51 protein-coding genes (2 of these 51 cut by a window edge) are annotated in these 57,671 nt (G+C 65.7%); 13 read left to right on the top strand and 38 right to left on the bottom strand.

Annotation, left to right across the window (positions count from 1 at the left end; genetic code table 11):
- Window positions 1-439, bottom strand: the 5' portion of a protein-coding gene (locus EJO69_RS06620; protein WP_126040403.1) for an HAD-IIA family hydrolase. Its footprint begins 410 nt before the window's first position; the window shows 439 of its 849 coding nt (coding positions 1-439); its start codon is at window positions 437-439; its stop codon lies off the left edge, out of view.
- A 50-nt stretch (window positions 440-489) separates the two neighbouring features.
- Entirely contained in the window at window positions 490-1,509 is a 1,020-nt protein-coding gene (locus tag EJO69_RS06625) for a DUF7973 family transport facilitator (RefSeq protein ID WP_126040405.1), read from the bottom strand.
- Window positions 1,510-2,070: 561 nt separating this feature from the next.
- Between EJO69_RS06625 and EJO69_RS06630 the strand changes: the two genes are divergently transcribed.
- Genes EJO69_RS06630 through EJO69_RS06640 form a run of 3 tightly spaced genes read left to right on the top strand, consistent with a single transcriptional unit; the run spans window position 2,071 to window position 4,423 of the window.
- Window positions 2,071-2,907: an HAD-IIB family hydrolase gene (locus tag EJO69_RS06630; RefSeq protein ID WP_126040406.1), complete on the top strand. Its 837-nt coding sequence runs from the start codon at window positions 2,071-2,073 to the stop codon at window positions 2,905-2,907.
- Complete coding sequence (locus EJO69_RS06635) at window positions 2,904-3,743, top strand: SMP-30/gluconolactonase/LRE family protein (protein ID WP_126040409.1); 840 nt, start codon at window positions 2,904-2,906, stop codon at window positions 3,741-3,743. Before EJO69_RS06630 ends, EJO69_RS06635 begins: the two co-directional genes overlap by 4 nt.
- Window positions 3,744-3,760: 17 nt before the next feature.
- Window positions 3,761-4,423, top strand: coding sequence for an ATP-binding protein (locus EJO69_RS06640; RefSeq protein WP_245993520.1), 663 nt, complete (start codon window positions 3,761-3,763; stop codon window positions 4,421-4,423).
- 100 nt (window positions 4,424-4,523) lie between these two features.
- Here the strand turns inward: EJO69_RS06640 and EJO69_RS06645 are convergent, their stop codons facing one another.
- Entirely contained in the window at window positions 4,524-5,564 is a 1,041-nt protein-coding gene (locus EJO69_RS06645; protein WP_126040411.1) for a zinc-binding dehydrogenase, read from the bottom strand.
- Window positions 5,565-5,776: 212 nt separating this feature from the next.
- Here EJO69_RS06645 and EJO69_RS06650 point away from each other — a divergent pair, with 212 nt between their 5' ends.
- Entirely contained in the window at window positions 5,777-7,645 is a 1,869-nt protein-coding gene (locus EJO69_RS06650; RefSeq protein WP_126040413.1) for a potassium transporter Kup, read from the top strand.
- Between the two features lie 69 nt (window positions 7,646-7,714).
- Here EJO69_RS06650 and lysS read toward each other — a convergent pair whose 3' ends face one another.
- Window positions 7,715-9,190, bottom strand: coding sequence for a lysine--tRNA ligase (lysS, locus tag EJO69_RS06655; RefSeq protein ID WP_126042405.1), 1,476 nt, complete (start codon window positions 9,188-9,190; stop codon window positions 7,715-7,717).
- Window positions 9,191-9,558: 368 nt separating this feature from the next.
- Between lysS and glpA the strand changes: the two genes are divergently transcribed.
- The 3 genes from glpA to EJO69_RS06670 are packed head-to-tail and all read left to right on the top strand — an operon-like array spanning window position 9,559 to window position 13,669.
- Window positions 9,559-11,133, top strand: a complete 1,575-nt coding sequence (gene glpA, locus EJO69_RS06660) for an anaerobic glycerol-3-phosphate dehydrogenase subunit GlpA (RefSeq protein WP_126040415.1) — start codon at window positions 9,559-9,561, stop codon at window positions 11,131-11,133.
- Window positions 11,130-12,380 carry a glycerol-3-phosphate dehydrogenase subunit GlpB gene (gene glpB, locus EJO69_RS06665; RefSeq protein WP_126040417.1) on the top strand — a complete coding sequence of 417 codons (1,251 nt, stop codon included), beginning with the start codon at window positions 11,130-11,132 and terminating at the stop codon, window positions 12,378-12,380. The genes glpA and glpB overlap by 4 nt, the downstream gene beginning before the upstream one ends.
- Window positions 12,377-13,669 (top strand): anaerobic glycerol-3-phosphate dehydrogenase subunit C, encoded by a 1,293-nt coding sequence (locus tag EJO69_RS06670; protein ID WP_126040419.1) that lies wholly within the window; start codon window positions 12,377-12,379, stop codon window positions 13,667-13,669. The genes glpB and EJO69_RS06670 overlap by 4 nt, the downstream gene beginning before the upstream one ends.
- Before the next feature lie 66 nt (window positions 13,670-13,735).
- Here the strand turns inward: EJO69_RS06670 and panD are convergent, their stop codons facing one another.
- The 14 genes from panD to dacB form a co-directional block, all read right to left on the bottom strand.
- Window positions 13,736-14,182 (bottom strand): aspartate 1-decarboxylase, encoded by a 447-nt coding sequence (panD, locus tag EJO69_RS06675; RefSeq protein ID WP_126040421.1) that lies wholly within the window; start codon window positions 14,180-14,182, stop codon window positions 13,736-13,738.
- On the bottom strand, window positions 14,175-14,990 hold the full coding sequence (gene panC / locus EJO69_RS06680) for a pantoate--beta-alanine ligase (RefSeq protein ID WP_342769198.1): 816 nt from the start codon (window positions 14,988-14,990) through the stop codon (window positions 14,175-14,177). Before panC ends, panD begins: the two co-directional genes overlap by 8 nt.
- Before the next feature lie 160 nt (window positions 14,991-15,150).
- Complete coding sequence (locus EJO69_RS06685; RefSeq protein WP_126040425.1) at window positions 15,151-16,008, bottom strand: Rossmann-like and DUF2520 domain-containing protein; 858 nt, start codon at window positions 16,006-16,008, stop codon at window positions 15,151-15,153.
- Complete coding sequence (locus tag EJO69_RS06690; RefSeq protein ID WP_126040427.1) at window positions 16,005-17,561, bottom strand: PH domain-containing protein; 1,557 nt, start codon at window positions 17,559-17,561, stop codon at window positions 16,005-16,007. Before EJO69_RS06690 ends, EJO69_RS06685 begins: the two co-directional genes overlap by 4 nt.
- Window positions 17,558-18,049 (bottom strand): PH domain-containing protein, encoded by a 492-nt coding sequence (locus EJO69_RS06695; protein WP_126040429.1) that lies wholly within the window; start codon window positions 18,047-18,049, stop codon window positions 17,558-17,560. Before EJO69_RS06695 ends, EJO69_RS06690 begins: the two co-directional genes overlap by 4 nt.
- 35 nt (window positions 18,050-18,084) lie before the next feature.
- Complete coding sequence (locus EJO69_RS06700; protein WP_126040430.1) at window positions 18,085-18,546, bottom strand: DUF3180 family protein; 462 nt, start codon at window positions 18,544-18,546, stop codon at window positions 18,085-18,087.
- Window positions 18,543-19,397: a 2-amino-4-hydroxy-6-hydroxymethyldihydropteridine diphosphokinase gene (gene folK, locus EJO69_RS06705; RefSeq protein WP_126040432.1), complete on the bottom strand. Its 855-nt coding sequence runs from the start codon at window positions 19,395-19,397 to the stop codon at window positions 18,543-18,545. Before folK ends, EJO69_RS06700 begins: the two co-directional genes overlap by 4 nt.
- Entirely contained in the window at window positions 19,390-20,160 is a 771-nt protein-coding gene (gene folP / locus EJO69_RS06710) for a dihydropteroate synthase (protein ID WP_245993522.1), read from the bottom strand. Before folP ends, folK begins: the two co-directional genes overlap by 8 nt.
- Window positions 20,161-20,164: 4 nt before the next feature.
- Window positions 20,165-20,731: a GTP cyclohydrolase I FolE gene (folE, locus tag EJO69_RS06715; RefSeq protein WP_126040434.1), complete on the bottom strand. Its 567-nt coding sequence runs from the start codon at window positions 20,729-20,731 to the stop codon at window positions 20,165-20,167.
- Complete coding sequence (gene ftsH / locus EJO69_RS06720) at window positions 20,728-22,848, bottom strand: ATP-dependent zinc metalloprotease FtsH (protein ID WP_126042409.1); 2,121 nt, start codon at window positions 22,846-22,848, stop codon at window positions 20,728-20,730. Before ftsH ends, folE begins: the two co-directional genes overlap by 4 nt.
- Window positions 22,838-23,392, bottom strand: coding sequence for a hypoxanthine phosphoribosyltransferase (gene hpt, locus EJO69_RS06725; RefSeq protein WP_126040436.1), 555 nt, complete (start codon window positions 23,390-23,392; stop codon window positions 22,838-22,840). Before hpt ends, ftsH begins: the two co-directional genes overlap by 11 nt.
- Window positions 23,393-23,427: 35 nt before the next feature.
- Window positions 23,428-24,435, bottom strand: coding sequence for a tRNA lysidine(34) synthetase TilS (tilS, locus tag EJO69_RS06730; RefSeq protein ID WP_126040438.1), 1,008 nt, complete (start codon window positions 24,433-24,435; stop codon window positions 23,428-23,430).
- Entirely contained in the window at window positions 24,411-25,370 is a 960-nt protein-coding gene (locus EJO69_RS06735) for a zinc-dependent metalloprotease (RefSeq protein WP_164519892.1), read from the bottom strand. Before EJO69_RS06735 ends, tilS begins: the two co-directional genes overlap by 25 nt.
- Entirely contained in the window at window positions 25,336-26,553 is a 1,218-nt protein-coding gene (gene dacB, locus EJO69_RS06740; RefSeq protein WP_126040442.1) for a D-alanyl-D-alanine carboxypeptidase/D-alanyl-D-alanine endopeptidase, read from the bottom strand. Before dacB ends, EJO69_RS06735 begins: the two co-directional genes overlap by 35 nt.
- A gap of 220 nt (window positions 26,554-26,773) precedes the next feature.
- Between dacB and EJO69_RS06745 the strand changes: the two genes are divergently transcribed.
- A complete protein-coding gene (locus EJO69_RS06745; protein WP_126042411.1) occupies window positions 26,774-27,274 on the top strand; it encodes an inorganic diphosphatase in 501 nt (166 codons plus the stop codon).
- A gap of 54 nt (window positions 27,275-27,328) precedes the next feature.
- Here the strand turns inward: EJO69_RS06745 and EJO69_RS06750 are convergent, their stop codons facing one another.
- Both EJO69_RS06750 and EJO69_RS06755 read right to left on the bottom strand, forming a co-directional pair.
- Window positions 27,329-27,820 (bottom strand): DUF1648 domain-containing protein, encoded by a 492-nt coding sequence (locus EJO69_RS06750; protein ID WP_126040444.1) that lies wholly within the window; start codon window positions 27,818-27,820, stop codon window positions 27,329-27,331.
- Window positions 27,821-27,924: 104 nt separating this feature from the next.
- Window positions 27,925-29,331 (bottom strand): C40 family peptidase, encoded by a 1,407-nt coding sequence (locus EJO69_RS06755; RefSeq protein ID WP_126040446.1) that lies wholly within the window; start codon window positions 29,329-29,331, stop codon window positions 27,925-27,927.
- 482 nt (window positions 29,332-29,813) lie between these two features.
- On the opposite strand from EJO69_RS06755, the gene EJO69_RS06760 reads away from it, so the two are divergent.
- Together EJO69_RS06760 and metX are read left to right on the top strand one after the other, a co-directional pair.
- Window positions 29,814-31,094 (top strand): O-acetylhomoserine aminocarboxypropyltransferase/cysteine synthase family protein, encoded by a 1,281-nt coding sequence (locus EJO69_RS06760; protein ID WP_126040448.1) that lies wholly within the window; start codon window positions 29,814-29,816, stop codon window positions 31,092-31,094.
- A 103-nt stretch (window positions 31,095-31,197) separates the two neighbouring features.
- The gene (gene metX / locus EJO69_RS06765; RefSeq protein ID WP_245993839.1) at window positions 31,198-32,328 is read left to right on the top strand and encodes a homoserine O-acetyltransferase MetX; all 1,131 of its coding nucleotides are present in this window, start codon (window positions 31,198-31,200) and stop codon (window positions 32,326-32,328) included.
- Between the two features lie 30 nt (window positions 32,329-32,358).
- Here the strand turns inward: metX and EJO69_RS06770 are convergent, their stop codons facing one another.
- Entirely contained in the window at window positions 32,359-33,321 is a 963-nt protein-coding gene (locus tag EJO69_RS06770) for an IS481 family transposase (protein WP_126037551.1), read from the bottom strand.
- 177 nt (window positions 33,322-33,498) lie between these two features.
- On the opposite strand from EJO69_RS06770, the gene EJO69_RS06775 reads away from it, so the two are divergent.
- Window positions 33,499-34,422: an alpha/beta hydrolase gene (locus EJO69_RS06775; protein ID WP_245993531.1), complete on the top strand. Its 924-nt coding sequence runs from the start codon at window positions 33,499-33,501 to the stop codon at window positions 34,420-34,422.
- Here EJO69_RS06775 and EJO69_RS06780 read toward each other — a convergent pair whose 3' ends face one another.
- The 12 genes from EJO69_RS06780 to EJO69_RS06835 form a co-directional block, all read right to left on the bottom strand.
- Entirely contained in the window at window positions 34,423-35,763 is a 1,341-nt protein-coding gene (locus EJO69_RS06780) for a DUF4357 domain-containing protein (RefSeq protein ID WP_126040454.1), read from the bottom strand.
- Window positions 35,764-35,910: 147 nt separating this feature from the next.
- Window positions 35,911-38,757 carry an FAD-binding and (Fe-S)-binding domain-containing protein gene (locus tag EJO69_RS06785; protein ID WP_126040456.1) on the bottom strand — a complete coding sequence of 949 codons (2,847 nt, stop codon included), beginning with the start codon at window positions 38,755-38,757 and terminating at the stop codon, window positions 35,911-35,913.
- Window positions 38,758-38,797: 40 nt separating this feature from the next.
- Entirely contained in the window at window positions 38,798-39,022 is a 225-nt protein-coding gene (locus tag EJO69_RS06790) for a hypothetical protein (RefSeq protein WP_126040458.1), read from the bottom strand.
- Complete coding sequence (gene feoB / locus EJO69_RS06795) at window positions 39,019-41,025, bottom strand: ferrous iron transport protein B (RefSeq protein WP_126040460.1); 2,007 nt, start codon at window positions 41,023-41,025, stop codon at window positions 39,019-39,021. Before feoB ends, EJO69_RS06790 begins: the two co-directional genes overlap by 4 nt.
- Window positions 41,022-41,270: a FeoA family protein gene (locus tag EJO69_RS06800; RefSeq protein WP_126040462.1), complete on the bottom strand. Its 249-nt coding sequence runs from the start codon at window positions 41,268-41,270 to the stop codon at window positions 41,022-41,024. The genes feoB and EJO69_RS06800 overlap by 4 nt, the downstream gene beginning before the upstream one ends.
- Window positions 41,271-41,449: 179 nt before the next feature.
- The gene (locus EJO69_RS06805) at window positions 41,450-42,550 is read right to left on the bottom strand and encodes a sugar kinase (protein ID WP_126040463.1); all 1,101 of its coding nucleotides are present in this window, start codon (window positions 42,548-42,550) and stop codon (window positions 41,450-41,452) included.
- A gap of 3 nt (window positions 42,551-42,553) precedes the next feature.
- Window positions 42,554-43,189 carry a bifunctional 4-hydroxy-2-oxoglutarate aldolase/2-dehydro-3-deoxy-phosphogluconate aldolase gene (gene eda, locus EJO69_RS06810; RefSeq protein ID WP_126040465.1) on the bottom strand — a complete coding sequence of 212 codons (636 nt, stop codon included), beginning with the start codon at window positions 43,187-43,189 and terminating at the stop codon, window positions 42,554-42,556.
- A gap of 26 nt (window positions 43,190-43,215) precedes the next feature.
- Window positions 43,216-44,172, bottom strand: coding sequence for a sugar kinase (locus EJO69_RS06815; protein ID WP_164519893.1), 957 nt, complete (start codon window positions 44,170-44,172; stop codon window positions 43,216-43,218).
- Between the two features lie 86 nt (window positions 44,173-44,258).
- Window positions 44,259-44,867, bottom strand: a complete 609-nt coding sequence (locus EJO69_RS06820; RefSeq protein ID WP_126040470.1) for a bifunctional 4-hydroxy-2-oxoglutarate aldolase/2-dehydro-3-deoxy-phosphogluconate aldolase — start codon at window positions 44,865-44,867, stop codon at window positions 44,259-44,261.
- Complete coding sequence (locus EJO69_RS06825; protein ID WP_126040472.1) at window positions 44,864-46,528, bottom strand: tripartite tricarboxylate transporter permease; 1,665 nt, start codon at window positions 46,526-46,528, stop codon at window positions 44,864-44,866. The genes EJO69_RS06820 and EJO69_RS06825 overlap by 4 nt, the downstream gene beginning before the upstream one ends.
- A gap of 1 nt (window position 46,529) precedes the next feature.
- A complete protein-coding gene (locus EJO69_RS06830; protein WP_164519894.1) occupies window positions 46,530-47,063 on the bottom strand; it encodes a tripartite tricarboxylate transporter TctB family protein in 534 nt (177 codons plus the stop codon).
- Window positions 47,064-47,191: 128 nt separating this feature from the next.
- Window positions 47,192-48,232 (bottom strand): tripartite tricarboxylate transporter substrate binding protein, encoded by a 1,041-nt coding sequence (locus EJO69_RS06835; RefSeq protein ID WP_126040476.1) that lies wholly within the window; start codon window positions 48,230-48,232, stop codon window positions 47,192-47,194.
- A 152-nt stretch (window positions 48,233-48,384) separates the two neighbouring features.
- Between EJO69_RS06835 and EJO69_RS06840 the strand changes: the two genes are divergently transcribed.
- Window positions 48,385-49,329, top strand: coding sequence for a LysR family transcriptional regulator (locus EJO69_RS06840; protein ID WP_164519895.1), 945 nt, complete (start codon window positions 48,385-48,387; stop codon window positions 49,327-49,329).
- Here the strand turns inward: EJO69_RS06840 and EJO69_RS06845 are convergent.
- The 3 genes from EJO69_RS06845 to ppdK form a co-directional block, all read right to left on the bottom strand.
- A complete protein-coding gene (locus EJO69_RS06845) occupies window positions 49,326-50,312 on the bottom strand; it encodes an IS481 family transposase (protein ID WP_126037620.1) in 987 nt (328 codons plus the stop codon). The genes EJO69_RS06840 and EJO69_RS06845 overlap by 4 nt on opposite strands.
- Window positions 50,313-50,527: 215 nt before the next feature.
- A complete protein-coding gene (locus tag EJO69_RS06850) occupies window positions 50,528-50,983 on the bottom strand; it encodes a ribose-5-phosphate isomerase (protein ID WP_126040480.1) in 456 nt (151 codons plus the stop codon).
- 268 nt (window positions 50,984-51,251) lie between these two features.
- Window positions 51,252-53,969: a pyruvate, phosphate dikinase gene (gene ppdK, locus EJO69_RS06855; protein ID WP_126040482.1), complete on the bottom strand. Its 2,718-nt coding sequence runs from the start codon at window positions 53,967-53,969 to the stop codon at window positions 51,252-51,254.
- A gap of 182 nt (window positions 53,970-54,151) precedes the next feature.
- Between ppdK and EJO69_RS06860 the strand changes: the two genes are divergently transcribed.
- The gene (locus EJO69_RS06860; protein ID WP_126040484.1) at window positions 54,152-54,697 is read left to right on the top strand and encodes an HdeD family acid-resistance protein; all 546 of its coding nucleotides are present in this window, start codon (window positions 54,152-54,154) and stop codon (window positions 54,695-54,697) included.
- 248 nt (window positions 54,698-54,945) lie between these two features.
- On the opposite strand, the gene EJO69_RS06865 is transcribed toward EJO69_RS06860, so the two are convergent.
- Window positions 54,946-57,480, bottom strand: a complete 2,535-nt coding sequence (locus EJO69_RS06865; RefSeq protein ID WP_126040486.1) for an ATP-dependent Clp protease ATP-binding subunit — start codon at window positions 57,478-57,480, stop codon at window positions 54,946-54,948.
- Between the two features lie 84 nt (window positions 57,481-57,564).
- Window positions 57,565-57,671, bottom strand: partial view of a D-aminoacyl-tRNA deacylase gene (dtd, locus tag EJO69_RS06870; protein WP_126040488.1) — the 3' portion only. 325 nt of this gene lie beyond the right edge of the window; 107 of the gene's 432 nt are visible here — the last part of the coding sequence; its start codon lies beyond the right edge, outside the window — the gene reads right to left on this strand; it ends in the stop codon at window positions 57,565-57,567.

The following is a 57,671-nucleotide window of genomic DNA, read 5'->3' on the forward strand; positions in this document are numbered from 1 at the left end:
GGAACCAGATCGCGTCGAAGGCGATCTGCAGCTTGCGGTATTCAAAGGTTCGGTCGTAGGAGGCGATGACGATGTCGATCTCCTCCGGGTTCTCGCTCATCCGGATGCCGGCGTTCGCCAGCGCCCTCTTGAGCGGCTCTTCGGAGATCGGGAACACCGTCGCATCAGGATGGTGCTTCTTCAGCCACCGCGTCGTGGTGACGACGGTGTTCGCGATCTCTTCGATGGGAGTCGGGAGTCCGAGCATGTCGAGCTTCTGCGCATACTGCTCCGGATCCTTCGTCGGATTGTTCGATAGGTATCGAACTGGTTTACCCGAGGAATGCAATCCCTCAATCAGCCTCTTTGCTCCGGGGAGCAGGTGGTCACCGAGATAGATCGTTCCGTCCATATCAAAGACGTATGCGTCATACAGCGTCTCGGGCGAAGTGAAGATCATGGGGATTGCATTCCTTGGGTTATGTGGTTGGTTGACTGCCCGGCAGGTGCCTAGGCGACGACCGCAGTGATCGCGAAGATGATGGTCGTGCCGACCCAGATCGCGAACGCCGGGGGGTCGATGTGGGTGTCGCCGTTGGCGTTCGTCATACGCGACAGCGCCTCACCGAGGAGACCGCCGATGATGCCGAAGACCGCGCCGATGAGGGCTGCGATCGCGAGCGACGTGGTGTCCCACTCGGAGGGAACCGACGTACCGGCGAGCACCGGGACGAACTTGGTCGCGGCGAGCGAGGCAAGGATCGTCATGTGGTGCGTGACCGGAGTCTTCATTCCTGCCGAGAGGAAGACGAGGGTGACGGCCGAGATTGCCCAGCCGATAAGGAACGCGTGGTTCTGGATGGTGCCGCCGGAGACATCGAAGAAGCCGATGATGACGACGAGCGTGGCGAAGGCCGACATGAGGCCCGAGGTGAAGCCGTGCATCGCGGTGATGCCCCAGCCCTCCTGGTGCTCGACCCAGTGCTTGCCCTCGCCGACGGCGAGAAGCGGGTGGTCCCTGGTCGAGAAGAGGCCGGTGGAGCCGAACATGAAGCGGATCACGATCGACAGAACGATGATCGTGAACGCGACGGTATCGGTCCAGCCGATCGCCTCGTTGCCGAACTGCAGGTCCGGGTTGCTGACCGAGAAGGTCGGCAGCGCCGCGAAGGCCTGGTTCAGGAGGTAGCCGAGCATGCCGAAGACGCCGCCGACTGCGAGGACGTCCGAGCGGCCGATGCCGGCGAGCGGGGTGACGATGTCACGGCCGTTTGCGCCGCCGGCCATGACGCCGCGCTTGGCGCCGTAAGCAGCAGCTGCCGCACCACCAAGGAAGGCGATGTGCGGGCCGAAGACCGGACCGAAGACGACGGAACCCATGAAGCCGCCGGCGTCAGCGCCGCCCATGTAGCTGCCGAGGCCTACCAGGAACAGCAGACCGGTGAAGATAAAGGCTGTCTGGCCGCCGATGGCTGCGCCGAAGGCGCCGCCGCCGAACGAGGCAATGAGCCATAAGAGATCAATTTCCACGTTGAATTCCTCTTTACGTTGTGGGGCTGAGTACGCCGCGCATCCCTGACAGGGAGATGCGGGATCGTCCGCCGTCCTTGGCGGGGAGATCGTGCAGCGCTTTGAATTGGATGAGCGGACGGTGATGACCGCCCAACCCAGTTATACGACGGCAATCACGCTCAGGGGAAAAGGCGCTCCGCAACACCCGCGTGAGCAGTGCTTCCACAGGCCGATGAGATTCGGGCCGCGCGTACGCAGCGCCCCGCCTCTCCATGTCGCCTCTGGATGCGAGGTCATCCGCCCCGATCGCTCGACGTGAGCTCTCAGTTGAGAGTTCTTCATCAATGATCAATGCGGACCCCCTTTCGTGCGCCTTTGCCAGTCCAAGAACCGATACACCGATGTAACGGTCTCACCGTCACCAGAGATTAACACTATTCATGTTAATTTCCGCATCCGTCCCACCGCGGTGCACCAATGCGCGCGACACTCTTGTCGTACTGCAACCCGTTGCAGGGGTGGGTGCGAGGCCGGCGACCTGTTCATCCCGGTTTCACCTCTGTCCACTAAGGTTGGGGTGTGAGCACACCGATACTTGATCTCGACAATCTCCCATGGCCCGCCGGCCAGCCGGAACACTTCGTCTTCGATGTGGACGGAACTCTGACGGACCACGAATCCGTCACGCACCCCCCGACGCTCGATGCGCTCCGCGCCGCACACGATGCCGGGTACCCGATCACCGTGGCGACGGGCCGCATCCTCTCAGCGGGCGTTCGCCTGCTCGAGCGCGCTGGCGTGGAGGGCTGGGTCATCGCCAACTGCGGCGGAGTGGTGTGGGACGGCAGCGACGTCGTCGACGAGCACCCGCTGCCTCGGGAGACCGTCGAGAGCTTCATCTCCCTCGGGCGCTCACTCGGCATGACCCCCGCGGTCTACTTCGTCGACGATATCTATATGGACACGGTCGAGACCCTCGTCATCCCCGAGGTGTCCCTTAACGCCAACGAGGGCAAGCCGATCCACATGGTCGATCTCGAGACCCTCGACCTCACCCACGTGACGAAGGTGCAGTTCGCAGCCGATATCCCTGTTATCGATCAGTACCATGCGCGCGTCGCAGAGGAGTTCCCCGGCGTTCTGCGCGGCCACCCGTACATCCTCGAGCTGCCGCCCGAGGGCATCACGAAGTGGGAGGGCATCGAGACCGCCCTCGAGCGGCGCGGACTGGACGCCGAGTCCGGCCTCGGCGTCGGAGATTCCGGCAATGACACACCGTGGCTGCCCAAGATGGGCATCTCCCTTGCCGCCCCCGACTCACCCCAGGACCTCATCGACGTCGTCGACGCCGTCCTGCCCCCCGTCGATCATCCTGTCGCAACTCTCATCACCACCATCCTGAGGAGGAACCGATGAAGGCCGAACAGATCACCAACCCCGTCGCCTACCACGGCGAGGGACCCTGCTGGCATCGCTCCTGGGGCGGTATCCGCTGGGTCGACATGCTCGCAGGCGACCTCCTGACACTCAATGCCCAGGGCGAGGTCGACCGGCTCCACGTCGGCAAGATCGCCGCCTTCGTGCGCCCGCGCTCGCGCGGCGGTTACGTCGTCGGCCTCGAGAACACCATCGGTCTCGCGACCTCGGCCTTCTCCGAGCCCGTGGCGGAGCCGCACTTCTGGAGCGACCCGAACCTCCGATTCAACGAGGGTGGCTGCGACCCGTGGGGCAACCTGTACTGCGGGTCGATGGCGTATGACCGGACGGAGGGTGCGGCCACCCTCTACCGGGTCAGCCCGACCGGCGAGCGCGAGACGGTCCTCCCCCACGTGTCGACCTCGAATGGCATCGCCTTCTCACCGGACGGCACTCTCGCCTACTACAACGACACGAAGCTGCGGCGCACCGACGTCTTCGACGTCATCGACGAGCGCCTCATCAACCGCCGTCCGTTCGCAGACTCCGACGGCGCCAGCCCCGATGGCCTGACAGTCGACTCCGAGGGCAACGTGTGGGTGGCGATGAACCGGCATGGCAAGGTGCGCCTCTACTCCCCCGACGCCGCGGTGCTGACCGAGATCGAGCTCCCCGTTCGTCTCGTCACCGCCTGCACCCTCGGCGGTCCCGACTACCGAACCCTCTACATCACGACGTCTCGTGAGAACCTCGACGATCCAGAACCTGAGGCGGGTGCGCTCTTCGCCACCCACGTCGATGTGCCGGGACTGCCTATTGCCGAGTACGGCGGGTGAGCGACTATCGTTAGACCGTGACGATCAATCTGACCGGTGATGATGGCCTCTTCGAGCTCCCTCCCGAAGAGCGCAGGCCGTCTGCTCGAGTGATCCTCGTGACCGGTCCCTCGGGTTCGGGGAAGACCCGGTTCACGAATCGGACCGGGCTGCCGGTCGTCGCGCTCGACGACTTCTACTTCGACGACACGCAGCCGGGCCTTCCGATGAAGCACGGCATCATCGATTGGGACTCCCCCAAGTGCTGGAATCGTGACGCGGCCATGACCGCGCTCATCGAGCTGGCCACCGTCGGCGAGTCGGTTCTGCCGATCTACGACATCCCCTCGAACTCGAAGGTGGGCGAGCGCCGGCTCCACCTCCAGGGCTCCCAGCTGTTCCTCGCGGAGGGCATCTTCGCGGCCGAGCTCGTCGAGGTCGCCGAGCGCGAGGGCATTCTCGCGGACGCCCTCTGCATCTCCCGCCCCCGCCTCCAGACATTCTGGTTCCGGCTCATGCGGGACCTCGACGAGGGGCGGAAGTCGACCCCGACCCTGCTCCGCCGCGGCATCTCCCACGCCTTGAACGAGCCGGAGATGTACCGCCGACTCGAGTCGAAGGGCGCCCGGCGCGTCAGCATCGTCGAAGCGCACGAGACGCTCACCCAGATGCTCGCCAAGCAGCGATACACCGGGCCGTAAAGAGCTTAAACCAGCGCGCAGCCGGCTCCGCCGGACGATCATTGACGAGACGAATGTGGCCCCGCAGGTGCGGGGCCACAGCCATAAGGGACAAGGTCGATCAGCCGGGGATAACCGCGGTCTTGATTCCTCGGCCCGCGCTCACGTGCTCGATCGCGGCCCCGGCATCCTCCAGCGCGAACGGTTCGGTCAGGAGTGCGCCGACGTTGATCGAGCCGTCGCCGATGAGCTGGACGGCGCGGCGGTAGTTGTTGCGCCCCATGTTCGAGCCGCCCGTGACGGTGAGCTCGTTGTAGTGGATGAGGTTCGGGTCGATGCTCGCCATCTGCCCCTTCGGGAAGCCCGCGAACGCGTTGACGCGGCCGCCGTTGCGGGCGGACTGCAGGGCTGTCTGGAAGAGATCGAGGGCGCCGATGCACTGAACGGCGACGTTGGCTCCGAGGCCACCCGTCAGGTCCTTGACGTACTCGGGCACGTCGACATCGCCGGTGAGCACCGTGTGCGTGGCACCGACCTCCTTGGCGACCTCGAGCCGTCCCGGGGAACGGTTGACGACGATGATCTGCGAGGCGCCCCGCTGCTTCGCCACCATCGTGTGAAGCAGGCCGATCGGTCCCGCGCCGATGATGAGGACGGTGTCGCCGATGTCGATGCCGTAGTTGTCGACGCCGTTGAGGACGCAGCCGAGCGGCTCCGCGAGCGCGATCTCGGCCGGGTCGGCGCCCGGGTCGGCGACGACGATGGCGCCGCGTTCGATCGCCTCGGCGCTGACGAGCACGTACTCGGCCAGGCCACCATCGATCCAGTAGCCGAAGAGCTTGGCGTTGATGCACATGTGCTCGAGGTGGTTGAGGCAGTAGTGGCAGCGCAGGCAGGGCACGGTCGGCATGACGCCGACAAGATCGCCCTCGCTGTATCCCTCGACTCCCTCGCCGATCTCGTGGACGTAGCCGGAGAATTCGTGGCCCATGATGACGCCCTGGCGGACGCCGGCCGTCTTCTCACCCCGCAGGATCCTGCCGTCGGTGCCGCACACGGTGTTGGCTCCGACTCGGAGAACGAGCTCACCCGGTCCGGCCGTGGGGGTGGGGACGTCCTGCATCTCAAGCCGGTTCGGACCGACCAGTACTGCTGCGCGCATGGAAAACTCCTTGAGGATCCTCAATGATCTGATGCCGCAATCCTACCCCGCGGTCGTTTCATCGGGTGGAGACAGCGCCCGCTCGCTGGCCTTCGCCGGAGAAGCGGGAAGCAGGTCTGGCGCCCGCCTGTTCGTGTCGAGGCCGCTCGGTGCTCGCAGATCACACGGTATGGGTGTGGGCCTGGGACTGGAACCGGCGTATATTTCCGATCATGAAAACCCCCATGCGGGTCGATGCGCCTCTGGCGCTCGGTGCGCTCGGCGTCGTCTTCGGCGACATCGGGACATCCCCGCTCTATGCCATGCATGCGGTTCTGTCCCACGACATCATTCCCCGGTCGGCCGACGCGATCACCGGCATCATCTCGCTCGTCTTCTGGTCGCTCCTCATCATCGTCGCCGTCAAGTACATCCTTCTCCTTCTGTCCGTCGATAACGACGGAGACGGCGGCATCATTGCCCTGTCGGCGCTCGTCATCAAGGACGGCCCCCGGAGATTCGCACCCTTCGCCGTCGGCGCGGCCATCTTCGGCGCGGGCCTCTTCTACGGCGATGGCATCATCACTCCCGCCATCTCGGTCATGTCAGCGACCGAGGGGCTCTCGGGGATCAACCCGACCTTCGAGCGCCTGGTCGTCCCGCTCTCTGTTCTCATCGTCGCAGCGCTGTTCGCGGTGCAGCGCCTCGGCACGGGCCGGGTCGGCTCCCTCTTCGGCCCGACGATGCTGATCTGGTTCCTCACGCTGGCCGCCCTGGGCGTTCCGCACATCGCCCAGCACCCGGCGATCCTCACCGCGCTTCTACCCCACACCGGACTGCTCTTCATCGTCCACTATCCCGTGGCGGCGTTCTTCGCCCTCGGCGCGATCGTCCTCGTCGTGACCGGTGCTGAGGCGCTGTACGCGGACATGGGGCACTTCGGCCCGCGGCCGATTCAGCTCGCCTGGTTCGCCGTCGTCCTGCCCTGCCTGACCGTCAACTACCTCGGCCAGGGTGCTCTCCTGCTCGGCAACCCGGACCAGGAGGCGAATCCCTTCTTCGCAATGGGACCGGAGTGGACGCGGCTGCCGCTCGTCATCCTCGCCTCCTCCGCCGCCGTCATCGCCTCCCAGGCGGTCATCTCCGGTATCTTCTCGATGACCCGCCAGGCGGAGCACCTCGGCTACCTGCCCCACATCCGGTCGATCCACACGTCGCGCTGGGTGCGCGGCCAGATCTATCTGCCGACCGTCAACAGGCTCCTCTTCATCGGGGTCATCGCCCTCATCATCATCTTCCAGTCCTCATCGGCCCTGGCGAACGCGTACGGGTTGGCCGTGACGTCGACACTCATCCTCACCTCCATCCTCTTCGTCACCTACGTGCGCACGGTCCGCCGCTGGCGGGGGTGGCAGGTTGCGGCCTTTGTCGCGACAGCGGTATCGATCGAGGTCGTCTTCTTCGGCTCGGGCCTCATCAAGATCCTGGCGGGCGGCTGGATCCCCCTCATCATCGCCGCCGCCCTCGGCGCCGTCATGGTCGTGTGGCGGAGGGGCCGTCGGCTCCTCAACGCCCAATACGGCAAGCTCGTCGAGGACCGCGACCGCTTCCTGCGGACCCCCGGCTTCACGGTCATACCCGGCACCGCCGTCTATCCCCACCTCGACCACGGCACGACATCGATCGCGCTCCTCGCCTCGGCGCGGGCCTTCAGCGCGATCCACGAGCGGATCGTCGTCGTCTCGATCGAGACGCTCCACCAGCCCCACGTCCCCGTGACGGAGCGGTTCACTGCCCGATCGACGTTCCGCTCGACATACTCGATCCGGTACGACGATGTGAGCGTGCGGTATGGGTTCAAAGATGAGGTCGACATCCCGGCCGCTCTCGCCGAAGCAGCAGCCCAGCATCTGCTGCCGCCCGTCGAGAACCCCTGGTATGTGACGAGCGAGGCCTCGTTCACGCCGACGGGATCGGGGCTCATGCCCGGCTGGCAGAGGGCCCTCTTCGTCGCCCTCTACCGCAATTCAGCGCGGCCTGCGAGCCGCTTCCGACTGCCGAAGCATCGGACCCTCGTCTTCGGGATCAGCGCGGATATCTGAACGGCCGCCAGTGCTGGAGACACGTGTTGGGCCGCCCCAGTGGGGCGGCCCAACAGGTCTGAGCAATCCTCAGCGGCGGCGGACGAAGGGGAAGGCGATCGTCTCGCGGATGCCGAGTCCGGTGAGCGCCTGGAGAAGGCGATCGATGCCGATGCCCATGCCACCCGCGGGCGGGAAGCCCTGCTCCATCGCCTGGATGAAGTCCTCATCGAGCTGCATGGCCTCCGGGTCACCGTCGGCTGCGGAGAGCGACTGGGCGATGAGGCGCTCGCGCTGGATGACGGGATCGGCGAGTTCGGAGTAGGCGGTCGCGGTCTCAACGCCGCGGATGTAGAGGTCCCACTTCTCGGTGAGGCCGGGCTTCGTCCGGTGGGCTCTCGTGAGGGGAGACGTGTCGACCGGGAAGTCACGCAGGAAGGTCGGGGCCCACAGCCTGTCGCCGACGAGCTCCTCCCAGATATCCTCGACGATCTTGCCCGCAACGGCGTAGGGCGGGACGGAGATGCCGTGCTGCTCGGCGATCCTCTCCAGCTCGCCGCGGGGCGTGTCGACGCGGATCTCCTGGCCGACGGCCTCAGAGACGGACTCGTAGAGATCGAGTTCCGCCCATTCTCCACCGAGGTCGTACTCGGTGCCATCCGCGAGGGTGACGACCGTCGATCCGAAGGCGTCCATCGCCGCCCGCTGGACGAGATTCTTCGTCAGCTCGGCCATCGTGTCGTACGTGCCGTAGGCCTCGTACGCCTCGAGCGCCGTGAACTCCGGTGAGTGGGTCGAGTCGGCCCCCTCGTTGCGGAAGTTCTTGCCGATCTCGAACACCTTGTCGACACCGCCGACAACCGCCCTCTTGAGGTAGAGCTCGGTCGCGATCCGGAGGTAGAGATCCTCATCGTAGGCATTGATATGGGTTGTGAAGGGCCGAGCGGCCGCGCCGCCGTGGAGCGGCTGCAGAGTCGGGGTCTCGATCTCGATGTAGCCGCGATCGTCGAAGTTCGCGCGCACCGACTTCATGACATCGGATCGGACGCGGATCATCTCCCGCGCCGCGGGGCGCATGATGAGGTCGAGGTGGCGCATGCGGACGCGGTTCTCCTCCGACAGTCCGACCTCCTCGCCATCCTCCTTCGTGTAGGTCTTCGGCAGGGGGCGCAGCGCCTTCGATGCCATCGCCCACTCGTGCGCAAAGACAGAGAGCTCGCCGCGGCGGGAGGTGCCGACGTGGCCGGAGACGAATATGTGGTCGCCGAGATCGACATCGGACTTGAAGCGGGCCATCGCGTCCTCGCCGACGACCTTCTGCGAGAGCATGACCTGGATGCGATGCCCGGGGCCGTCCTGGAGGGTGGCGAAGAACAGCTTGCCCGACGTGCGCAGGAGCATGACGCGACCGGCGATGCCGACCGTCGCCTCGAGCTCGGTCCCCGCCTCGAGGCCCTCGTGGTCCGCTCGGACCTGTGCGATGGTCGTCGTCACGGGAAGCTCGGCCGGGTAGGGGTCGATCCCGTCGGAGATCATCTTCATGCGCTTCGCGGCGCGCACCGCCATCTGCTCGGACGCGGTCGTTTCACTCTGCTCAATCTCAGTCACCGGGCCAGTCTACTAGGGGCCGCATGGGCCGGGCATGGGGTAGGAGTGTGCGACTGCTCGCCATACGGAGTCCAGGCGGCGGCGACCACCGTCGATCACGAGCGCGTACGACTCCTCTCCCGGACCATTTCCGAACCGCTCTCCTTGCGTAAATCGGCGAGATACTGCGGATTAGTGCAACTCGGTGCGCAACACCGTGCGCCGACGTGCACGTCGGCGGAAAGCGTCCTATAAGTCCCGAATCGGGGGTGCTCGGTGGGTAATCTGTAAAGGTCACCAATGATGCTGTTCACCATTGGCACTCTTTTTCTTTCCAGGGAGCCCACATGAAGAAGTTAGAAACGGACGTCGTCGTCATCGGCGGCGGCTCTACAGGAGCTGGCGTCGTTCGTGATGTCGCCATGCGCGGGTACCGCACGATCCTCGTCGATCGTGCCGACCTCGGCCAGGGAACGACCGGACGGTACCACGGCCTTCTCCACTCCGGTGGACGCTACGTCGTGTCCGATCCCCACTCGGCGACCGAGTGCGCGGAGGAGAACGACATCATCGAGCGCATCCATGCGGATGCGGTCGAGACGACCGGCGGACTCTTCGTCGTCGGACCCGATGACCCGCTCGACTTCGCCGATGACTGGCTGAAGGGCGCGCAGGCAACCGGAGTCCCGCACGAGGAGATCACGATCGCCGAGGCGCTGCGGCGCGAGCCCCGTCTCAACCCGAAGTCGAAGCGCGCCTTCGCGGTCAAGGACGGCACGGTCGACGGCTGGCAGATGGTGTGGGGTGCGGCGCGCTCCGCCGAGGAGTACGGCGCCCAGATCCTCACCTACCACGAGGTCACCGACATCATGCGCGACGGGGAGAAGGTCCTCGGCATCCGCGCCACCGACCACAAGACGGGCGAAGAGATTCAGATCGACTGCTCGTTCGTCATCAACGCGGGCGGCCCCTGGGCCGGTCAGATCGCCGGCATGGCGGAGTGCCCCGACGTTGACGTCGTCCCCGGCCGCGGCATCATGATCGCGATGAACCACAGGCTCGTCAACCAGGTCGTCAACCGCTGCATCTACCCCGCCGACGGCGACATCCTCGTCCCCGTCCACACCGTCTGCATCATCGGCACAACCGACGTCAAGGTTGACGATCCCGACAAACTCGCGATCCCCCGCAACGAGGTCCAGCAGATGCTGGATTCGGGCGAGGTCCTCGTCCCCGGCTTCCGCCAGGCGAGGGCGATCCACTCGTGGTCGGGTGCACGACCGCTCGTCAAGGACAGCCGCGTTGACCTGACGGACACCCGCCACATGTCCCGCGGCATGTCGATCATCAACCACGAGTCCCGCGACGGCCTCAGCGGCCTTCTGACGATCGCCGGCGGCAAGCTCACGACCTACCGGCTCATGGCGAAGAACATCGTCGACATCATGGTCGAGCAGCTGGGCGATGACCGGCCGTGCCGCACCGAGACCGAGGCGGTTCCCGGGTCGAAGGACCAGAAGAACTACCACGTCACCCACCGCCTCGATGAGGCCGAGAAGAAGCTCCAGAAGGAGCAGATCGTCTGCGAGTGCGAGCTCATGACCCGCAGCCAGCTCGAAGAGCTCATCGAGGAGCAGCCCATGGCCTCCTTCGATGATCTCCGCCGTCAGCTGCGCCTCGGCATGGGCCCGTGCCAGGGCGGGTTCTGCTCGATCCGCGCCGCCGGCATCATGCAGGAGTCCGGCAAGGCCGACGTGGAGCGCGTGACCGAGCTGCTGCGCAGGTTCCTGAAGAATAGGTGGATCGGGCTCTGGCCGATCCTGTATGGCGATCAGGTCCGTCAGACCGCCCTCGACAACTGGATCTTCCAGGGCACTCTCGACATGGATCACCTGCCCGAGGCCGAGGAGGCTCACGTATGAAAACCGTCGTCATCGGTGCCGGCATCGCCGGCCTCGTCACCGCGATCCGACTGAGGGACGCGGGCCAGGACGTCACGCTCGTGACGAAGGGTATCGGAGGCCTCCAGCTCGGCCAGGGCACGGTCGACGTGTTCGGCTACAGCCCCGACCGGGTCGACAACCCGATCGCCGAGGTTGAGAAGGTCTCCTCGTCTGACCCGGCCCATCCCTACGCCCCGATCGGCGCGGACGCGGTCCGGGCCGGCGTCGACTACCTGGCGAGCCTGCTGGGCGGGCTCCTCGAGGGCTCCGTCGAGAAGAACTACCTCCTCCCCACCGCGGTGGGCGCCTTGCGCCCCACGTCCTACATCCAGCCGTCGATGACGAACGGTGTGTGCGAGGCGGGTAAGAAGCTCCTCATCGCCGGCCCCCGCCAGCTCAAGGACTTCTACCCGCAGCTCATCGCCGGCAACCTTGCCCGCACGGATCTGCCCGACGGCGGCAGGGTCGAGGCTCGCCCCGGCTCGTTCTCGATCCCGGCCCGCGGCACCGAGGCCGACTCCTCGGCGCTGCGCTACGCACAGGCGCTCGACCAGCCCGAGTACCGCAGGCAGTTCGCAGCGCAGATCAAGCCGCTCGTCAAGGAGGGTGAGACGGTCGGCCTGCCCGCCATGCTCGGCCTCAACAACCACGACGCGTGGCGGGATCTGCAGGATCTCATCGGCGCACCGATCTTCGAGATCCCGCTGCCCCCGCCCGGCATCCCCGGCATGCGGATCAACCAGGTTCTCGTGGACATGGCGAAGGAGAAGCGGGTCAAGGTGATCCTCGGTTCCCCGGTCACCGCCGGCACCGTCGAGAACGGCCGCATCGTCTCGGTCACCGCCGCCTCGGCCGGCCATGACATGGTCATCCCCGCCGATCACGTCGTCCTCGCCACCGGCGGCTTCGAATCGGGGGCGCTCGAGCTCGACTCGTACGGCCTCATGTCTGAGACGATCTTCAACCTGCCGCTCGTGGGCACCGATATCCCGGAGCCGACGCACGGCGACTACTGGGGAGATCCGCAGCCGATGTTCCGCGTCGGCGTCAAGGTGGACTCCGACATGCGTGTGCTGGACGCCTCGGGCGATCCGGTCTACGCTAACCTGCACGCCACCGGCGGCATCCTCGCGGGTGCGATCCGGTGGACTGAGAAGAACGGCGAAGGCATCGCGCTCGGCTCCGCGATGGCGGCTGCCGACGCAATCCTTGGAGGTTCCAAATGAGCATCGACGCATTGGCAAGCACACACGAGAGTCCGCTGCAGTTCGCCGCCGATCAGGTCGCCAGGGCGTCGCTCGATCACTGCGTCAAGTGCACGATCTGTGAGACGCAGTGCCCGGTCGCCCGCGTGACCGATCTCTTCCCCGGCCCGAAGTATGTCGGCCCGCAGGCAGAGCGCTACCGCCACGAGAAGTCGGTCGACCACTCGCTCGACTACTGCTCCTCGTGCGGCATCTGCACGTACGCCTGCCCGCAGGGGGTGAAGATCGCCGAGCTCAACTCGCAGGCCCGTGCGGTCATGAAGGCGGAACCGGGCAAGATGCCGATCCGCGATCGCCTCATCACCCAGACCAGCCTCATGGGCATGGCCATGACGCCCGTTGCCCCGGTCGCGAACTGGGCGCTCAAGCAGAAGCCGATCCGCACGGTCGTTGAGAAGACGATCAAGATCCACCGTGACGCCCCCATGCCCGTGGCGACCTCCCAGTCGTTCATGAGCTGGTGGAAGAAGCGGGAGAAGCCGACCTCGAGCCCGCTGGGCCCCGTCGTGTTCTTCCACGGCTGCGCCGGCGCCTACTTCGAGGTCGAGACCTCGAAGCGCACCGTCGAGGTGCTCGAGCATCTCGGCTACGAGGTCATCGTCCCCAAGCAGGGCTGCTGCGGCCTCGCCCAGCAGTCGAACGGCCTGTTCGATGAGGCGAAGAAGTCGGTGCTCAAGCTGTCGAACGCTCTGCGCTCGGCTGGCCGGGACCTCACGATCATCTCCTCCTCCGGCTCGTGTGCGGGCATGCTCAAGCACGAGGCGCACCTCATCATGGGCGTCGACGACCCGGCCCTTCTCGATGTCGGCACGCGGATGAGGGAGACGTCCGAGTTCCTCAACGAACAGATCGAGCTCGGCATCCTCGATCCCGCGAAGCTCCGCGAGATCAACGACACGGTCACCTACCATCAGCCGTGCCAGGTCAAGACGCAGGGCATGGGCCTGCCGACGATCACCCTTCTCGAGACGATCCCCGGCCTCACGGTCAAGGAGTCGGGCGAGAACTGCTGCGGCATCGCCGGCACCTACGGCCTCAAGGCCGAAAAGTACGACATCGCCCAGCTTGTCGGACAGCCCCTGTTCGACAAGATCAAGGCCTGGAGCCCGAAGCTCGCCGTCTGTGAGACGGAGACCTGCCGCTGGCAGATCCGCAAGGGTTCGGGTGCGAAGGTTGTCCACCCGGTCAACCTCATCCACCACGCCCTTGGCCTGTCCAACGATCTCTACGATCGCTCAGCCAAGAACTGACTGGTATGAGTGAGGGCCCGAAGCACTGCTTCGGGCCCTCACTCATACCGGTCGACATCGGCCGCCTCAGGCGAGCTCGCGGTACTCCTCGAAGGGGATACCAGTGGAGTGCAGCCCGCGCACGTTGGCCGGGACCTGACCCGGCTCGTCGCCGCGGTCGATGATCGCATTGTTCTCGTCGACGAAGACGACGTGCGGAGTGTACACGCGGGCCGTCGCATCATCGAGCGCGCTGTAGGCGATGAGGATGACAATGTCGCCCGTCTCGATGAGGTGGGCGGCGGCCCCGTTGATCTGGAGCGTGCCGCTGCCCCGCTCCGCGGGGATCGTGTAGGTCGTGAGCCGGGCGCCGTTGGTGACGTCGACGATGTCGACGGCCTCCCCGGGCAGGATGTCGGCGGCGTCGAGGAGGTCCGCGTCGACGCTCACTGAGCCGACGTAGTGCAGGTCGGCTGCGGTGACGGTGGCGCGATGGATCTTGCCGGTCATCATCGTGCGCATGCGCTCAGCCAAAGGACACCTCCATGTTGTCGATGAGGCGGGTTGCTCCCACCCGTGCGGCGACGATCGCGAGACCGCTCCGCGCGTTCGACGATACTCCGAGGAAGGTGCCCGCGTCGACGATCGTGGCGTAATCGACGTCAACCCCATCGGCCGCTTCCAGCGACTCGGTGAGGGCCTTCTGCGCAGCCTCGGGCCCTCCCGCCGCTGCCTCGCGAGCACTCGTCAGGGCGCGCACGAGAGCGAGGGCGGCCGTCCTCTCCTCGGGGCTGAGGTAGGCATTGCGGGAGGAGAGCGCCAGCCCGTCGGTGTCGCGGACGATGGGGACGCCGACGATCTCGACCCCCATGTCGAGGTCCGCGACCATAGTCGTGACCAGGGCGAGTTGCTGGGCGTCCTTCCGGCCGAAGTAGGCCCTGTCCGGTCGGACGAGATTGAGCACCTTCGCCACGACCTGAAGGACGCCCGCGAAGTGGGTCGGCCGGGTCCTTCCCTCATACCGGGTCGCCACCTCGCCCGGGTTGATTGTGACGAGCGGGGCACGGCCGTACATCTCCTCGTCGCTCGGTGCGAAGACGATATCAACGTCCTCGAGCATGGCGAGGTCCTTCTCCAGGTCCCGCGGGTAGGCGTCGAAATCCTCCCCGGGGGCGAATTGGAGGGGATTGACGTAGATCGAGACGACGACCGTCTCGCACTCGGCCCGAGCGGCATCGACGAGGCGCCGGTGTCCCTCGTGCAGGGCGCCCATGGTCATGACCAGGCCGATGCTCCCCTCGGCTGATCGGACCCGCTCGACGAGCTCCTGTTTGGTTGTCACCAGTTTTTCCACGTGTCGAGTTTACTCCGCGGGCGAGATTGCGACACCGCCAGTACGTCCCGCGACCGAGGCGTGGAAGATGACGGATGAGCTGACGGCGGGCGCCGGCCGCGCGAGCCGGTCCGCTGGGCCCAGCCCCGCCATCCCGGCCGTGCGGATCTCAGTCCTCGAGGGCTGTCTTGATGTCTGCGGCGGTGGCCTCGGTGATGGTGCTCCGGAGAACGGCGCGGTCCGCAGTCGCAGAGGCGATTGCCCTGTACGTGGACAGGACATCCGGATACTCAGAGAGGACGTCGACGTGCTTCTCGATCGTCGGGACGTCTCCCCGGACCACCGGGCCGGTGAGGAGCGCCTCCCGTGACCGCAGGGCCCCATCGACACTTGCACCGACGAGCGGGCCGAGGAAGGCCCCCGGATCGTCGATCCCCGCCTCCTCGAGCATCCTCATCGCCTGGGTGACGACGGTGACGACGTGGTTGCCGCCGTGGGCGAGGGCGGCGTGATAGAGGGCGCGCCTCTCGGAGGGCACCTCGAAGGGGATGCCCTCGATCTCCGTGACGAGCGCCTGGGCCACCGGCAGGATCGTTGCCGGCCCGGAGACGGCGAACGGGCAGTCGACGAGCCTCGACAGGTCGAGGGAGGTGCCCGTGAAGGTCATGGCGGGGTGGATGGCGAGTCCGAGCGCCCCCATCGCAGCCGCCGGGGCGAGCACCTCGACGCCCATGCTTCCGGCGGTGTGGACGACGAGATGTCCTGGTTGCCAGGCGCCCGCCTTCGCAAGCCCCTCGACGAGGCCGGGCAGCTCCCGGTCGGGCAGTGCGAGGAGGACGAGCTCGCAGGTGCGGACGATCTCCTCAACATCCTGGAGCGGGACGCCAGGCAGGAGCACCTCGGCACGCTCAATGGACTCCTCGGAGCGCGCATGCGCCGCCACGATCGTGTGGCCGGCCCTGCCCAGGGCAGCGCCGAGGACGGCGCCCACTCGGCCGGTCGAGATGATGCCGACGCCGAGCTTCATGCGACACCCACTCGCGCCGCCCATTCCTCGATCGATTCACGATCGTCGACCGCGCGGGCCGCAAGGCCGATCTGCCGCTCCTCCGCGAGAAGCGCGTGGACCTGGTCCAGGCTGAAGTTCGAGCCGTACCAGGCCGTGTCGCCCGCGACGAGCGAGAGCTGGAAGGTGGCGAGGCCGAGGCGCGCCTGGAGGGGGCCCTGGGTGGCCTTGAGGCCCTGCCAGTGACCGTGCAGCGCGACCGTCACCTGGCGGGTGAGCCAGCCGTCCCGGTGGACCGCGACCGTCGGGGTGAGGACGATGCCGTTGCGCCTGATGCGGAACGGGTCGAGATATCTTGCCGAACGCGGGGCCGGCGCGAAGAAGCGCGAGGGTCCCGTCCCGGACAGGGCATCCTCAAAGAAGCCCGCCAGATCATCGATCCCGAGCGAGGGAATGATGGTCCACATGAGGTCGAGGGCGTCGGACCTCTTACCGACGGGGAGGATGATGCTCTTCGTCATCGCGTCGCTGACCGATTCCCCATCGGAGAGGACCGACCCGGCGATGAGGATCTTGACCTTCCACCAATCCTTCTTGCGCCACAGCAGGGGCTGGGTGAGGGTGACGGCGTGGATGCGGCGGGGCGGGATCGTCTGCGTCGTCGTCGTCGTGAGGCCGCGGCGGACGCGGATGCCATCCTTCGTGAGGAACAGCTTGAGGCCGTGGTTGAGGTTGAACTGGCCCCACAGGGCGGCCAACGCGCCGAACAGGGCGACGAGGAGTCCGATGGAGAAGCCCTCGGCGAAGAAGATGAGGGGCACGAGGATGGCGCTCACGGCGCCGAGGGTGGCGATGAGGGCACCGGAGAGGAGCATCGAGCCGACCAGGCGGCCCGTCGGCAGCCGGTAGAACGGCCGCTCATCCATGTACGCGTCATCCGGGTCGTACATGCTGGTCTCGGTCTCGGTCCTCTCGACCTCGAACTGTGCGCCCGTGCGTGCGGCTGCCGCGATGCGGAGGATCTGCGTCCGCAGAGCATGGATGTCGTTCATCTTCAACAGGCCGAGCGAGAGGTTGCCGCCACTCGCAGCGGAGTCGATCATGATCGATCCGAGGCCGAGGATGCGGGGGATGATGCCCTGCTTGATCTCGACCGATTGGATCCTGTCCCACCGCACGTGCCGGTGGGTGACGGAGAAGATCCCGGAGCGATGGTGAACGCCTGAGGATGCGAGCACGTACGACTGCCTGCGCCATGTCAGCCAGGAGATGAGGATGACGAGCAGCGACAGCGCGAGGAGGACGGCGGCGGCGATGAGGATGACGGTCGAGGTAATCCCGGTGATCGCCTCCCACACCTCCCCCATCCCGTCCTCGAGGATCTGAAGGAGGAAGGAGAAGCTCGCGGCGACGAGCGCCGCCCACAGCTTCCACAGGCTCAGGAGCGGGGTTGCCCAGTGGAAGCGCGACCAGTCCTCGTCGGGGATGGCCTGCGCGGCGACCTCCGGGGGTGCAGCATCTTCGGCCGGAGCGACATGCCCGAACGGGAGCCCGTCGACGCCCTGATCGTTCACAGTCCCTCCATCTTCGTCGTGCCGAGCTCGGTCAGGCGACGCCGCAGTCGATCCGCCTCATCCCGGGGCACACCCGGGATCTCCGCATCCGCCGATGTCGAGGCTGTCTCCATGGTGATCGTCGCCAGCCCGTACCTGCGCTGGAGCGGGCCGTCCTCGACCTTGACCTCCTGCATGCGGCCATAGGGCACGACGTCGAGCTGACGGAACATGATGCCGCGGCACACGATGAGCTCCTCATCGGTCTCGTGGTAGCCCGTGTAATAGACGGCCCGCACCTTGACGGCGGTGATGGTGATGGCGAGAGCGAGAAGCGCCGCGAGGCCGATGGGGATCCAGATCAGGTCCGTCCACAGGACGAGGGAGACGACGAGCACGACGGCGATGGGGACGATCCACACGAGGCCGAGGATCGCCCGCACCTTCGCGTGGTCGGTGGAGATTCGAACGAAGTTCACGCCCGGTGCGAGCGGAGTCCTGACAGTCATGGTGCCAGGTTAACGGAGCGTCCACCGCGACGCGATCAGGCACCCGCCGCGGCGGCCGGCGGCTCATCCTCGTTCTCGTCGATCGAGCACCACCATTCGCCAAGGAGGCCGGCCCCACCGAGGGCGACGGATGTCAGCCCCATCCACAGCGCCCGCGCGGACTGTTCATCGAGGTATGCGGCGTGGCTGCCATCGACGGCCAGCCAGGCGCCGACGCCGATCCCGCCGAGCAGCATCCCGCCGCGGCCGCAGGCCTGGCTGAGAATCGCGATCCGCGCGGCCGTGAGGGCGTTCACGCGGGCCGGCCCGCCCTTCGCCAGGCTCCGCACCTGCCAGGCCGACGCCAGGACGGCGACGGCGAGTAGGAGCGGCAGTGTCCACGCGAACGGCGGGATCGACACGAGTGGCATCGCCGAATCGAGCCAGACGGAGACGCCGAGCAGAGCGGCGAGCAGGCCGAGGACGAACCAGGACCCCATCTGGACCGGCGACGTCATCTGATCGGCTTCCCCCGGAGGTGACCCCACGGGTCGACCTCGGCCCAGGGCTCCATAACGAAGTTCCGCAGGTGGGCCCGCGGGTGGGGCAGTGTGAGGTCGGGGTCGTCGGACGTGATCTCGCGGTCCGCGATCTTGTAGGAGATGAGGTCGAGGTCGAGGGTGCGTGGGCCCCAGTGCTCCTCACGGGTCCGGCCCTGCTCATCCTCGATCCGCTGCAGTTCTGCGAGGAGTCCGAGCGGTGACAGTCTCGTCCGGCCGATCATGACCGCGTTGATGTAGTTCGGCTGGGTCGGCTGGCTGGGCGCCACCTCAGCCGGCGTGACACGCGTGCGAGACATCTGCTCGTACTCAAGGATCCGTGCGAGCTTCGCGGCGCCGATCTCGACCTGCGTGACCGGGTCGCCGAGGTTCGAGCCGATGCCGACCACGACCTCGGCGGCGGGCTTCGGGGTGGCGAGAAGGACGCCGAGCCGCCGGATCGACACCGAGACGTCACCGAACGTGTGCGGAATCGGTGCGGAGGGTTTGTGGACGGTGACGTCGACCGCGAGCGCGCCGGTCGCGAGCGCGGATTCGGCAATCCGCTCGGCGAGGGTCTCGATGAGGTCGACGGGCTCGCCGGTGATGAGGCGCACCGCCTCGTCGGCCACGTCCGCGTAGCTGATCGTGTCGCTGAGGTCATCGCTCGCCGCGGCGCGGGCCGTTGTCGTGTGGAGGACGATGTCGACCGTGAAGTCCTGGCCCTCCGCCTTCTCGTGATCGAAGACGCCGTGGCGGCCTCGTGCGGTGAGGCCGGTGAGCTCGATCCGGTCGGCGAGGGCTCCGGTGGGGAGATGAAGGTCAGGCATGGATCCTCCGAGCGATCTCGAGTGCGGCAGCGGTCATCCTCGCCTCGTGGACCCGGACGCCCCATACTCTCCCGTGGAGGAGGGCGCTGACCGTGGCCGTGGACTGGTCCCTGTCGGCGTCGACGGCGGCGAGGAAGCGCTTGCGGGAGTGGCCGATGAGCCACCGTCCGGGCAGCCGTTCCGTCAGCTCATCGAGTCTTCCGAGCACCTCCCAGTCCTGGTCCCCCACCTTGGAGAAGCCGAGGCCCGGGTCGAGGATGAGGCGGGCCGGATCGATTCCGGCGGCTGTCGCCCTCTCGATCGCGACCGTCATCTCATCCGCGATGTCGGCGATGATGTCATCATAGACGGCGGTCTCGTTCGTCGTCACCGCCCCACCGCGGGAATGCTGGAGGACGTAGTCGGCACCGGAGTCGGCGACGACACGATGGATGTCGGGCTCGATCCTGCCGCCCGTCACGTCGTTGATGATCGCCGCGCCTGCGGCGATGGCACGAGCGGCCGTCCGTGCGTGATACGTGTCGACGGAGACCGTGATGCCGTCCGAGACGAGGCCGGCAAGGACCGGTTCGATGCGAGCCCACTCGGCATCGGCTCCGATGCTCTCCGCACCCGGCCGGGTGGATTCCCCACCCACGTCGACGATCGTCGCGCCATCGGCGATGAGCTGCCGGCCCCGGGCCAGAGCCCGGTCGGCCGTGTCCCACTTCCCGCCGTCCGAGAACGAGTCGGGTGTGACGTTGAGGATGCCGAGGATCTCCACGGCTCTACCTGCTCATGATGAGGCTCATGGCCTCCGCACGGGTGGCCGCGCTCCTCATGACGCCGCGCACGGCAGACGTGACGGTGCGGGCACCGGGCTTGCGGGCCCCGCGCAGCGACATGCACATGTGCTCCGCCTCGACGACGACGATCGCGCCGCGCGCCCCGAGGGGATCCATGAGCGCGTCCGCGACGCTCGATGTGAGGCGCTCCTGGATCTGGGGGCGGCGGGCGTACCCGTCGACGAGCCGTGCCAGTTTCGACAGGCCGGTAACGGTGCCGTCCTCGCTGGGGATGTAGCCGACGTGGGCGACGCCGTAAAACGGCAGGAGATGGTGTTCGCACATCGAGTACACGGAGATGTCCTTGACGAGGATCATCTCCTGGTGGTCGACCTCGAAGGAGGCGGACAGGACCTCTCGCGGGTCCTCGTGCAGTCCGGAGAAGATCTCCCGGTAGGCCCGCGCCATCCGGGCCGGAGTGTCGCGCAGACCGTCACGGTCGGGGTCCTCACCGATGGCGACGAGCAGGTCGCGGATCGCGGTCTCGACGCCCTGGAAGTTGAATGTCACGAATCCTCCGGATAATCGATGGGTGGGATGGTCGAGATCGGCCGATCGTCCGAGCTCAGCCAGAGGGGACGCTCGGGCGACTTGATGACGGACGAGAAGAGCTCCGCCAACTCCTTCTCGAGCATCGTCTCCTTCTCGAGGAGTCGCGTCGCGAGCTCATCGAGGATGTGGCGGTTCGTCGTCATGATCTCCCAGCACTCGTCGTGCGCGGCATCGATGAGGTGACGCACCTCCTGGTCGATGACATGGGCCATCCGATCCGAGTACTCCGCGGGTCCGCCGCCGGCGGACCTCGTCATCGGGTCCGAGTCGTCCGCGACGAGCCGGACGGCGCCGACCCGGGCCGACATGCCGTACTCGGTCACCATCTTGCGGGCGATGCTCGTCGCCTTCTGAATGTCGTTCGATGCCCCGGTCGTCGGGTCGTGGAAGACGAGCTCCTCGGCGACGCGCCCGCCGAGCGCATAGACGAGCTGGTCGAGCAGCTCATTGCGCGACGTTGAATAGCGGTCCTCGGTCGGCATGACCATCGTGTAGCCGAGTGCCCTGCCGCGGGGCAGGATCGTCACCTTCGTGACAGGGTCCGTGTGGTTGAGCGCGGCGGCCGCGAGAGCGTGACCACCCTCGTGGTACGCGGTCATCCGCTTCTCATCTGGGTTCATGACCCGGGTGCGGCGCTGGGGGCCTGCAATGACGCGGTCGATCGCCTCGTCGAGGTCATTGAGCGTCACGACATCCTGGCCTGCGCGGGCGGCGAGGAGCGCCGCCTCGTTCATGAGGTTCGCGAGATCCGCCCCGGTGAATCCGGGCGTGCGGCGGGCGATCGATTCGAGCTCGATGCCCTCGGCGATCGGCTTGCCCTCGGCGTGGACCTGGAGGATCTTCGTCCGGCCCGGCAGATCCGGGGCGTCGACGGCGATCTGGCGGTCGAAGCGGCCCGGGCGCAGCAGCGCCTGGTCGAGGACGTCGGGCCGGTTCGTGGCGGCGATGAGGATGACGTTCGTCGTCGCGTCGAAGCCGTCCATCTCCACCAGCAGCTGGTTGAGCGTCTGCTCGCGCTCGTCATTGCCGCCGCCGACGCCGATGCCGCGGGAGCGGCCGACGGCGTCGATCTCGTCGACGAAGATGATGGCGGGGGCGGACTGCTTCGCCTTCGTGAAGAGGTCACGCACGCGGGAGGCACCGACGCCGACGAACATCTCGACGAATTCGGAGCCGGAGATGGAGAAGAAGGGCACCTGCGCCTCGCCCGCCACTGCCTTGGCGAGGAGGGTCTTGCCCGTTCCGGGCGGGCCGTAGAGCAGCACACCCTTCGGGATCTTCGCGCCCATGTTGCGGAACTTCTCGGGCTTCTCGAGGAACTCCTTGATCTCGCCGAGCTCTTCGACGGCCTCGTCGACGCCGGCGACGTCCTCGAACGTCACGTCCGGCATCTCCTTGTCGAGGCCGGCGCCCCGGTTCTTGATCTTGCCGAAGCCGCCCATGCCGCCCTGCTGGAGCTTGGGCAGGAGGAAGATGAAGAAGCCGAGGATGATGAGGAGCGGGATCGCCATGATGAGGAGCGACGCCCAGATCGAATCCTGCGGGACGACCGAGTTGTAGCCGTTGGTCGGCTCCGCCTCCGCCACGAGCCGAGCCACCTGCTCATCCTGGGGGTCGACGTACTGGAAGGCGACCCGGTCGCCGGCCTCCTGCTCCTCCCCCTCAGCGTCGGTGACGGTCACCTCGTCGGCCAGGTCCAGGCGGACGGTCTGTGCACCCTCGGTGATGACGGCGCGCTCGACGTCACCCGGCTCCGCATCCTGGAGGATGGCGATGCCCTCCGAGGTCGAGATCGGCGTGTATTCGCTCTGCCCGAAGAAGAGGTAGTAGAAGGCGAGGATGAAGAGCGGGGTGAGGAGCCACGGGAACCACGAGCGCTTCTCGGGCTGGCCCTTGTTCGGCTTCTTCCCGTCGCTCTTCTTCTTGTCGTCGCCCTTCCTGCCGCCCGGCTGCGGGCCCTCGGGGCCGCGCCCGGCCGGCGGGCCGGGCTTCTCCGGGGACTGCCCGTCGGGGCTCGTCGACCCGCCCTGCCAGGGCTTCAGCTGCGTGCGGCGCTGCCGCTTGTCATCCGCCATAGACATGCGGCGCCAGAGTGCCGATGAAGGGCAGGTTCCGGTACTTCTGGTCGTAGTCGAGGCCGTACCCGACGACGAACTCGTTGGGGATGTCGAAGCCGACGTACTCGACGTCGATGTCGACCGATGCCGCATCCGGCTTCCTCAGGAGCGTCGCGATCTCGACGGACGCGGGGCCGCGGGATTCCAGATTGGTCTTGAGCCAGGACAGGGTGAGCCCGGAGTCGACGATGTCCTCGATGATGAGGACGTGCCTGCCCTCGAGGTCGGTCTCGAGGTCCTTGAGGATGCGGACCACGCCGGACGATCTCGTACCGGAGCCGTAGGACGACACCGCCATCCAGTCCATCGTGAGCGGGGTGTGGAGCTTCCTCGTCAGATCCGCCATGACCATGACAGCGCCCTTGAGCACTCCGATGACGAGAATCTCACGGCCCTCATAGTCGCGATCGATCTCGGCGGCAAGCTCATCCAGCCGGCTCGAAATCTGCTCTTCCGTGATGAGGATCTCCTTGAGATCCTCGCCCATATCCGTCGAATCCACGAATATTCCTTCCTCAATGGCTGCTTGCGTTTATGCTACTCCACGACCGGCACGAGGCAGTCGCGTGTTCTCGCTACGCGCAGTCCGGGAACGTCGATGCCCTTGCCGGTCTCACCATCGAGGAGCCGGTCCACGGCTGCCACGTGCCAACCGGTCAGCTCACCGGCCCGCGCCCCGAGACCCAGCAGCCAGGCCCGCAGCACGCGCGTCCGGATTGCGGCGTGCAGGGGCCTCAGCGCCTCGAGCGCCAGCCCCTCGCCCGCGCGAGCACCGGCGAGGGCGGCGTCGGCCGCCCCGTCGATGTAGTCGAGATCGTCCTGGAGGAGCGACGCTGTCCGAGCGAGCGGCCCACGCACGTCGAGACCCAGCGCCTCCGACAGGGCAGGCAGCGCCCGATCCCGCACGGCGGCCCTCCGCAGCGGCCGACCGTCGGCCGCGCGCCATGGCCCATCGGCTCTATTCGAGGGATCCTCCCACCACGAGGCACCCCAACCCCGCAGAGCATCCTGCAGAGCCACCCGGGTCAGTGCGAGGAAAGGCCGGGCGAAGGGAACATCATCCGTGCCCGGCAGCAGGCCCCGTGGCCTCATGCCGGCGATCGAGCGGGGGCCACTCCCCCGGCCGAGTCCCATGAGCACGGTCTCGGCCTGATCGTCGAGCGTATGCCCGAGGAGGACGAGGGCGGGCCCGCCGACCCTGCGGGCCTCGCCGGCGATCGCCCGGTATCGCTCCGTCCGGGCGCTGCCCTCGGGGCCTTCGGCGCCGGAGGGGTCGATGCGGATCGATCGGGCGGGCATGTGCCTCTCCAGCACCTCAACGAGCTCCGCCGCTCTCTCCGCCGATCCGGGGAGGATGCCGTGGTCGATGGTCACCGCACGGGGAAGGACGGCGGCGGGCTCGGCCTCTGCGGCGACGGCGAGCGCCACGGCCAGGGAGTCCGAACCGCCGGAGCAGGCGACGAGCACAGAGGTCCCGGGGTCGAGCTCGGCGAGGACGGCACGAACCGCCTGGCGCGCGGCTAGGACAGCACGCGCGAAGCCCACGACTGCGGGTCCTTCACCTCGGCAGCGCTCGGCAGGTGGAGGGGGCTGCGCCAGATCTCGTTGAAGCCCTCGTGCCCCTCGGCGGCGATGATCGCCGACACGAACCGCTCTCCGTCGGCATACTGGTCGAGCTTGAGGTCGATCCCGAGCAGCCGGTTGATCTGCTTCGACACGGCGGAGCCCCGCCCGCGCCGAGCCGCGACGGCGGCGGTGATCCGCCTGCGCGACGGTATCCGTGCGATCGGCACGGCGTTCATCACATGCTCCGCGTGCCCCTCGAGGACCGCCATGAGGGCGAGGAGGTCACCGAAGGCATCATCATCGGCCCCATCCTCAAGGGAGTCGATCGCGATCTGAACCTTGGCGATGATGACGTCCTTGAGCCAGTTGGCGGCCGCGAACTGGAAGGCATGGGTGAATTCGTGGACGCTCACGAACAGCTGCACGTCCATGATGTCGAGATTCCACTCGGTCGCGAATTCCCAGATGTTCGGGGCGACGAGGAGGAGCCTGCCGGCGATGGGGAGGCCCCGGCCCGGCAGTGCTGTCAGCGCGAACGGATCATACTGGCCGAGGATGCGGGGGGCGAGGAACGCGAGTGCTCCCGCGAGCTCCTCGGAGGCCAGCCGGTCGGCGAACCGGCCGCCGTCGACGACATCATCAAGAAGCGGCGCAACCGAGACGGCTGCCGCCTGCGCCCACCCTGGCCGGGCGAGCACCGACACCGGGGTGGCGGCGACCGTGTCGGTGAGATCGTGCAGGTGTGTCACATCGGCGACCACCTCGGGCGCCATTGCGGCGGCCCGCCGCAGCCCCGTCGCGACAGCGCGGGCCTTCGCGGGCGTGATGGTCGGGCCCGATCCGGAGAGCTGGCGCACCCGGCGGTAGACGATCGTCGGATCAACCGGCATGATCTTCTCCCCCTGCGAGCGCATTGAGCGCCTCATCGATGGCGGGACGCACGATCGCCGTCGTCCCCGACTCTAGATCATCGATGAGGATCGAGAAGGCCAGGACCTGGCCCTGACGGGTCGTCACATAGCCCGACAGCGAGTTCGTCTCGACGAGGGTTCCGGTCTTCGCCCGGACAAGGCCGCCAGCCTCCATACCCGAGAAGCGCTCCACGAGAGTCCCGCTCAGGCCCGCGACGGGCATGCTGTGCGGCAGGGAGGCCAGCGGGCAGGACGTGCACGCTCCTCCCTCGACGAGAACCTCCGTCAGAAGGGCCGCGCTCACACGGTTGTCCATCGACAGCCCCGCGGTATCCGACATGATGAGTCCGGTCGTGGTGAAGCCCTGCTCGGCCAGCGAATCGCGGACGGCCCTCGCGGATCCGTCGAAGGTGGCCGGCAGGCCACGTTCGATGGCAACGAGATGGCCGAGCGCCTCGGCCATCGAGTTATCCGAGATCGTCAGGCAGTGGTCGACGAGGTCGCGAATGGGGGCGGAGTGGACGACGCCCGCGGGTTCGGCTGAGGCCGGCGCGGCGGCCGTGCCGACCGCCCGCACCTCGATGCCGCGCTCGCGGAGCCGCTCGGCGAAGACGGCGCCGGCATCGATGTCCGGGGTCGCGGAGTAGAAGCCGTCGATCCGGCCGCGGTCGATCGCCAGCGGTCTCATCGGCATGATGTAGGACCGGTCGATGCCCTGGACGACGTCGTTGTAGTCGGCGCCCGAGAACAGGCTGGAGTCGACGTTGAGGTCGATCGAGGTCACGCCGCGGGCGGCCAGCTCATCTGCCGCCTGGTCGGCCAGGCCGCCGAGACCGGCGCGGCCGAGCTGTGCATGCGGATCGCCCTGGTCCGGCGCCAGGTAGATGTCGCCGCCGCCGACGAGATAGAGGGTGTCGCCCGCGAGACGTGCGGACGTGGGGAGTGTCGTGTCGGGGCCCAGCTCCGCGAGCGCCGCCGCCGATGTGAGGATCTTGATGCTCGAGGCGGGCACCTTTCCCTCATCCCCCGCCATGTCGAACAGCAGGCTCCCGTCGAGGTCGCGGACGACGAATGAGGTGCTTCCGGTGTTCCTAGAGTCCTCCGCCAAACGCTGAGCAATGGCCGCAATCGTCTCCGAGGAAATGCCCTCGACGGCCTCCGACTGCGGAACGTCTGCGTCAAACACCTCGAAATCAGCGGCTTCAGGGTAGGCTCGTGGCTCTGACGGCTTGTCAGCTGCCGTGAGAATACCGGGGGCCACGTCAACTGCATCCGCGATGACGTAGCCTCCAAGTAGAATCAGGACAGCGACAATAACTGCCTGCGATCGTGCCTTCACCTTGTCAGTGTGTCACGATCGTTCAACGTTCACCACAAAGGAACCTGGAGCCAAAGGAGGCGTCATGTTGGAGTTCGATGTCACCATCGAGATCCCCAAAGGCAACCGGAACAAGTACGAAGTCGATCATAAGACTGGGCGCATCCGGCTCGATCGTATGCTGTTCACCGCCACTCGTTACCCCGACGACTATGGCTTCATCGACGACACCCTCGGAGAGGATGGCGACCCGCTGGACGCGCTCGTCCTTCTGGAGGAGCCGACATTCCCGGGCTGCGTCATCCGCTGCCGGGCGCTCGGCATGTTCCGCATGAAGGATGAGGCGGGCGGCGACGACAAGGTGCTGTGCGTTCCCTCCGGTGACCAGCGCGCCTCGTGGCGCGTCGATATCGATGATGTCTCCGAATTCCATCGCCTCGAGATTCAGCACTTCTTCGAGGTGTACAAGGATCTCGAACCCGGCAAGTCCGTCGAGGGAGCCCACTGGGTGGACCGTGCGGCTGCCGAGGAGGAGATCCGCGCCTCCTACCAGCGTGCCATCGACCAGGGCTATTACGACGATCACTGAGGGCTGACCACAGAGGTCACCTCCAACCGCCTCCTTGCATGACCCGGGTGTCGCTCAGTCGACATCCGGGTCTGTCTGTGCCCCCCGACGCAGGCGAATCATGCCAAGGAGGACGATGACGAGAGGTGCCAGAGCGATCGCGGCGCTGAGCCCCGGCGGTGCTGCGAAGCGTTCGGATTGGGCCAGCGGGGCCTCCCAGGCAAGCGCTGCGACGGAGAGAGCAAGAACTCCCAGCATCGTTCGCATCGGACCGATCAGCGCGCCCTTAGCCTCGGCACTGAGCTCCTGACCGTGCGCCGTCGCCGTGGCATGGAAGCGTGCGAGAAGCCAGAGGGCAGCGACGAGGATCGACATGGCGATCGGAACAGACCAGACCAGCCACCGGGGTCCCACGGCGTTCGTCTCGCCCGTAAGAGAGATATGGATCGGCACCTCGGCAGGGAGCTCGCCGACGATCGTGCCCGTGTACGCGACTGCAGACAGAGCGGCGAGCTGGGCGGCGGCGAACAGGATCCGGTGCCCCGCGCTGAGCGGCCTGTCCATCATTGCCTCGCCTCACCTCTTGAGGATTCACATTGTAGGGGAACCGGCATGCCGGCAATTCCGGACATAGGACTGGGGCGGGCCAATGGCCCGCCCCAGTCCACGAATCAGTCGCCGACGACGTTGCGGTACATCGGGCTGCCCCAGACCGCACGCTCCTGAGTGCCCATCGACGGGTTCCAGGCCGCGATGTGCGAGCCATTGCCGGTGTAGATGCCGACGTGGCCGGGCCACCACATGAGGTCGCCGGGGCGAGCCTGTGAGGCCGGGACCTGGGTGCCGTTGAACTGGGCTCCGTACGAGGACCGGGCAACAGTGATCCCGTGGTGGGAGTAGACGAAGTACGCGAAGCCGATGCAGTCCCAACCCGCGGGGGTGATACCGCCCCAGACGTACGGCGCTCCGACGAACTGTCGGGCATAGGCCACGATCGAATTGCGAACGTTCGAGCTGGGCTTCGGCGCGGGCGGAGGCTCCGGAGCCGGAGCAGGCGCTGGCGCGGGAGCAGGCGCTGGCGCGGGAGCAGGCGCCGGAGCAGGCGCTGGTGCCGGAGCAGGCGCTGGCGCGGGAGCAGGCGCTGGCGCCGGTGCCGGTGCTGGCGTGGGTGCCGGCGCAGGGGCCGGCGACGGAGTAGGTGCGGGCCCCGGTGCGGGCGCGGGTGCCTGCGGCTCGCGGGACTGCTGGTTGGCCGAGGACTGGATAGCCGCGGCCTCCTGCTGGGCGGCGGCCTGGGCCTGAGTCTCCTCGAGGAGGACGCGGCGCGACTCCTCCGCCTCGGCGATCCGCTGCTCTTCGAGAGCGGCGATGCGGGCTCGCTCCTCTTCCGCCTCGACGCCCTTCTGCTCGGCAATGGCGACGATGAGGGCTTCACGGCGACCCTCGGCCTCGGCCAGCTGCTCGGCGGCGGCGCGGAATGCATGCTCGGCGTCGCGCGCCGAGTCGTCAACCTGGGCTGCTGCGGCAGTCTGGGCCTCGGCGGCTGCCGCCGCCTGCTCCTCCATGGCCTCGGCCAGGTTGAGCTTCGCCTCGAACTCCTGGAGCCTGCTCTCGGCTGATTGCCCGAGACGGTCGTAAGCGAGCTGGCGCTCGTTCGCCTCCTGGAGTGAGCTCGCGGAGAGGTAGTTGCCGAACGGCACGGCATTCGCGCCGTCCCTGTACATCGCCGCGCCGACGCTGCCGAGGTTCTTTCGCGCCTCATCGACCTCCTCGAGGGCGGCATTCGCCGCCTCCTGCTTGTCGATGGCGTCGGTGATCGACTCGGCGAGTTCGGCCTGCGCGAGGATCTGGTCGCTCTCGGCCTGGGCCGCGGCCTCCGCGAGCGCGGTCGATTCTGCAGACAGGGAGGCGAGCTCCGCCTCGAGCTGCGCGAGCGACATCTCCATGTAACTGGACGCGGGAGCCGTGCTGTCGTCAGCGTCGTCTGCGAGAACGGCGGTGCCGCCCAGGAGGACCATGCTTCCGGCGATAGCCACGGCAAAAGCGGCCTGTACGGCGCGCCTGCTATTTCTGGCCACGTATTTCTCCTCGCCTCGTCGGCGTGTCGTCTTGACTGCGTCGTCAACAGATTCTTTTCCGATACTGACGCTATACCACTTGTGACCTTTTCGAAACATCTATTTCAATCTTCACAGCATTCACATCTGTCACATCCGTAACAGGAGCGCCGCGATGGCGAGATTCTGCGGCAAAACTGCCGTGACAGAATAGGGCTCTGTCGCGATCATTCTGCAATGTGACCAACGTCACCTTGGTGGGGTGGGGGTTCGGGAGTCTTCTCTTTATGGGCGCTCGTCCGATGAGTGAGACCGACCCCCGGTCGCTTTGCCGGATTCGGATCCGCCGCCTATGGTCGAGGTCATGTTCCGAATGTGTAACTGACGCGCGTCCTGCTTCAAGCCGACGCGCACCGATGCGCGTCTGCATCGGCCCAGCCATTTATCCGTGAGGCTGGAGTTGTTACACAACTTTGGCACTCCCTTATGCAATGAGAGAGATCATGACCCAAGCGAACTGGAACTTCGAGACCCTGCAGATCCATGCGGGCCAAACCCCTGATTCAGAGACTGGCGCTCGCGCGCTTCCCATCTACCAGTCGACGGCATTCGTCTTCGACGATGCAGCACAGGCCGCTGGCCGCTTCGCCCTGGCCGAGCCCGGCAACATCTACACCCGCATCACCAACCCCACCCAGGCCGCGATTGAGAATCGCCTGGCCGCTCTCGAGGGCGGTGCCGCCGGCCTCCTCCTCGCCTCCGGCCAGTCGGCCACGACGCTCGCGATCCTCAACATCGCCCAGGCCGGCGATCACGTCGTGGCGAGTCCATGGCTGTACGGCGGAACGCTCAACCTCCTCACCCACACGCTGACCCGCTACGGAATCGACGTCACGTACGTCGAGGGTCCGAGCGACCCGGACTCGTGGCGTGCGGCCGCGAACGAGCGCACGAAGCTGTTCTTCGGCGAGACCATCCCGAACCCGCGCGGCTCGGTGCTCGATCTCGAGGCGATCGCCGATGCTGCGCACGCAGAGGGTGTGCCCTTCATCGTCGACAACACGATCGCCACCCCCTACGTCACGCGCCCCTTCGAGCACGGCGCGGACGTCGTCATCCACTCGGCAACGAAGTTCCTCGGCGGGCACGGCACGTCGATGGGCGGCGTCGTCATCGAGAAGGGCGACTTCGATTGGAAGTCGGGCCGGTTCCCGACGATGTCGGAGCCCGATGCGTCCTACCACGGCATCACGTGGGGCGACCTCGGCGCGGGCGCCTTCGTCACCCGCATCCGCACCACCCTCCTGAGGGACATGGGGCCGGCAATCTCGCCGTTCAACGCCTTCCTCATCGGCCTCGGCGTCGAGACCCTGTCCCTGCGCATGGAGAAGCACCTCGAGAACACCCGGAAGGTTGCGGAGTTCCTCGAGGGCCACGATCAGGTCGAGTCGATCACGTGGGCGTCCCTGCCCTCCTCGCCCTACTACGATCTCGCCCAGAAGTACACGCCGAAGGGCGCCGGCTCGATCATCGCCTTCGTCCTCAAGGGCGGCAAGGAGGCCGGGGTCAGGTTCGTCGACGGCCTCACGCTCCACTCAAACGTCGCGAACATCGGTGATGTCCGCTCGCTCGTCATCCACCCCGCCTCGACCACGCACTCGCAGCTGACAGAGGCGGAGCTGGAGTCCGCCGGCGCGCCCGCGGGCCTCATCCGCCTGTCCGTCGGACTCGAGCACATCGACGACATCATCGCTGACCTCTCGCAGTCGTTCGACAGGCTCTGACATGGATCTGTCCCCCTCCTACCTCGTCGGCCACCCGCCGCTGCGCATCACCGATGCCGCGCCGATTCCGGATGCGGACACCGGCTACTATCCGCATGCCCGGATGCGCCTCCTGCCCGCCAGCGGGGCATGGCGGGAGGGGGACGATCCCGGGGACCGTCGGTTCGTCCACCTCGGCACCCAGGTCCTCGAGTCGGGCGACTCGCTCGATGTCACCGTTGCCTACGAAACGTGGGGCGAGCTGAATGAGGACCGCTCCAATGCGATCCTCCTCTGCCACGCCCTGACCGGCGACTCCCACGTCCGCAGCGAGGACGGCACCGAGGGCTGGTGGCCCGGCATCGTCGGCCCGGGCCGGGCGATCGATACCGACCGCTACTTCGTCGTCGTCCCCAACGTTCTCGGCGGCTGTCAGGGCACGACGGGCCCTGCCTCCCGCCACCCAGACGGCAAGCCGTGGGCACGCCGCTTCCCGCGGCTGACGGTGCGCGACCAGGTCCACACCGAAAAGGCCCTCATGGACCACCTCGGCGTGCCCTACTGGCATCTCGTCGCCGGCGCATCGGCCGGCGGCCACAGGGTCATGGAATGGCCCGCAACCTACCCGGACCATGTCGAGCAGTTCGCGGTGCTCGTCTCCGCCCCCGAGACGACGGCCGAGCAGATCGCCTACGCCCACCAGCAGATCCTTGCGATCAAGCTGGACCCGGCGTGGCGCGGCGGGGACTACTACGACGCCCCGGCCGGCAACGGACCCCATGCGGGGCTCGGCCTCGCCCGGGCGATCGCGCACACGACGTACCGATGTCCGACCGAGCTCGACACTCGGTTCGACCGGACGCCCCAGGAGGGCGAGGACCCGATGGCGGGCGGCAGGTTCTCCGTCCAGTCCTACCTCGACTATCACGGCTACAAACTCGCGGCGCGCTTCGACGCCAACTCCTATCTCACCCTGACGGAGACCATGCTCACCCACTCGATCGGTCGCGGCCGCGGCGGGGTCGACAGGGTCCTGAGCGAGATGACGGCACGTGCCCTTGTCGTCGCCGTCGACACGGACCGACTCTTCCATCCCGCCGATCAGGCGCGACTCGCAGAGGCGCTGCCGGGGTGTGAAGGGCTCGTGACGATCCATTCCGATCATGGCCACGACGGCTTCCTCGTCGAGAACGACCAGGTGACTGATCTGCTCTCCGGTTTCCTCCAAGGAGAGTCGCCGCGGGCCGTCAGCTGACACAATGAGCTCATGTGGTCACCCGATGTCCTAGGTGTAGTTCCCAGTGAGGTTGTGAACACGGTCTGAGGGAGTCTGTCCTCCGATTCCGGTGTGGGGTCGGTGATGATTGTAGTGGTGGAGCCAGGTGCTGTACGTTGCGGCCCTGGCTCCGTCGCTTTCGTACATCTGGGCGTAGGCCCACTCGGTGGCGAGGGTGCGGTTGAAACGTTCAACTTTCCCGTTGGTCTGGGGCCGATACGGACGAGTTCGACGATGTTTCACATCAGGTCCGAGCGCGGCTGCGAACGTTCGAGAGCGGTAACAAGACCCGTTATCGGTCATCACCGCCGCAACGGTCACTCCGGCCTGGGCGAAGAACATGCGCGCTCGGTGCCAGAACGCGGCGGCTGTTTCTTTCTTCTCGTCGGCAAGGATCTCGGAGTAGGCCAGACGCGAGTAGTCATCGACCGCGTGATGCAGAAACGCGTACCCGACGCCATGGCGACGGTTACGCTTGCCGTTGGCGCGTCCGAGCATGCGATGTCCACCACCGTCAGGGATGCGGCCGAGTTTCTTGATGTCGACATGCACAAGCTCGCCCGGACGCTGTTTCTCGTAGCGCACAGGGCGAGGCTTACGGACGGGCAGCCCTGTTGCCTGATCCACATGCGCTAACAGAGGCATCCGGTACCGGGTAAGGACGCGTTCGACCGTGGACCGCGGGATGCCCAGGTGGTAGCTGATCCGGTGCGGTCCCCACCGGCGGGTGAACCGCAGGCTGATGATGCGGTGCTCGCGCCGCTCCGCAAGCCTCATGGGTGAGTGATGCGGGCGCGAGGAACGATCCACGAGAGGTTCACCCGCGCGGTATCGGGACGCCCATTTCGATGCGGTGGCAGGTGAGACCTGGAATCGCTCCGCTGCGCGTCGGATCGACCATCCCTGATCGACGATCAGAGAAGCCAGGCGCTGCCTGCCCACAGGGGTCAATGGTGCGTTAGCGTGGGACATGAAGACCTCCGGTTACTGGATGCGAGTGTGGTAACCCACATCCTGCCGGAGGTCTTCATCTAACTCGAGCGTTCACAACCTCCCGAGGAACTACACCTAGGTCCAGGTTTCCAGTCCGTCACACTCCCGCTGCTCGATGACGATGAGGGGGCGGTCGTCACCACGATCGTCCGGCACGTGCCCGCCGAGGACCCGCATGCCAGGCCGGCGACGCCGACGGCGCCGACGTTCGCGATGCTCGCGATCCACGGCTGGAACGACTACTTCTACCAGGCCGAGCTCGCCCGCGTGATCTCCGCGGCGGGCGGCGCCTTCTATGCGATCGACCTGCGCAAGTATGGCCGGTCCCAGCGGGAGCATCAGTCCCCCGGCTTCATCACGTCCCTCTCGGACTATGACGAGGACATCCACGCCGCCCGCGACATCATCCACGAGGCGCATGGCTGGAGCATCCCCCTCGTCCTCTACGGGCACTCCACCGGCGGCCTCACGGCCGCCCTGTGGGCGGACCGGCACCCGGGAGCCCTGTCCGGGCTCCTCCTCAACGCTCCGTGGCTCGAGTTCCAGGGCGCCACGCTCGTCCGGCAGCTCGGCACTCCCCTGCTCGACTCCCTCGCGAAGTTCTCCCCCGACGCGATCCTGCCGGTCCCCGACACCGGCTTCTACCAGCGCTCGCTCACCGGATGGCGGGACGAGGCGGAGCTCATCGACGATGATGGAGACCCATTCACGACGGGTTGGGACTTCAACCATGAGTGGCGGCGCTCCCCCTCGACCCCGGTCCGGGCCGGCTGGCTCAGCGCCATCCTCCAGGGCCACAGCCTCGTATCGAAGGGGCTCGACATCTCCTGCCCCACGTTCGTCATCACGTCGAACAGGACGATCTTCTCCGACAAGTGGTCGCCGAACATGAGGGCGGCGGATACTGTGCTCGATGTCGAGCAGATCTGGCGGCGCGTGCCCTCCCTTGGCCGGGTCACGACGCTGGTTCGCCTCGAGGGCGCCATCCACGACGTCACCCTGTCACGGGCCCCGGTCCGCAGTCAGGCCTTTGGGGAGATGAGAAGGTGGCTGCGCGCCTACGTGCAGCCACCCCGCTGATCAGAAGCGCAGCTCTCCGAGCCTGCGTCCCTCGCGGGTGCGCCAGTTCTTCCACCCGTCCATCTCCCGGCCTGCGACGGCGCTCGCCGCGGCGTCGGGATCGGTGAACCGTTCCCCGTTCTCGAGGACAATCTCTCCCGAGGCGTCGAGAACCGCCGCTGCATTGATCCTGCGGCGAAGAGACTTGAAGGTCAACGACTGTTCGCCGTGGCGGGCCACGATCTTCTGGAGCTCGGTCTCGCGCACGGGCCACGCAACGGAGCCGCGCTCGTCGGCGCCCTCAAGGGTCCGACCATCACCACTGAAGCCGACCGAGTGGAACGTGAACTCCTCGCGCACCGCACGGGCGTCCCGGCGGCGGGAGGCGGGCCGTCCGAGCGAGTCCGCGAAGATCGCCTCCTCGCTGAGGACCGCACGCGCACGGACACTATCGCCGTCGTCGTCTGACTCCGAGAGAGCCGGGCCGTCGGCGACAGCATCATCGGTCGAGGAGTCCTCTGCGACAGCGGAGTCATCGGGCTCGGCGGAATCAGGCTCGGAATACTCGGGCTGGGAGTCGTCGAGTGGTGTCTCGGTTTCTGCGTCGGACGAGTCGTCGCCCGGGCTCACCACGTCGTCATCGGATGACGACGCACTCTCGGGGGCCTCGTCGTCTGTCGCGGTGAAGGGCTGGCGTGCTGGGATGGCGACGTCGCCTCGGCTGACGAAGACGACACCGTCGGGCTCGGAGTCAGTCTCGACGTCGGCTGCCGTGTCGGGGGACTCGGAGGACGACAGGGAGGGCATCTCCCCGCTGTCGGCCGTCGGGGCATCACCCGTCTCGGAGGTGGGCGCGGTCAGTTCCCCGCGGCGGACGGCCTGGCCGATCGCGAGGAAGGAGGCCTCGTGCGGCCGGACCTGCTCGAGCGAGACGAGGATGCCGGAGCGGGACTCGTGGAGATCGATTCGGTGGACTTCGATGCTGGCCCCGACGAGCGTGTCGAGAGCGGCCCTCACCTCATCGGCGACGTTGACGGCGAGGATGATGAGGCGCGGGTGGTCCTCCATCCCCGTCGGGCACGAGTCCTGGAACTCCTGCCAGTCCTTGCGGAAGGCCGCGACACCGCGCGGGTAGAGGCCGGAGAGTGCACCGCTCGGAATCTCCTCGTGGCGCGAGGCGCGGGCGAGGGAGGCCATGAGAATCGAGGCATCGAGATCCTCGACGACATCGATGGTCACCGTCTTGCTGGACGGGTCGAGCGCGACGAGCGACGTGTGCCGACCCGGTCCCCTGCTCGTCTCCGTCAGCCAGGCGACGGGAAAGACGGGCCGGTAGATGAGCTCGACCACCTGATCGCGCACCGCCATGAGGGTCTCGCGGACAATTTCTTCACTGTGTGTGAGAGAAGATCGTGCCGGGCTCAGCCGACCGTTATCCAGCGAGAAGACGGGCATACGTCACCTTTTCTTGGGCCAAGAATGTTCAGGAGGGACAGCCTCCAGGGTACATCAGCTTCCCTCCCCATCGGGGGAGAGCAGAGTCGCAATGTGGATCCCGTCCCTGCCCGCGAGGCTCTCAGCCTGTGTTCGACACGAGAATCCGTCCGCAAGGAACACCGCGTCCGGGTTCCCCCGAAGGGCCGGCATAAGGGCATTCTCCGCGACCTGGCGGGAGATCTCCGCATGCCCCTTCTCCATACCGAAATTCCCGGCCATGCCGCAGCAGCCGGCCAGCTCGACAACCTCGGCGCCGGTGCGGGCGAGCAGTTCGGCGTCCGTGCGCCATCCCATGACCGAGTAGTGGTGGCAGTGCGGCTGGGCGACGATCGTCGTCCCGGACAGGTCCGGCAGAGTGAGCTTCTCCGGGCCAAGGGGGGCCGGGGCGAGAAGGAGCTCGGCGAGGGTGTACGTGTTCTCGGCGACGATGCGGCTGCGCGGATCATCGGCGAGCAGCTCCGGAAGATCGTCGCGGAGGACCGCCGTGCACGAGGGCTCGACGCCGACGATGGGGATGCCGTTCTTGGCGAACGGCGCGAGCTCACTCAGCAGCTCGGTCAGCTGGGCGCGGGCCCCATCGAGCTGGCCCGTCGTGATCCACGTCAGCCCGCAGCACACGGGCTTCTTCGGGACGAGCACGGTGTAGCCGGCGCCCTCGAGGACCTTGACCATGTGCTTCGCACCCTCGGTGTCGAGCGTCTCCGAGAAGGAGTCCGCCCACAGCATGACGTACCTACTGTGCTTCTTCTTCGCGGTGCTCGCCAGCCCCCTCTTCTTCGCCCAGCGGGAGAAGCGTTCGGTGGCGAGGGCGGGCATGGTCCGCTCGGCGTCCACTCCCGCGACGGTGAAGACAGCCCGCTTGATCGGGTCAACCCGCATGACACGGTTCGCGATCGCGGCGATGGGGGGAAGGATGGTTGCGAGGCTCGTCCAGCGCGGCAGCTGACCCAGCAGGTAGTGGAGCTTCGGCCGGATCTTCCCCTTGTGGGCGCGGTAGAGCACCTCGGACTTGTAGCGGGCAACATCGACGCCGCTTGGGCAGTCCCGCGAGCAGGCCTTGCAGGCCAGGCACAGATCGAGCGATTCGATGACCTCGTCGGAGCCCCAGTCGGCAATGAGGCGGCCGTTGGCGACCTCTTCGAGGATGCGGGCGCGGCCGCGGGTCACGTCCTTCTCATCCTTCGTCGCCTTGAAGGAGGGGCACATGAAGCCGCCGGGGATGTCGGCGCGGCAGGCGCCGACGCCCGTGCACCGGTGGACCGCCGTCGCGAAGTCCCCGCCGTCCTCGGAATAGGCGAACCCGCCCCCCTTGACCCCGCCGCCGGTCAACGGCCGGGCGTAGGGCCTGCGAAGGTTCGCATCGAGCGGATCCGGGTCGACGATGATGCCGGGGTTGAGGGACCTGGCCGGGTCGAACAGGTTCTTCACCTGCGCGAAGAGCCCCATCATCTCCGGGCTGTACATCCGCTCGAGCAGCTCGGACCGGGCACGGCCGTCGCCGTGCTCGCCCGACAGCGAGCCGCCGTACGAAACGACGAGGTCCGCCGTGTCCTCGAGGAAGGCCCGTGTCTTCGGGACTCCGCTCGTGTCCGACAGCGGCATGTCGATTCGGACGTGGACGCAGCCATCGCCGAAGTGGCCGTAGAGGATGCCGTCGACGTCATGGCGGGCCATGACCGCGGTCATGTCACGCAGGTACTCGCCGAGCCGCTCGGGCGGGACGGCGGAGTCCTCCCAGCCCGGCCACGCCTCGCGCCCGCGCGGCGAACGCCCGCCGAGACCGGCGCCATCGGCGCGGATCTTCCACAGCGCCTGCGCCTCGGGGCCCTGGGGCGCGATCCTGTACGAGTCTGTTCCTGCAGCCGCGAGCACCGCCTGGATCCGGTCGGCGACGATCTCGTCGGATTCGCCCTCGAAGGCGCCGACCTCGACCATGAGCCATCCCCCGCCGTCCGGCAACGCCGGGACCCCGCCGCGGGCGCGCTCGACGATGTCGACGAGACGCCTGTCGAGACCCTCGACCGCGAGCGGCCTGAGGGGAAGGATGCGGGGAACGGCGTCGGCCGCACGGATCATGTCCTCATAGCCGAGGACGAGGAGGGTGGCGCCGGACGCGATCGGAACGAGGGAGACCTCGGCTTCGAGCACGGTTGCGAGAGTGCCCTCGCTGCCGACAAGGAGCTTGGCCAGGTCCCGTCCCCGCTCGGGGAGGAGGTGCTCGAGCGAGTACCCCGACACCTGCCGGGAGAACCTGCCGGAGTGGGTGCGGATGAGGGCGAGGTTCGCGTCGATGAGTTCGCTGAGGCCGGCGACCTGCGTGCCCTTCTCGGCCGTGCACTGCCGCCCCAGGCCATCGACGACGTCGAGGCTCACGATATTGTCGGAGGTCTTGCCCCATGCGACCGCGTGCGGACCGCACGCGTTGTTGCCGATCATGCCGCCGATCGTGGCCCTGTTCGAGGTCGACGGGTCCGGACCGAACCGCAGCCCGTGGAGGGCCGCCTCCTTCTGGAGGGTGGTGAGGACGGTGCCCGGCTGGACGCGTGCCGTGCGGGCCTCCGGGTCGATCGAGATGACGCGATCGAGATGCCGGGACAGGTCGAGGACAAGGCCGGTGCCGATCGAGTTGCCGGCGACGGACGTGCCGCCGCCGCGCACAGTGAGCGGCATGCCCTCCTCGCGGGCGAAGCTCTGCGCCGCGACGATGTCCTCGGATGAGCGCGGGAAAGCCACGATCTGGGGCACGACACGATAGTTCGACGCGTCCGTCGAGTACTCGGCACGGCGTCGCGTCCCGCTCTCAACCTCGCCGTCGAGAAGCCCCGAAAGCCTGTCTGCCACTGTCGCGATCGTCGTCATGGCCTAAGTGTGTCACAGGAGAAACGGCCAGTACCGGGCACTACATCCTGCGGACAGCGATGAGCGGACATCCCCGACATCCGACCGGCACGGCGGCCTTCTCGTCGAGTGCGGCGCAGGCGCTGCGGCAGCGATCATCGACCAGGCCGAGACGCTCACGGTGATCGATGGCGATGCGGACGAGCTCAGGGTCCACCATGGCGGTCCGGGCGACCGACGCGACGCTCCCGCCCCGCGTCAGCGCACTCAGCACCCGCGATTTCACAGCAGCGCCCCGATCTGGAAGACGGCGACGGCGAGCAACCAGGCAAGGACGAGCTGGACCCCGAACGCGCCCACCGTCATCTTCGTTCCGAGGATCCGGCGCTGCTCGGCGAGGGTCGCGACGCAGGGTGTGTACGCGAGGACGAAGACGAGGAAGGCGAGGGCGGCGGCTCCACCGTGGCCGCCGGAGGATTCATCGAAGTCGGCCCGAAGGCGCGCTCCGAGATCTGATCCTTCAGCATCGTCATAGGAGTTCTCAGCAGGCTCGTCGACCTGGTAGGACTGCGACAGCGCCGCCACGACAGTCTCTTTGGCGACGAAGCCCGTCATGAGGGCGGCCGAGGCGTGCCAGTCGTCGAAGCCCGCGGGGGCGAAGACTGGTGCCACGGTCTCGGCGATCTCGGCGTAGAGCGAGTCCGCGACCGGCACATCGCCAATGCTGTGGTCGCCCGAGACGGGGATCGCCATGAGGCCCCACATGAGGGTGAGCATGACGATGATTGTCACGCCCGCACCCTTGAGGAAGGCGAAGGCCCTGCGTGCCGCCGAGCCGGCGACCGTGAGCACCCGCGGCTTCTGGTAGGCGGGCAGGATGAGGAGAAGGGGGTCCGTGCTCGAATCGTCCTTGAAGATCACCTTGAGCAGCAGTCCGCCGGCGATGACGAGGAGGACAGAGGCGACATACATACCGAATACGACCGTGCCGGCGTGGTCCGGGAAGAAGGTGGCGGCGATGAGGATGTAGACCGTCAGCCGCGCCGCGCAGGAGGTGAGCGGGATGAGGAGCGCCGTCACCGTTCGGTGAGCCGAGTTGGGGAGAGCCTTTGTCGCCGCTAGCGCAGGCACGTTGCATCCGAAACCGACAATGAGGGGAAGTACGGCCCGTCCGTCCAGACCGATCGCCCGCATGAGTCTGTCGGCCAGCAGTGCGGCCCGGGCGAGATAACCCGAATCTTCGAGCAGGGCGAGCGCGAAGAACATGATGAACATGAGCGGAACGAATGAGAAGACGACGCCCGCACCGGCCAGCACGCCGTCGATGAGAAGGGATTCGACCCAGGTCTCCCCAAGTCCGACGGCTCCCGTGATCGCGAGCGCCGCGGTTGTCAGCGGCCCGCCGACGAATCCCTCCGTCCAGTCCATGACCGGCGCGACGACGCTCGTCGTCAGTTCGAACAGTCCCCACAGCACCGCGAGGAGGGCGGCGACTCCGGCGATCGGGTGGAGGAGCACGCGGTCGACGCGGTCCGAGAACGTCGTCTCAACTCGGGGGCTCGAGGCGCCGAGCCGGGAGGTGACAACTTCGACCCAGGTGAAGACGTCATCGGCATCGGCCAGAAGCTCGGCAAGTGTGGCGGCATCCGATGGCGTTGCGGTCGACAGCGAGCAGCATTCTCCTCCGTCGGCGCACGTGCACGCCTTCGCGTCGGGACCAAGCAGGCGGGGTTCGATCTGGAGGCCGGTTCGGATCGCCGCCGTCAGGTCGTCCAGACCCTCGCCCTGGCGGGGGTTGATCTCGACGACGGGGACACCGAGGACTCCCCCCATCGCCGCCGCGTCGACCTCGACACCTTCGCTCCGCGCAACGTCGACCATCGACAGCGCCACAACGACGGGGTGGCCGGCCTTGGACAGCTGGCCGAGCAGGTAGAGCGAGCGTGAGAGCGCGGTGGCGTCGAGCACGGCGACGACCAGGTCCGGTGCATGACCCTCGATGCCGCCGACGAGAAGGTCGGTCACGACCTTCTCGTCGGCCGAGCGCGCGAGGAGGGAATAGGTACCGGGCGAGTCGATGACGGTCAGGGGCTGTCCGTCGATGCTCCATCCACCCGTCGTCAGGTCGACGGTCGTGCCCGGCGCGTTGCGGATCTCCTGCCGCGCGCCGGTGAGCCGGTTGAAGAGGGTCGACTTGCCGACGTTGGGGTTGCCGACAAGAAGAACTGAGGGGCTTCCGACGATCGTCGCGACGCGGGAGTCTCCAGGCTCGCAGTGAGAGCAGCTCATGACATGCTCCTCGGCATGGGGACGCCCTCGAGGGGCTCTACGAGGATGTGGGAGGCTGATGCTCGGTCGAGGGCGAGCCGAGTGCCGGCCACATCGACCACGGTCCCGCCGAACAGCGTGCGCTGGGTGATGCGAACGACGGAACCGGGACGCAGCCCCAACTCCCGTGCGCGGAGGCGATCGGCTGAGATCCCCAGCGAGACGACTCGGGCCTGCTGGCGCAGCGGCCATGAACTGAGCTTCATACCTCAATGTTAGGTATGGCTAACCAACGTTGTGAGGGACCTTAGTCAGGCTTTTCCTGTGACTAATAACCTTGCCCGGTAGACTCGCGACAGAGACTCGCCCGACATCCGGCACCATGACGCCAGCAGTCATATGCTGGGCCCGCTCGCGCCTCGCTGTGGTTCTTTGAATGACGGAACTAACGCCGGACCCGGGCAGACCCTCCTTCTGCGAGTCGAAGAACTTCTTCTCTTGTCGCCATTGAGGTATCTCCAGGTGTGGTCATCGCGAGCGCGCCATGCGCCGCTCCGTATTCGACTGCCTTCGCGATCGGCTCCCCTTCGAGCAGCCCGTAAATCAGACCTGAAGCAAACGAATCCCCACCACCGACGCGGTCGAAGATCTCCATATCGGGTCGGTGAATCGACTCGACGAGACCGTCATCTTTGGACCATGCAACCGCACCCCAGTCGTTCCTCGAGGCCGACCTCACAGAACGCATAGTCGTTCCGACGGCTTTAAAATTGGGGAACTGCTCCGTCGCGTTCTCAATCATGCGATGGAAGGAATCGACTTCAAGCGAAGTGAGAGCATCGTCAACTCCCTCGATTTCGAGACCCAGACAAGCCGTGAAGTCCTCCTCATTGCCGATCATGACATCGATGTAGGGCGCGATCGCGCGGTTGACCTCCTGGGCGCGTTGGATACCACCAATCGAGCGCCAAAGCGACGGTCGATAGTTGAGGTCGTACGACACCACGGTGCCATGCCTGCGAGCGGCTTGGACCGCTTCGAGGACAACATCCGCCGTACTCTCCGATAGTGCGGCGTAGATGCCGCCCGTGTGGAACCAGCGAGCACCGAGTTCTCCGAACACGTGCTCCCAGTCGATATCTCCGACTTTGAGCTGTGAGGCGGCGGTGTGACCTCGGTCTGAGACTCCAACCGCGCCCCGCACACCGAATCCACGCTCGGTGAAGTTCAGACCATTGCGGCTCTGTCTGCCGATGCCGTCATCTTCGACCCACTTGATGAGTGACGTGTCCACGCCACCCTGATACACGAAATCCTCGATGAGTCGACCGACTCCGTTATCCACAAGTGCGGTGACGATGGCGGAGCGCTTCCTGAAACACCGATGCAGGCCTCGCGCGACGTTGTACTCACCTCCGCCCTCCCAAGCCATAAATGTGCGAGCAGTGTGCACACGAGCATCACCGGGGTCGAGCCGGAGCATGACCTCTCCGAGTGACACGATGTCATAGGCAACGCGGTCGGCCGGCCGCAATTCAAAAGGCATTGTTCAGTCCTTCCGTAGGGAATTCGCAAGGGACACTGCATCGCGGCAGAGCCCCTCAATGGTCGTGAAGTCACCCTCGGCAATCGCTCGCTGCGGAACCATCCACGAACCACCGACGGCAAGCACCTGAGAGAGTGACAGGTATTCGTGAAGGTTTCGCTCCGAGATCCCGCCTGTCGGCATGAAACGCAGCTGGCCAAATGGGCCGCTGTACGCTTTGATGGCTGCCGCCCCACCGTTCGCTTCGGCGGGGAAGAACTTGACCACCGACAGCCCGCGGCTGATTGCAGCCGTCATCTCCGTTGCTGATGTTGCCCCAGGAAATACTCGGACACCGCGCCCCTGACAGTATTCGACAACATCGTCGGCAAGGCCTGGCGACACGATGAACTCTGCTCCCGCCTCCAGTGCCTGCTCTGCCTGGGCGACTGAGAGCACGGTTCCGGCGCCCACCACCATCTCTGAATTCTGAGACATTGCACGGATCGCATCGGGGGCGGCGGCAGTCCGGAATGTCACCTCAGCAACTGGAAGTTCGCCCGCCACCATCGCGTCCGCGAGTCTCGCCGCGTTGGCGGCATCGTCGATGACGACGACTGGTACAAGTTTTGCTCGGGCAAAGATCTCTTCGACCTGCATGGAAACTCCTCTGGTCAATGGATACCTCAACGTTCGACGCTTCCGCTGCGGACTGCGTCCTGAGCTCTGGATTCGAGTGTGGTCAGCTCTCTCCGTGTCGGGAGACCTTCCCAGTCGCCGTCGATGCCGACAATGATTCCGCCCAGTGTGTGAGCTCTCTTGAGACGCTGCTCGACAGCCCGTCCCTCGATCCATGCCGACAGGTAGCCTGCAACAAATGCGTCACCCGCTCCGATGGGGTCGACTGCCTGGACGACGTCATTGGGCACCGCGCTGACGCCGTCCGCAGTCAGAGCTCTTGCCAAGTGGGATGACTTCCAGACAACCTCTCTTACACCCATGCCGGACATCTTCTCCAAAGCCAGCGATGGGTCACCTTCTCCGGTGACGACCTCAAACTCGTCCGTCCCACCGAATACGATGTCAGCCTGGCGTGCCAGATCTGACAGAACGGGCCGCGCCGCCTCGACATCCCACAGTCTCCGCCGGAAGTTGATATCGAAGGAGACAACGATGCCCCTCTCCCTGGCTTCACGGACGGCCTCGGTGACTGTGGCGCGAGCGATGTCACCGAGTGCGGGGGTGATGCCTGTGACGTGTAGAAGCTTGGGCTGTTCAGCCAACGCATTCGTTACCTGCTCAGCTGAGAAGATCCTGCCGGCCGATCCGGAACGATGGTAGTCAACGCGTTTCGTTTCGAGGCTGACTCTCCTGGATACGAGAAGTCCCGTCGGTTCCGATCGCATGACGACATGGTCAACACCGACGTTCTCTCCACGGAGAGTCTTGAGGATTCCTTCACCGAAAGTGTCCTGTCCCAGACTGCCGACCCACTGGACCTGATGACCAAGCCGAGCTAGAGCGATGGATACGTTCGCCTCCGCCCCAGCGAGTGACGGGGTGACCGTTGTTCCGACTCCGAATTGCCCCGAGAATCGCAGGGTTCCCATCACTTCACCCAAGGTGACAACATCAGGGCTCATTGTTCTCCTCATAACTAGCTGATCGTCCAGGGCGTTCGTCAGCTTCTGTTCACGATCGCCGCATGGCCGTATTGGACGCCGCTCTTTCAATCGCTCTGTCCGGCATCCCATGCATCAACGAAAGCTCGTGCACGATCGGAGATCGTGGTCCAGTCGCCCGCAAGTACGACAGGCTCAGACACAAGCGCTGAGCCGACCCCAACACCGGCACATCCCAATCGTGAATAGATTTCGGTCTCGTCGATGCCCACGCCGCCCGTTGGCAGGAGCGGGATATCCGGCATCGGGTCTTTGATTGCTTTGATGTAGGCGGGTCCCCCGACGGATCCCGCTGGGAACACCTTCACTGCTCTGACCGCCGGATGACGAAAAACGGACTCGATTTCGGTAGGGCTCAACGCGCCAGGATAGACGGGAATGCCCATCTCATCGGCAGCTTCAAGTACATCCATGTCAGTTGTCGGAGTGACGAAGAACTTCGCACCAGCCTCACCGGCTGCTCGGGCTCCACCCCCCGTCCGCACAGTCCCAGCACCGACGGTGACGGTCGTGTCAGATGCCCAGCGCTCGATGAACTCAAGTGACCCCGGCGTCGGAAGCGTCACCTCAACGTTGCTGACACCGCCTTCTCGGAGCGCCACCATCAATTCATCGGGCGGGCTCATTGAGCGAAGACGGATAATCGCGACGATCATTGCCCTGGCCTCTCGTCCTCTGTCTTAATGGATTCCGAATCAGAGTCATCACGAGAGCGATGGCTCGGGCTTCCGGAGGTGCGAAGGCTGACAGATTCGTCCCCAGACTGCCCAGTCTCTCCAGCGTCGGCGTCGAGAGAGTTGGACTCATCCTCCTGGCGACCGCGACCATTCCGCATCCTGGCGAGCGTGCTCGACATGAGTGGGAAAAGGAGGAGCAGAACTGTCAGCACGATAAGAACCGCGGAGATCGGCCGGTTGAAGAACTGGGTGAAGTCCCAATTCGTCTTGATGACCGACGACATGAAGTTGCGTTCGACGATCGGGCCGAGGACAATGCCGAGCACAACCGGTGCGAGTGGTATTCCGAATCGCTCAAAGACGACACCGAGAATGCCGAAGACGAGGACGATGAGAATTTCGAGGTAGCCGTTGTTGATGGCATAGGCACCGACGACCGAAACAGCGACGATTGATGCCATGAGAACCGGGCGGGGGATGCGCAGTATCGAGGTCGCGCCTTTTATGAGTGCGAAACCGAGGGGAAGCAGGAGAAGATTCGCGATGATGAAGATTATGTAGATCGCGAACAGAGTCGAGGTGTCCCCCGTGAAGAGCGCGGGGCCAGGTTCAACGCCCTTAACCACGAGCACGCCGATGAGAATCGCTGTAATCGTGTCACCTGGAATTCCGAACGCAAGCGTCGGAACGAAGGCAGAGCCAAGAGCAGCGTTGTTGGCCGACGCCGATCCCGCAATAGGCTCATAGGAGCCCCTTCCGTACGCACCTCTCTTCTTAGAGGTATTCTTCGCGACCGCGTACGAAATCCACGCCGCGATGTCCGCGCCAGCGCCGGGCAGTACACCCACCGCCGCACCGACTCCAGCACCCTGCGCGACCTTGCCCTTGTTCTTCGCAACCTGGGAGAAGGACTCCCGCACCATTCCCTTTGTCTCGACCCGGGGTATGCGCTGCACTTTGGAGGCTCGCGACGTCACATTTCGCAGGACTTCCGACAGGCCGAAGAGGCCGATCATTGCGGGAATGAAGTCGATACCGCGGTACAGCTCCTCCATCCCGAACGTGAATCGTGGCTGGCCAAGAGTGACGTCGAGTCCGACGGTCGATATGAGGAGACCGAAGAGGAGCGCGATCGCGCCTTTGACTTGTGTGCCGCGCGAGATGATGACGGCCGCAGTGAGCCCGAGCACCGCCACCCAGAAGTATTCGAACGACGAGAATTGCATGGCGAAGCGGCCAAGAACCTGCGCAAGGAAGATGAGAACAATCGAGCCGATGAGCCCGCCGATGACGGAGGCGATGAGCGAAACACCCAGTGCGATTGCACCCTTGCCATTCTTCGTCAACGCATACGCGTCTTCCACATAGGCCGCCGAGGATGGCGTCCCCGGCATTCGCAGGAGAGCACCCGGGACGTCGCCCGCGAAGATCGCCATGGCAGCCATAGCGATGATCGCACCGATCGCAGGCACCGGGTCCATGAAGAAGGTGAACGGGATGAGGAGCGCCGCGCCGAGCGTCGCCGTCAAGCCCGGTATTGCACCAACGACTAGGCCGAATATGCCCGCAAGAGCTACGACGACAATATTGGAGGGCTCTGAGAATACGAGTTCGAGAGCGCCGAGGACGCTGTCCATCATGTCAGAACCCCAGGATTCCGTCGGGGAGCTGCACGAGCAGCCCCTTTTCGAAGCCGAGATACATCACTGCTGTCACGACCGAGGCGAAGACCGCTGTGCGCCAGACCTTCTCCCGCAGACTCAGCATGATGCTCGAGAGAACGAGGAACAAAGTGATGATGAAACCGAGTGTGTCGGCAAGAAGCAGATAGGCGACGATACCGCCGACGACCACCATTCCGTTGAATAGAAGTCGAGCAGGAGCCTCGTCGAGGATGGCGTATGAGCGGCCCTCCGACGCGTCCACCAAGCCAGCTTCGTCTGCGGCAACGTCTTCGTCGATGACTACGACATCCTCGTCCTCATGTTTGGGCACGCCTCCTCGGATCCCCTGGAATAGCAGTACAGCGCCGAACACGACGAACAGCCAGCCAATGAGGGAAGGGAAAAGGCCGGGCCCCATCTGACCCGTGTTGAGTGTCTTCATCCCTGAGGCGTAGACGATCACTGCGATGCCACCTCCAACACAGATGGCGGCGAGGACAATGTCAGCCACGGAGCGCTGCCTTGTTGTCGCTGGGTTTTCTGTTACGCGTGAAATGGGAACCCCTCCTCATCCTCTTAAAGTTCGGGTGGTGCAGTACTCGCAGAAGCCACTGCACCACCCGTTCGAAGTCGTTTCGACTAGTCGGTCAGACCCGCTTCGCCCATGATCTCGCCCATCGACGCATCATAATCAGCCATGAACTGCGTGAAGTCGTCGGTTCCCCTGTAAATGATGGAGAAACCTGTCGCCGACATAACCTCTTCGAATGCCTCGCCCTTGACGATATCTGCGATATAGCAATCGAGTTCTTCGACGATCTTCTCGTCAGTACCTGATGGAACGACGATGCCTCGCCACGTGCCTCCGACGTAGTCATTGTCCGAGTCCTTCAGGAGCGGAACTTCGGGGTAGTTGGCATCCGGCTCATCGGCCATGATTGCGAGTGTTTTGACCTCGCCGGCCTCGAGCATGGTCCGAACCTCACCGATCGATGATGTCACGATGAAATCGACGCCACCGGAGACAAGTTCCTGCAGTGCGGGAGCTGCGCCATCGGACGGAACCCAGACGACTGAGTCGGTCGGCAGGTCGGATCCCATCAGCATGCCCAGCATTGCGAGGTGGCCGATTCCGCCTTGAGCGGTGCCGGAGGACGTGAGCTCGCCGGGGTTCTCCTCGATGTAAGCGAGAAGGTCATCGACGGTCTCGAACTCGGAATCGGCGGAAACCGTGACGGCTGCCTGATCCGCATTGACCTGTGAAACAGCCTGGAGGTCCTCAGCGTTCAGGTCAGTCAAGCCCTGCCAATGCATCATTCCTATCTCTGCGGTCACAAGACCCATCGACCTACCATTGTTGTCTGCATCGGCCATCGCCGAGTGACCGACGACGCCACCACCACCGGTGCGGTTCACAACGTTCACCTGTACGCCGAGCGCGTCAGACAGCTCGTTTCCCAGAGAACGGGCCACCTGATCCGTACCGCCGCCTGCTGACCAGGGGACGATCAGCTCAATTGGGCCGCTGGGATAATCGGGGGCAACATCGCAGACGTGCGCGCCGTCTTCAGCTCCTGCATCAGCCGTCGCGTCGTCAGCATCGTCACTACAGGCCGCGAGTCCCATTGAAATTGCGACCAGAGCCACAAGGCTCGCCGACCTAGCTTTTGGAAATTGCATAAAGCATTCCTTTCATTCCACATCATTGTGTTCAGTGGCCCTCAGTTTTCCACAGTATTAAAGCCATTTTCTAGGAGTACCTGTTCAGGTTCGCGATAGCATGTATTTGATTTGCAAATAACGGTGCAATGCTCGGCGGGAAGGAAATGGCCATGTCGAAGCTCCATAGAACGGACTGGCTCGAAACCTTCGTCGCAGTCGCGGACCACCTGTCGTTCTCCAGGGCGGCGTACTCGCTTCATTGCAGCCAGTCGCGCGTGAGTGTGCATGTTTCGGAGCTCGAGAAGATAGTTGGACACAGACTCATCGATCGCTCTCGCCATCCCATTGAACTGACGGATGCTGGAGTGATCTTCCTCGACCACGCACGGAGGATTATCAGAGACATTGACGGCGCCGTCGCAGAGCTTGAACAGCTGAACGATACCGTCCGGGGACGATTCACCGTAGGTACCGTCCCTTCGATCTCCGCTATGTTCCTCCCTCATGTGCTCCGCAGGATGAAGGAGCTTCATCCCCTAGTTCGAGTCGATGTCACTGAGCGGACCACGGAGGAGCTTCTCGGCAACCTGCTGGATGGAACCGTTGACATTGCCATACGCTGTGACAGCTCGGTGTCGGCGAGTGAGGGTAGCTCCGTCGAACCTCTCTGGGGTGAGCCGATCGTCGCTGTCTTCCCGATCGATCATCTGATGGCCGGGACGACGGCGAGTGTCCGACCTGATGAGCTCAACAAATACGAGCTCGGGACGACGGGAGCCCCGGGGATCGGAATCGACACTGACATGCGGGCGCGTTTCGAGAGATGGGGCATTGAGGCCCCTCAAGCGAACTATTTCACCGAGCAGCCACAGACTCTGCTCAACATGGCGAAGGCCGGCATTCTCACGCCCGTCATCAACCTCTTGGCGTTCGAGTCGTGCAATAACGAGGGGCTGGTATATCGCGTGATCAACGACGAACTTGCCGCTAGGAGGGTCTTTCTCCAGTGGAATCCGGCACGCGCCTTCACACCTGCGGTTTCCGCGTTTATTGATGTCATGTACTCATTGCCGAAGCCCCATGGCACCGTACCCATCACCCACTCCGACCTCTAGCTGTACTGTCCGGGGAGGTTGGTTAAGCGGGTGATTGGGGCGAGCCTGTCGCAGGCTGTGTGGGGTCGGTGATGATTATAGTGATGCAGCCATCCTGGTAGGGCGTCTCGTCGCTCGGTTTCTGAGGTGTAGCAGCGGGCGTAGCCCCACCCGTCTGCCAGGGTGCGGTGGAAGCGCTCGATCTTCCCGTTGGTCTGGGGTCGGTACGGGCGGGTCCGTTTTGCTGTGATCTTCAGCCTGGCGCAGGTTTCGCGCCATAATATCGAGCGGTAGGCCGGACCGTTGTCGGAGAGCACTCTTTCGACGGTGACGCCTCGGGTGTTGAACCAGGCTGTGGCCCGCTCCAACACCCCGACGGCAGTGAGAGCGGTTTCATCATTGTGGACTTCGGCGTAGGCGACGCGAGAGTAGTCATCGATGACGGTGTGGACGAAGGCGTGGCCCATCTTCGGGTTGTGGTGGTGGTTGCGGGCCTTGTCCGGCGTTGCTATGCGGTTGCGGCCTCCCTGTTGGCGACCGACGAAGCGCCAGCCGCCGCCGTCGGGGATGTTGCCGAGCTTTTTCACATCGACGTGAATCATCGAGCCGGGGTGGGGGTGTTCATAGCGGCGCACCGGCTCCCCGGTGGCGCGGTCTACGTGAGCGAGTCTGTTCAGTCGGCAGTGGCGCAGGATCTGATGAACGGTCGAGGGTGCCAGCCCGACCCGGACGGCCAGCTGGACCGGTCCTTCCCGTAGCCGCAGCCGCAGGCTCACGATTCGTCTTCTGATCTTCAACGGGGTCTGGTGGGGCGAGGTCTTCGGGCGAGAGGAACGGTCCTGCATGGACTCACCAGACCTGTAGCGGTCGGCCCAGCGTTTGACCGTCGGCCAGGAGCATTGGAACCGAGCCGCGACCTCGGCAATCGGCACCTGCTGGTCGACGACGAGCCGGGCGACGGTCAAACGGGCGCGAGGGGTCAGGGCTGCATTAGCGTGGGACATACGGAGGGCCTTCCTCGGAGTGCTGGTTTCGCAACTCCCACTCAATCGCGGAAGGCCCTCTCTTCACGTCACAAGTCAGCGCGTGTCATCGCACTGCCTCAACCAACCTGTCCGGTCAGTACATCTAGCAGTGCATAGTCCCCGACATCCACAAGTCGATGAAAGGCCCGAGCCATGGCTCGGGCCTTTCATCAATAGATCTCGGAGAGGAACTTTCAGTCCTCTTCGTAGGAGCACATCGCGTCGACCTTCGCCTTGGAGGGCGAGGACTCGTCGAACTCGTAGTTGAGGAACTCCTTCGCGAGCCTGCGGGCAAGCTCCTTGCCGATGACGCGTTCGCCCAGGCACAGGACCTGTGCGTTGTTCGACAGGACGAGGCGCTCGACCGAGTACGAGTCGTGCGCGGTCGAGGCGCGGATGCCCTTGACCTTGTTGGCGGACATCGCCACACCCATGCCGGTGCCGCAGATGAAGATGCCGCGGTCAGCCTTGCCCTCGGCGATCATGCGCGCTGCGTTGACCGCGACGTGCGGGTAGTCGACGTCCTCGCCCTGCTTGACGCCGGCGTCGATGACTTCGTCGACACGGGGGTCCGCCTCGAGATCAGCCTTGATCGCATCCTTGTAGTTCACACCGGCGATATCACCGGCGACGACAACTCGAAAACCCATGTTCTCTTCCTTTCGATTGTGACGCCACCAGGTGGGAAACGGTTCGCACCGGTCCCCTCGCCAGGAGGCCTCGTGTCCTCTGCACCCAGAAAGCGGAGCCTTCTCGATTGCTATAGACAAGTCTAGTCCCTCCCTCAGGGGAGAGGTCCACCGTTCATCAGGTGGCACAGCGCTCACAGCCCACAACCAGCCAGTGGCCGGTGATTCTGCCGTCGGCCATGAGTGGAGGCGGCTCTGACGAGCCGCCCCCAGATCGTTGTTCAGCCGCTCACGCCGTCGTCTGAGCCTCGTTCGAGACCGCTGCGCGGCCGGCTTCGAGCCGTGCGACCGGGACCCGGAACGGAGAGCAGGAGACGTAGTCGAGCCCGACCTCGTGGAAGAAGTGGATCGACTGCGGATCGCCGCCGTGCTCACCGCAGACGCCGACCTTGATGTCCGGCTTGACCGAGCGGGCGTTCCTCATGCCAATGGCGACGAGCTTGCCGACACCGCGGACATCGATCGACTCGAACGGCGAGACTCCGAAGACACCGAGGTCGAAGTACTCGTTGAAGAACTCCGCCTCAACATCGTCACGAGAGAAGCCCCATGCCGTCTGCGTGAGGTCGTTCGTTCCGAAGGAGAAGAAGTCCGACTCCTCCGTCAGCGAGTCAGCGGTGATCGCCGCACGGGGCAGCTCAATCATGGCGCCGATCTCGATGTCGAGCGTGACGCCGCGACTCTTCTCGATCTCGGCGATGATCTCCTCCGCATCCCCACGGATGATCTGAAGCTCGCGCACGGAGCCGACGAGCGGAACCATGATCTCAGGCTTCGGATCGCCGCCCTGCTCGATGAGGTCGGCCGCCGCTTCGGCGATGGCAGTGATCTGCATCGCGAACAGGCCGCGGATCTTCAGGCCCAGACGGACACCGCGCAGGCCCAGCATGGGGTTCTGCTCGTGCATCTCGCGCACAGCCTTGAACAGCTTGCGCTCCTTGTCGGGCACGTTCTCGCCAAGCGCCTCCTTGACCGCGATCCGCACAGACAGGTCGGTGAGATCCGGCAGGAACTCGTGCAGCGGCGGGTCGACGAGGCGGATCGTGGTCGGCAGGCCGTCCATCGCCCGCAGGATCTCGACGAAGTCACCCTTCTGCAGGGGGCCGAGCACGTCGAATGCGGCCTGCTGCTCCTCCTCGTTCTCGGCGAGGATGACCTGCTCGATGAGCTGGCGGCGATCGCCGAGGAACATGTGCTCGGTGCGGCACAGGCCGATGCCCGTGGCGCCGAACTTGCGGGCACGGATCACGTCCTCCGGCGCTTCCGCGTTCGCGCGGACCGTCAGCCGCGCACGGCTGTCGGCATGCTGGAGGAGCAGGTCGACCGAGGCGACGAGGTCCTTCGTCGGCTCATCCTGCGCGGCCGCCAGGCCTGCTTCGAGACCCTCCTCGATGTAGATCGAGACGGGGGAGGGCACGACAGGAACATCGCCCTTGTAGACGTAGCCCGAGGTGCCATCGATCGCGATGATATCGCCGGCCTTGAGGATGACATCCGATCCACGGATCGTCACCGTCTGGGAGGACTCATCGACATAGAGCTCCTCCGCGCCGACAACGCAGCAGCGACCCATGCCGCGTGCGACGACGGCGGCGTGGGAGGTCTTGCCGCCGCGGGCGGTGAGGATGCCGCTGGCGACGACCATGCCCTCGAGGTCGTCCGGGTTGGTCTCACGGCGGACGAGGATGACATCCGCACCCGCGTTCGTGCGCTCGACGGCCTGGGCATTGTTGAAGACGATCTCGCCCACCGAGGCGCCCGGGGAGGCCGCCATGCCCTTCGTCAGCGTGACCTTGTCGGCCTCATCATCGAACTGGGGGAACAGGAGCTGGGTGAGCTGCTCGCCGTTGACGCGGCCGATCGCCTCGTCGCGGGTGATGAGGCGCTCGTCGACGAGCTGGCGGGCGATGCGGAAGGCCGCCGAGGCGGTCCGCTTGCCCACGCGGGTCTGAAGCAGCCAGAGCTTCCCCTCCTCAACCGTGAACTCGATGTCACACATGTCGCGGTAGTGCGTCTCGAGCACGCGGAGGTTCTCCATGAGCTCGTCGTAGGACTTCCTGTCGAGCTCCGCGAGCGCGTCGAGCGAGAGGGTGTTGCGGATGCCGGCGACGACGTCCTCACCCTGGGCGTTGACGAGGTAGTCGCCATAGACGCCGGTGTGGCCGGTGGATGGGTCACGGGTGAAGCACACGCCCGTTCCGGACCTGTCGCCCATGTTGCCGAACACCATGGCCTGCACGTTGACGGCGGTGCCGAGGTCGTGGGGGATGCGCTCGCGACGGCGGTAGATCTTCGCGCGATCCGTGTTCCACGACCGGAAGACGGCCTCGATCGCCGCGTCCATCTGCTCGCGGGGGTCCTGCGGGAACGGCGCGCCGGTCTCGCGCTCGACGATCTGCTTGTAGTCGTCGACGAGATCCTTGAGCGCATCGACGTCGAGCTCCGTGTCGAGTGTGAGGCCACGCTTGTCCTTCGCAGCCTCAAGGGCGTCCGAGAAGTGGTCACCCTCGATATCCTGAACCGTCTTGCCGAACATCTGGATGAGGCGGCGGTAGGAATCCCACGCGAAGCGGGGGTTGCCCGACCTCGTGGCCAGCCCCTCGACGGTGTCGTCGTTGAGTCCAATGTTGAGGACAGTCTCCATCATGCCGGGCATCGAGAACTTGGCGCCCGACCGGACGGACAGAAGGAGCGGGTTCACCGGGTCGCCGAGCCTCTTGCCCATCTCAGATTCCATCTGTCGCAGGGCCGTTGTCACCTGCACCTCGAGCGTCTCGGGAGCAGCACCCTTCGCGAGATAGGCACGGCATGCCTCGGTTGTAATCGTGAATCCCGGGGGGACCGGGATACCCAGCTTCATCATCTCGGCAAGGTTGGCTCCCTTGCCTCCGAGAAGATCCTTCTGGTCTTTATCACCTTCGGTGAAGGCAAAGACATATGTCGTCATCAGTATCCTCCATTGGACCTGTCCGTATTGTGTATTACGCCACGATTTACGGTAACACCAAGGTCCCACCTGGGCCGAGACTTTGGTCCCCGACTCGGCGACCCCTCACGGACGCTCCCGATCGTGACATCCGCTACATACGAGCACTAGAGTGAAGCCATACCGTTCAGAGAGGCTTCAGCATGTTCTCGTTCCTATCCCACTCCTGGTGGCTCCCGTTCATCAGCGGAATCGTCGCTGTCCTCTTCGGCATTCTCGCGATCGTCATGCCCGGGACGACGGTGTCGGTTCTTCTCATCCTGTTTGCAATCTTTCTCATCGCACAGGGACTCGGCCTTCTGTGGAGCGGTTATCGCACATCCGGCCCAGGGTCGATCGCGCTGCTCGCGACCGGCGTCGTCCTCGTCGTGCTCGGCATCTGGACCATCGTCGCCACCGAATCTGCCGCGGAGCTTCTCGTCACCCTCATGGGGATCTGGGCCCTCGCCATCGGCATCGCCACCGCCTTCGCCGGCTTCGGCCTGCGGGGCCGCTCGGAATACTGGGGGCTCCCGCTCCTCGGCGGCGTCGCCATGGCCATCGCCGGCCTGCTCGTCATCATCAAGCCGTGGACCGGGGTCGCCGCCATCGCCATCACAATCGGCGTCGGTTCGATCCTCTGGGGAGCCCTGCTCGCCGTGAGCGGGTGGTACCTCCGGTCGCTCCTCCCCCGCGATCGCGAACGCTGACGCTCACGCACGACTGCGGACGCTGACGCCCCCGCACAACAGCGAGGACTGGCACGCCCCCTCGGACTGACAGCACGCCCGAAATTTCCCACAGGGCGCTCCGGCGGGTAATCCATGGCGTCCAGTCACGATCCCCTGCATGACCGTTCACGGCCTCCGACAGGGGCACGACCCCCGGCGACCGCCACTGACGCCGGACATGACAGAGGTGGGGCCGGCTGATGCCGGCCCCACCTCATGGTTGATGCTTACTGCTGCTGTGCGGTGCCGAGGGCAGTCTCATCGAGCGCATCGACTGCCTCGTTGATCTTCTCCTCGAGCTCCTCTTCCTTGGCGACGCCGGTGAACGTGAGGGACATGGGGATGTTCTCCTCGTCCACGTCGACGTAGACGGTGTCGCCGTCCTTGAGGTGGCCGAACAGGATCTTCTCGGACAGGGCGTCCTCGATCTCCCGCTGGATGGCGCGGCGGAGCGGCCTGGCACCCAGCACCGGGTCGTACCCGCGCTCGGCGAGGAGCTCCTTCGCGCGCTGCGACAGCTCGATCTTCATGCCCTGGTCGGCGAGCCTGCCTGCGAGCTGAGCGATCATGAGGTCGACGATCTTGAGGACCTCCTCGCGCGACAGCTGGGGGAAGACGATGATCTCGTCGACACGGTTGAGGAACTCGGGGCGGAAGTGCTGCTTCAGCTCGTCGTTCACCTTCGACTTCATCCGGTCGTAGGAGGCCACCGTGTCACCCGACACCTGGAAACCGGTGTTCTGGGCGCGTGCGATGTCCTTCGTACCGAGGTTCGTCGTCATGATGATGACGGTGTTCTTGAAGTCGACGACCCTGCCCTGCGAGTCGGTCAGGCGACCCTCCTCGAGGATCTGCAGGAGCGAGTTGAACAGGTCCTGGTGAGCCTTCTCAACCTCGTCGAACAGGATGACGGAGAACGGGCGGCGGCGGACCTTCTCGGTGAGCTGGCCACCATCCTCGTACCCGACGTAGCCGGGAGGGGCGCCGAACAGTCGGGAGACCGTGTGCTTCTCGGCGTACTCCGACATGTCGAGGGTGATGAGGGCCTCCTCGTCACCGAAGAGGAACTCGGCGAGAGCCTTGGCGAGCTCCGTCTTGCCGACGCCGGTGGGGCCGGCGAAGATGAACGAGCCGCCGGGACGCTTCGGGTCCTTGAGGCCCGCACGGGTGCGGCGGATCGCCTGCGACAGCGAACGCACGGCGTCCTCCTGCCCGATGATCCGCTTGTGCAGCTCATCCTCCATGCGGAGCAGCTTCGCGGACTCGGCCTCGGTGAGCTTGAAGACGGGGATGCCGGTCGACATCGCGAGGACCTCACTGATGAGGTCGCCGTCGACGACGGACACCTGGTCCATGTCGCCCGACTTCCAGGCCTTCTCCTTCTCGGCGCGCTCCTCGGCGAGCCTCTGCTCGGTGTCACGGAGCGCGGCGGCCTTCTCGAAGTCCTGCCCGTCGATGGCGGATTCCTTCTGCTTGCGGACCTGGGCGATCTTCTCGTCCAGTTCGCGAAGCTCGGGCGGAGCCGTCATCTTCCTGATGGCGAGGCGCGCGCCGGCCTCGTCGATCAGGTCGATCGCCTTGTCCGGCAGGAACCGGTCGTTGACGTAGCGGTCGGACAGCGACGCGGCCTGTTCGATCGCGTCGTCCGTGATGGTGACGCGGTGGAACGCCTCGTAGCGGTCGCGCAGTCCGCGGAGGATATCGATGGTCTGCTCAACCGTCGGCTGCTCAACCTGAATCGGCTGGAAGCGCCTCTCAAGGGCTGCGTCCTTCTCGATGTGCTTGCGGTACTCGTCGAGGGTGGTGGCTCCGATGATCTGGAGCTCGCCGCGCGCCATCATCGGCTTGAGCAGGGAGGCCGCGTCGAGCGCGCCCTCGGCCGCACCAGCGCCGACCATCGTGTGCACCTCATCGATGAAGAGGATGATGTCGCCGCGGGTGTTGACCTCTTTGAGGATCTTCTTCAGACGCTCCTCGAAGTCACCGCGGTAGCGGGAACCCGCGACCAGCGAACCCATGTCGAGCGCGTAGAGCTGCTTGTCGCGCAGCGTCTCGGGCACGTCGCCCGAGGCGATCGACTGCGCGAGACCCTCGACGACGGCAGTCTTGCCGACGCCGGGCTCGCCGATGAGGACGGGGTTGTTCTTCGTCCGGCGGGAGAGGACCTGCATGACCCGCTCCGACTCGATGTTCCGGCCGATGACCGGGTCGAGCTTGCGCTCACGGGCCGCCTGCGTGAGGTTGCGACCGAACTGGTCGAGCACCGTCGAGCCGGCCTTCTGACCCTCACGCGCGCCGGTGCCGACACCGACGGCCTCCTTGCCCTGGTACCCGCTCATGAGCTGGTTGACCTGCTGGCGCACGCGCGGCAGGTCGGCGCCGAGCTTGACGAGAACCTTGGCCGCGACCCCGTCCTGCTCACGGAGCAGGCCGAGGAGCAGGTGCTCCGTGCCGATGTACGAATGTCCGAGCTGAAGACCCTCGCGGAGGGCGTACTCGAGGACCTTCTTCGCGCGCGGCGTGAAGGGGATGTGACCGGAGGGGGCTTCGTTCCCCTCTCCGATGATGTCGATGACCTGGACCCGCACGTCGTCCAGTGAGATGTCGAGGGCCTCGAGGGCCTTCGCCGCAACGCCCTCACCCTCACGGATGAGGCCGAGCAGAATGTGCTCCGTTCCCAGGTACTTGTGCTTGAGGTTCCGAGCCTCGTCCTGGGCTAGCACGATCACGCGCCGCGCACGGTCGGTGAACCGTTCGAACATTGCGCCTCCTTAAGTAGCTTCACCAACTCTAACGAACCTGGGAAGCGCGCCATGCCTGTGTTCGCCACAGGCGTTAGGCCCGGACTAGCACTCCCACCACAGCGTGAAAGGCCCGTCGTTCACGCTTTCCACGGCCATCATCGCGCCGAAGATGCCGGTCTTGACAGGCAGCCCGTGGACGGTCCGCAGGC

This window comes from Flaviflexus salsibiostraticola (assembly GCF_003952265.1).
GTDB lineage: Bacteria > Actinomycetota > Actinomycetes > Actinomycetales > Actinomycetaceae > Flaviflexus > Flaviflexus salsibiostraticola.

Coding starts and splice junctions, on each gene's coding strand:
- feoB (WP_126040460.1), bottom strand. CDS start 41,025: ATGAGCTGCTCTCACTGCGAGCCTGGAGACTCCCGCGTCGCGACGATC.
- EJO69_RS06835 (WP_126040476.1), bottom strand. CDS start 48,232: ATGCAATTTCCAAAAGCTAGGTCGGCGAGCCTTGTGGCTCTGGTCGCA.
- EJO69_RS06850 (WP_126040480.1), bottom strand. CDS start 50,983: ATGGGTTTTCGAGTTGTCGTCGCCGGTGATATCGCCGGTGTGAACTAC.
- glpB (WP_126040417.1), top strand. CDS start 11,130: ATGAAAACCGTCGTCATCGGTGCCGGCATCGCCGGCCTCGTCACCGCG.
- EJO69_RS06845 (WP_126037620.1), bottom strand. CDS start 50,312: ATGTCCCACGCTAATGCAGCCCTGACCCCTCGCGCCCGTTTGACCGTC.
- EJO69_RS06670 (WP_126040419.1), top strand. CDS start 12,377: ATGAGCATCGACGCATTGGCAAGCACACACGAGAGTCCGCTGCAGTTC.
- EJO69_RS06770 (WP_126037551.1), bottom strand. CDS start 33,321: ATGTCCCACGCTAACGCACCATTGACCCCTGTGGGCAGGCAGCGCCTG.
- EJO69_RS06825 (WP_126040472.1), bottom strand. CDS start 46,528: ATGATGGACAGCGTCCTCGGCGCTCTCGAACTCGTATTCTCAGAGCCC.
- eda (WP_126040465.1), bottom strand. CDS start 43,189: ATGCAGGTCGAAGAGATCTTTGCCCGAGCAAAACTTGTACCAGTCGTC.
- EJO69_RS06685 (WP_126040425.1), bottom strand. CDS start 16,008: ATGAAGCTCGGCGTCGGCATCATCTCGACCGGCCGAGTGGGCGCCGTC.
- EJO69_RS06785 (WP_126040456.1), bottom strand. CDS start 38,757: ATGACGACGATCGCGACAGTGGCAGACAGGCTTTCGGGGCTTCTCGAC.
- EJO69_RS06750 (WP_126040444.1), bottom strand. CDS start 27,820: ATGATGGACAGGCCGCTCAGCGCGGGGCACCGGATCCTGTTCGCCGCC.
- EJO69_RS06800 (WP_126040462.1), bottom strand. CDS start 41,270: ATGAAGCTCAGTTCATGGCCGCTGCGCCAGCAGGCCCGAGTCGTCTCG.
- folK (WP_126040432.1), bottom strand. CDS start 19,397: ATGCCTGACCTTCATCTCCCCACCGGAGCCCTCGCCGACCGGATCGAG.
- EJO69_RS06805 (WP_126040463.1), bottom strand. CDS start 42,550: ATGCCTTTTGAATTGCGGCCGGCCGACCGCGTTGCCTATGACATCGTG.
- EJO69_RS06700 (WP_126040430.1), bottom strand. CDS start 18,546: ATGACGTCGCCGGTCCAGATGGGGTCCTGGTTCGTCCTCGGCCTGCTC.
- ppdK (WP_126040482.1), bottom strand. CDS start 53,969: ATGACGACATATGTCTTTGCCTTCACCGAAGGTGATAAAGACCAGAAG.
- EJO69_RS06635 (WP_126040409.1), top strand. CDS start 2,904: ATGAAGGCCGAACAGATCACCAACCCCGTCGCCTACCACGGCGAGGGA.
- EJO69_RS06865 (WP_126040486.1), bottom strand. CDS start 57,480: ATGTTCGAACGGTTCACCGACCGTGCGCGGCGCGTGATCGTGCTAGCC.
- EJO69_RS06815 (WP_164519893.1), bottom strand. CDS start 44,172: ATGAGCCCTGATGTTGTCACCTTGGGTGAAGTGATGGGAACCCTGCGA.
- lysS (WP_126042405.1), bottom strand. CDS start 9,190: ATGGCGGTGCGCGCCGCGAAGCGCATGAAGATGATCTCCGACGGGATC.
- EJO69_RS06820 (WP_126040470.1), bottom strand. CDS start 44,867: ATGATCGTCGCGATTATCCGTCTTCGCTCAATGAGCCCGCCCGATGAA.
- metX (WP_245993839.1), top strand. CDS start 31,198: ATGCGCCTCCTGCCCGCCAGCGGGGCATGGCGGGAGGGGGACGATCCC.
- EJO69_RS06645 (WP_126040411.1), bottom strand. CDS start 5,564: ATGCGCGCAGCAGTACTGGTCGGTCCGAACCGGCTTGAGATGCAGGAC.
- ftsH (WP_126042409.1), bottom strand. CDS start 22,848: ATGGCGGATGACAAGCGGCAGCGCCGCACGCAGCTGAAGCCCTGGCAG.
- glpA (WP_126040415.1), top strand. CDS start 9,559: ATGAAGAAGTTAGAAACGGACGTCGTCGTCATCGGCGGCGGCTCTACA.
- EJO69_RS06735 (WP_164519892.1), bottom strand. CDS start 25,370: ATGCGCTCGCAGGGGGAGAAGATCATGCCGGTTGATCCGACGATCGTC.
- EJO69_RS06760 (WP_126040448.1), top strand. CDS start 29,814: ATGACCCAAGCGAACTGGAACTTCGAGACCCTGCAGATCCATGCGGGC.
- EJO69_RS06840 (WP_164519895.1), top strand. CDS start 48,385: ATGTCGAAGCTCCATAGAACGGACTGGCTCGAAACCTTCGTCGCAGTC.
- EJO69_RS06860 (WP_126040484.1), top strand. CDS start 54,152: ATGTTCTCGTTCCTATCCCACTCCTGGTGGCTCCCGTTCATCAGCGGA.
- EJO69_RS06650 (WP_126040413.1), top strand. CDS start 5,777: ATGAAAACCCCCATGCGGGTCGATGCGCCTCTGGCGCTCGGTGCGCTC.
- EJO69_RS06695 (WP_126040429.1), bottom strand. CDS start 18,049: ATGACTGTCAGGACTCCGCTCGCACCGGGCGTGAACTTCGTTCGAATC.